The sequence below is a fragment of the Delftia sp. GW456-R20 genome, from assembly GCF_001622915.1.
Classification (GTDB): Bacteria; Pseudomonadota; Gammaproteobacteria; order Burkholderiales; family Burkholderiaceae_C; genus Comamonas; species Comamonas acidovorans.
This window is the reverse complement of sequence record NZ_LWCN01000004.1, coordinates 1796282-1853952: the sequence shown is the minus strand read 5'-3', so window position 1 is coordinate 1853952 and position 57671 is coordinate 1796282. Positions and strand designations below refer to the sequence as shown.

At 67.4% G+C, this 57671-nt stretch carries 47 protein-coding genes and 1 pseudogene (2 of these 48 running past the window's edge); 25 read left to right on the top strand and 23 right to left on the bottom strand.

Annotated features, from left to right (window positions below):
* Positions 1-2254 carry the 3' portion of a phosphoenolpyruvate carboxylase gene (gene ppc / locus A4F85_RS13565; RefSeq protein ID WP_013803627.1) on the top strand. It extends 596 nt beyond the left edge of the window, so the window shows 2254 of its 2850 coding nt (coding positions 597-2850); its start codon lies beyond the left edge, outside the window; it ends in the stop codon at positions 2252-2254.
* Between the two features lie 102 nt (positions 2255-2356).
* Positions 2357-4465, top strand: coding sequence for a PTS sugar transporter subunit IIC/EAL domain-containing protein (locus tag A4F85_RS13560; RefSeq protein ID WP_063326878.1), 2109 nt, complete (start codon positions 2357-2359; stop codon positions 4463-4465).
* 51 nt (positions 4466-4516) lie between these two features.
* Here A4F85_RS13560 and flhC read toward each other — a convergent pair whose 3' ends face one another.
* From flhC to A4F85_RS13535, 5 genes are all read right to left on the bottom strand, one after another.
* The gene (flhC, locus tag A4F85_RS13555; protein WP_012204158.1) at positions 4517-5059 is read right to left on the bottom strand and encodes a flagellar transcriptional regulator FlhC; all 543 of its coding nucleotides are present in this window, start codon (positions 5057-5059) and stop codon (positions 4517-4519) included.
* A gap of 27 nt (positions 5060-5086) precedes the next feature.
* Positions 5087-5413, bottom strand: a complete 327-nt coding sequence (gene flhD, locus A4F85_RS13550; RefSeq protein WP_012204159.1) for a flagellar transcriptional regulator FlhD — start codon at positions 5411-5413, stop codon at positions 5087-5089.
* 320 nt (positions 5414-5733) lie between these two features.
* The gene (locus A4F85_RS13545; RefSeq protein WP_063326877.1) at positions 5734-6648 is read right to left on the bottom strand and encodes a sulfurtransferase; all 915 of its coding nucleotides are present in this window, start codon (positions 6646-6648) and stop codon (positions 5734-5736) included.
* A gap of 94 nt (positions 6649-6742) precedes the next feature.
* Entirely contained in the window at positions 6743-7648 is a 906-nt protein-coding gene (locus A4F85_RS13540; protein WP_063326876.1) for a DMT family transporter, read from the bottom strand.
* A gap of 337 nt (positions 7649-7985) precedes the next feature.
* Positions 7986-9125, bottom strand: a complete 1140-nt coding sequence (locus A4F85_RS13535) for an aromatic ring-hydroxylating oxygenase subunit alpha (RefSeq protein WP_063326875.1) — start codon at positions 9123-9125, stop codon at positions 7986-7988.
* 340 nt (positions 9126-9465) lie between these two features.
* On the opposite strand from A4F85_RS13535, the gene xseB reads away from it, so the two are divergent.
* From xseB to A4F85_RS13510, 5 genes are all read left to right on the top strand, one after another.
* Positions 9466-9702, top strand: a complete 237-nt coding sequence (gene xseB, locus A4F85_RS13530; RefSeq protein ID WP_012204163.1) for an exodeoxyribonuclease VII small subunit — start codon at positions 9466-9468, stop codon at positions 9700-9702.
* 8 nt (positions 9703-9710) lie between these two features.
* Positions 9711-10661 carry a polyprenyl synthetase family protein gene (locus tag A4F85_RS13525; RefSeq protein WP_063327978.1) on the top strand — a complete coding sequence of 317 codons (951 nt, stop codon included), beginning with the start codon at positions 9711-9713 and terminating at the stop codon, positions 10659-10661.
* A gap of 39 nt (positions 10662-10700) precedes the next feature.
* On the top strand, positions 10701-12581 hold the full coding sequence (gene dxs, locus A4F85_RS13520) for a 1-deoxy-D-xylulose-5-phosphate synthase (RefSeq protein ID WP_034391284.1): 1881 nt from the start codon (positions 10701-10703) through the stop codon (positions 12579-12581).
* A 190-nt stretch (positions 12582-12771) separates the two neighbouring features.
* The gene (gene dctP / locus A4F85_RS13515) at positions 12772-13866 is read left to right on the top strand and encodes a TRAP transporter substrate-binding protein DctP (protein ID WP_013803621.1); all 1095 of its coding nucleotides are present in this window, start codon (positions 12772-12774) and stop codon (positions 13864-13866) included.
* A 159-nt stretch (positions 13867-14025) separates the two neighbouring features.
* Positions 14026-15105: a TRAP transporter substrate-binding protein gene (locus A4F85_RS13510; protein ID WP_013803620.1), complete on the top strand. Its 1080-nt coding sequence runs from the start codon at positions 14026-14028 to the stop codon at positions 15103-15105.
* Between the two features lie 83 nt (positions 15106-15188).
* Here the strand turns inward: A4F85_RS13510 and A4F85_RS13505 are convergent, their stop codons facing one another.
* The 4 genes from A4F85_RS13505 to A4F85_RS13490 all read right to left on the bottom strand — a co-directional run bounded on the left by A4F85_RS13505 (position 15189) and on the right by A4F85_RS13490 (position 19280).
* Positions 15189-15650: a hypothetical protein gene (locus A4F85_RS13505; protein WP_013803619.1), complete on the bottom strand. Its 462-nt coding sequence runs from the start codon at positions 15648-15650 to the stop codon at positions 15189-15191.
* The gene (locus A4F85_RS13500) at positions 15647-17209 is read right to left on the bottom strand and encodes a TRAP transporter large permease (protein WP_013803618.1); all 1563 of its coding nucleotides are present in this window, start codon (positions 17207-17209) and stop codon (positions 15647-15649) included. The genes A4F85_RS13505 and A4F85_RS13500 overlap by 4 nt, the downstream gene beginning before the upstream one ends.
* 42 nt (positions 17210-17251) lie before the next feature.
* Positions 17252-17791: a TRAP transporter small permease subunit gene (locus tag A4F85_RS13495; protein WP_013803617.1), complete on the bottom strand. Its 540-nt coding sequence runs from the start codon at positions 17789-17791 to the stop codon at positions 17252-17254.
* 322 nt (positions 17792-18113) lie between these two features.
* Positions 18114-19280: a helix-turn-helix domain-containing protein gene (locus tag A4F85_RS13490; RefSeq protein ID WP_063326874.1), complete on the bottom strand. Its 1167-nt coding sequence runs from the start codon at positions 19278-19280 to the stop codon at positions 18114-18116.
* Between the two features lie 280 nt (positions 19281-19560).
* Between A4F85_RS13490 and A4F85_RS13485 the strand changes: the two genes are divergently transcribed.
* The 7 genes from A4F85_RS13485 to A4F85_RS13455 all read left to right on the top strand — a co-directional run bounded on the left by A4F85_RS13485 (position 19561) and on the right by A4F85_RS13455 (position 27563).
* Positions 19561-20037, top strand: coding sequence for a (2Fe-2S)-binding protein (locus A4F85_RS13485; RefSeq protein ID WP_013803615.1), 477 nt, complete (start codon positions 19561-19563; stop codon positions 20035-20037).
* 29 nt (positions 20038-20066) lie between these two features.
* The gene (locus A4F85_RS13480; protein WP_063326873.1) at positions 20067-22457 is read left to right on the top strand and encodes a xanthine dehydrogenase family protein molybdopterin-binding subunit; all 2391 of its coding nucleotides are present in this window, start codon (positions 20067-20069) and stop codon (positions 22455-22457) included.
* A 10-nt stretch (positions 22458-22467) separates the two neighbouring features.
* Complete coding sequence (locus A4F85_RS13475; RefSeq protein ID WP_063326872.1) at positions 22468-23259, top strand: FAD binding domain-containing protein; 792 nt, start codon at positions 22468-22470, stop codon at positions 23257-23259.
* An 8-nt stretch (positions 23260-23267) separates the two neighbouring features.
* Positions 23268-24206, top strand: coding sequence for an AAA family ATPase (locus A4F85_RS13470; RefSeq protein ID WP_063326871.1), 939 nt, complete (start codon positions 23268-23270; stop codon positions 24204-24206).
* On the top strand, positions 24203-25468 hold the full coding sequence (locus tag A4F85_RS13465) for a vWA domain-containing protein (protein ID WP_063326870.1): 1266 nt from the start codon (positions 24203-24205) through the stop codon (positions 25466-25468). Before A4F85_RS13470 ends, A4F85_RS13465 begins: the two co-directional genes overlap by 4 nt.
* A 38-nt stretch (positions 25469-25506) precedes the next feature.
* Positions 25507-26238, top strand: a complete 732-nt coding sequence (locus tag A4F85_RS13460; RefSeq protein ID WP_047325844.1) for a CoxG family protein — start codon at positions 25507-25509, stop codon at positions 26236-26238.
* Positions 26239-26492: 254 nt separating this feature from the next.
* The gene (locus tag A4F85_RS13455) at positions 26493-27563 is read left to right on the top strand and encodes an XdhC family protein (RefSeq protein ID WP_063326869.1); all 1071 of its coding nucleotides are present in this window, start codon (positions 26493-26495) and stop codon (positions 27561-27563) included.
* Here the strand turns inward: A4F85_RS13455 and A4F85_RS13450 are convergent.
* Positions 27560-27946 (bottom strand): nuclear transport factor 2 family protein, encoded by a 387-nt coding sequence (locus A4F85_RS13450; protein ID WP_016452483.1) that lies wholly within the window; start codon positions 27944-27946, stop codon positions 27560-27562. The genes A4F85_RS13455 and A4F85_RS13450 overlap by 4 nt on opposite strands.
* Before the next feature lie 421 nt (positions 27947-28367).
* Here A4F85_RS13450 and A4F85_RS13445 point away from each other — a divergent pair, with 421 nt between their 5' ends.
* The 4 genes from A4F85_RS13445 (at position 28368) to A4F85_RS13430 (ending at position 38195) form a co-directional block, all read left to right on the top strand.
* On the top strand, positions 28368-29984 hold the full coding sequence (locus A4F85_RS13445; protein ID WP_063326868.1) for an efflux RND transporter periplasmic adaptor subunit: 1617 nt from the start codon (positions 28368-28370) through the stop codon (positions 29982-29984).
* A 46-nt stretch (positions 29985-30030) separates the two neighbouring features.
* Positions 30031-33162 (top strand): MdtB/MuxB family multidrug efflux RND transporter permease subunit, encoded by a 3132-nt coding sequence (locus tag A4F85_RS13440; RefSeq protein ID WP_063326867.1) that lies wholly within the window; start codon positions 30031-30033, stop codon positions 33160-33162.
* A 348-nt stretch (positions 33163-33510) separates the two neighbouring features.
* Complete coding sequence (locus A4F85_RS13435; protein ID WP_063326866.1) at positions 33511-36672, top strand: multidrug efflux RND transporter permease subunit; 3162 nt, start codon at positions 33511-33513, stop codon at positions 36670-36672.
* Between the two features lie 23 nt (positions 36673-36695).
* The gene (locus tag A4F85_RS13430; protein WP_063326865.1) at positions 36696-38195 is read left to right on the top strand and encodes an efflux transporter outer membrane subunit; all 1500 of its coding nucleotides are present in this window, start codon (positions 36696-36698) and stop codon (positions 38193-38195) included.
* Between the two features lie 3 nt (positions 38196-38198).
* Here the strand turns inward: A4F85_RS13430 and A4F85_RS13425 are convergent, their stop codons facing one another.
* Entirely contained in the window at positions 38199-38564 is a 366-nt protein-coding gene (locus A4F85_RS13425) for a hypothetical protein (RefSeq protein WP_063326864.1), read from the bottom strand.
* Positions 38565-38656: 92 nt separating this feature from the next.
* Here A4F85_RS13425 and A4F85_RS13420 point away from each other — a divergent pair, with 92 nt between their 5' ends.
* Positions 38657-39343, top strand: a complete 687-nt coding sequence (locus A4F85_RS13420; protein ID WP_231890545.1) for an ABC transporter ATP-binding protein — start codon at positions 38657-38659, stop codon at positions 39341-39343.
* 36 nt (positions 39344-39379) lie between these two features.
* Here A4F85_RS13420 and A4F85_RS13415 read toward each other — a convergent pair whose 3' ends face one another.
* Genes A4F85_RS13415 through A4F85_RS13400 form a run of 4 tightly spaced genes read right to left on the bottom strand, consistent with a single transcriptional unit; the run spans position 39380 to position 42083 of the window.
* Complete coding sequence (locus A4F85_RS13415) at positions 39380-40192, bottom strand: LytR/AlgR family response regulator transcription factor (RefSeq protein ID WP_063326862.1); 813 nt, start codon at positions 40190-40192, stop codon at positions 39380-39382.
* A gap of 1 nt (position 40193) precedes the next feature.
* Positions 40194-41282, bottom strand: a complete 1089-nt coding sequence (locus A4F85_RS13410) for a sensor histidine kinase (protein ID WP_063326861.1) — start codon at positions 41280-41282, stop codon at positions 40194-40196.
* 29 nt (positions 41283-41311) lie between these two features.
* Positions 41312-41638: a 2TM domain-containing protein gene (locus tag A4F85_RS13405; RefSeq protein WP_063326860.1), complete on the bottom strand. Its 327-nt coding sequence runs from the start codon at positions 41636-41638 to the stop codon at positions 41312-41314.
* A gap of 34 nt (positions 41639-41672) precedes the next feature.
* Positions 41673-42083, bottom strand: coding sequence for a DUF2306 domain-containing protein (locus A4F85_RS13400; RefSeq protein WP_013803596.1), 411 nt, complete (start codon positions 42081-42083; stop codon positions 41673-41675).
* A 322-nt stretch (positions 42084-42405) separates the two neighbouring features.
* On the opposite strand from A4F85_RS13400, the gene A4F85_RS13395 reads away from it, so the two are divergent.
* Positions 42406-44571, top strand: coding sequence for a TonB-dependent receptor (locus A4F85_RS13395; RefSeq protein ID WP_063326859.1), 2166 nt, complete (start codon positions 42406-42408; stop codon positions 44569-44571).
* Positions 44572-44589: 18 nt separating this feature from the next.
* A complete protein-coding gene (locus A4F85_RS13390) occupies positions 44590-45819 on the top strand; it encodes a PepSY-associated TM helix domain-containing protein (protein WP_016449690.1) in 1230 nt (409 codons plus the stop codon).
* Positions 45820-46149: 330 nt separating this feature from the next.
* On the opposite strand, the gene A4F85_RS13385 is transcribed toward A4F85_RS13390, so the two are convergent.
* The gene (locus tag A4F85_RS13385) at positions 46150-46428 is read right to left on the bottom strand and encodes a PsiF family protein (protein ID WP_043781210.1); all 279 of its coding nucleotides are present in this window, start codon (positions 46426-46428) and stop codon (positions 46150-46152) included.
* Positions 46429-46621: 193 nt separating this feature from the next.
* On the opposite strand from A4F85_RS13385, the gene A4F85_RS13380 reads away from it, so the two are divergent.
* Complete coding sequence (locus A4F85_RS13380) at positions 46622-47449, top strand: undecaprenyl-diphosphate phosphatase (RefSeq protein ID WP_063326858.1); 828 nt, start codon at positions 46622-46624, stop codon at positions 47447-47449.
* A gap of 91 nt (positions 47450-47540) precedes the next feature.
* Here A4F85_RS13380 and A4F85_RS13375 read toward each other — a convergent pair whose 3' ends face one another.
* The 5 genes from A4F85_RS13375 to A4F85_RS30630 form a co-directional block, all read right to left on the bottom strand.
* Complete coding sequence (locus A4F85_RS13375) at positions 47541-48410, bottom strand: alpha/beta fold hydrolase (protein ID WP_063326857.1); 870 nt, start codon at positions 48408-48410, stop codon at positions 47541-47543.
* The gene (locus A4F85_RS13370; RefSeq protein ID WP_013803590.1) at positions 48407-49465 is read right to left on the bottom strand and encodes a proteasome-type protease; all 1059 of its coding nucleotides are present in this window, start codon (positions 49463-49465) and stop codon (positions 48407-48409) included. The genes A4F85_RS13375 and A4F85_RS13370 overlap by 4 nt, the downstream gene beginning before the upstream one ends.
* A gap of 55 nt (positions 49466-49520) precedes the next feature.
* Entirely contained in the window at positions 49521-52109 is a 2589-nt protein-coding gene (gene mutS, locus A4F85_RS13365) for a DNA mismatch repair protein MutS (RefSeq protein WP_043824531.1), read from the bottom strand.
* 319 nt (positions 52110-52428) lie between these two features.
* A complete protein-coding gene (locus A4F85_RS13360; RefSeq protein ID WP_231890544.1) occupies positions 52429-53178 on the bottom strand; it encodes a hypothetical protein in 750 nt (249 codons plus the stop codon).
* A gap of 75 nt (positions 53179-53253) precedes the next feature.
* A complete protein-coding gene (locus tag A4F85_RS30630) occupies positions 53254-53430 on the bottom strand; it encodes a hypothetical protein (protein ID WP_156517023.1) in 177 nt (58 codons plus the stop codon).
* Positions 53431-53502: 72 nt separating this feature from the next.
* Here A4F85_RS30630 and A4F85_RS13355 point away from each other — a divergent pair, with 72 nt between their 5' ends.
* The 3 genes from A4F85_RS13355 to A4F85_RS30620 all read left to right on the top strand — a co-directional run bounded on the left by A4F85_RS13355 (position 53503) and on the right by A4F85_RS30620 (position 55964).
* Positions 53503-54093, top strand: coding sequence for a helix-turn-helix domain-containing protein (locus A4F85_RS13355; RefSeq protein WP_063326855.1), 591 nt, complete (start codon positions 53503-53505; stop codon positions 54091-54093).
* Positions 54094-54378: 285 nt separating this feature from the next.
* Positions 54379-55089, top strand: coding sequence for a hypothetical protein (locus tag A4F85_RS30625; RefSeq protein WP_156517022.1), 711 nt, complete (start codon positions 54379-54381; stop codon positions 55087-55089).
* Positions 55086-55964: a hypothetical protein gene (locus A4F85_RS30620; RefSeq protein ID WP_012204201.1), complete on the top strand. Its 879-nt coding sequence runs from the start codon at positions 55086-55088 to the stop codon at positions 55962-55964. Before A4F85_RS30625 ends, A4F85_RS30620 begins: the two co-directional genes overlap by 4 nt.
* Before the next feature lie 6 nt (positions 55965-55970).
* On the opposite strand, the pseudogene A4F85_RS29670 reads toward A4F85_RS30620, so the two are convergent.
* A pseudogene (locus A4F85_RS29670) lies at positions 55971-56780 on the bottom strand (IS5 family transposase).
* Positions 56781-56961: 181 nt separating this feature from the next.
* Positions 56962-57671, bottom strand: partial view of a GntR family transcriptional regulator gene (locus tag A4F85_RS13350; RefSeq protein WP_063326854.1) — the 3' portion only. The gene runs 1 nt beyond the window's last position; 710 of the gene's 711 nt are visible here — the last part of the coding sequence; the start codon is cut by the window's right edge — 2 of its three bases fall inside, at positions 57670-57671; the stop codon is at positions 56962-56964.

The following is a 57671-nucleotide window of genomic DNA, read 5'->3' as shown; positions in this document are numbered from 1 at the left end:
CAAGGACGCGCTCACCCCGCGCGAGCTGGAACGCAACGAGGCCCAGCTGCGCGCCCGTGTCAGCCAGCTGTGGCAGACGCGCCTGCTGCGCTACTCCAAGCTCACCGTGGCCGACGAGATCGAAAACGCGCTGTCCTACTACGAAGCCACCTTTCTGCGCGAGATCCCCAAGCTGTATGCGCAACTGGAGCAGGAGCTGGGCAACACCCTGCCCGTGCACAGCTTCCTGCGCATGGGCCACTGGATCGGCGGCGACCGTGACGGCAACCCCAATGTCACGGCCCAGAGCCTGGAGCTGGCGCTGTCGCGCCAGGCCGACGTGGCCCTGCGCCACTATCTTCGCGAGGTGCACTACCTGGGCGGCGAGCTGTCGCTGTCACAGCGCCTGACCGATGTGTCCACCGAGATGCAGGCGCTGGCAGAGCGCTCGCCCGACACCAACGAGCACCGCTCCGACGAGCCCTACCGCCGCGCGCTCACCGGCATCTACGCGCGCCTGGCGGCCACGCTCAAGGGCCTGACGGGCGGCGAGGCCGCGCGCCACGCCGTGGCGCCGCAGAACGCCTATGCCTCGCCCGAGGAGTTCCTGGCCGACCTGCGCGTCATCGATGATTCCCTGAGCCGCAACCACGGCGAGGTGCTGGCGCCCCAGCGTCTGCGGCCGCTGATGCGCGCCGTGCAGGTCTTCGGTTTCCACCTGGCCACGGTGGACCTGCGCCAAAGCTCGGACAAGCATGAGGAAGTGGTGGCCGAGCTGCTGGCTGCCGCGCGCCTGGAGCCCGACTACTCGGGCCTGCAGGAAGATGCCAAGTGCGCCCTGCTGGTGCGCCTGCTGGAAGAGGCGCGGCCGCTGCGCGTGGTGGGCGCCGACTATTCCGAGCATGCGCGCGGCGAACTGGCCATCTTCGAGACCGCGCGCCGCCTGCGCGCGGCCCTGGGCGCCGAGGCCATACGCCACTGCATCATCAGCCACACCGAATCGGTCAGCGACCTGCTGGAAGTGCTGCTGCTGCAAAAGGAGGCCGGGCTGCTGCGCGGCACGCTGGACGACGGCGCCATCTGCGATGTGATCGTCGTGCCGCTGTTCGAGACCATTGGCGACCTGCGCAGCGCCTCGCCCATCATGCGCCGCTACTTCCAGCTGCCCGGCGTCGCGGCCATGGTGCAGCGCAGCGGCGGCGAGCAGGACATCATGCTGGGCTACAGCGACAGCAACAAGGACGGCGGCATCTTCACCAGCAACTGGGAGCTGTACCGCGCCGAGATCTCGCTGGTCGAGCTGTTCGACGAGCTGGCCGACAGCCATGGCATCAGCCTGCGCATGTTCCATGGCCGCGGCGGCACGGTGGGCCGGGGCGGCGGCCCCAGCTACCAGGCCATCCTGGCCCAGCCTCCGGGCACGGTGCGTGGCCAGATCCGCCTCACCGAGCAGGGCGAGGTGATCGCCTCCAAGTACGCCAACCCCGAGATCGGCCGGCGCAACCTGGAGACCCTGGTGGCCGCCACGCTGGAGGCCACGCTGCTGCAGCCGACCAAGCCGGCCACGCGCGCCTTCCTGGATGCGGCGGCCTTCCTGTCCGACGCCAGCATGGGCGCCTACCGCGCCCTGGTGTACGAGACCCCCGGCTTCACCAGCTACTTCTTCAGCAGCACGCCCATCCGCGAGATTGCCGAGCTGAATATCGGCTCGCGCCCGGCCTCGCGCAAGCCCTCGCAGAAGATCGAGGACCTGCGCGCCATTCCCTGGGGCTTCAGCTGGGGCCAGTGCCGGCTCACGCTGCCGGGCTGGTACGGCTTTGGCGCCGCGGTCAAGGCCTTCATCGACCAGCCGGGCAAGGATGGCAAGGCCCAGCTGGCCCTGCTGCAGAAGATGTACCGCCAGTGGCCGTTCTTCCGTACCCTGCTGTCCAACATGGACATGGTGCTGGCCAAGAGCGACCTGAACCTGGCCTCGCGCTATGCCGACCTGGTGCCGGATGCGCGCCTGCGCCGCCGTATCTTCAGCGCCATCGAGGCCGAGTGGCACAGCACCGTCGATGCGCTGGCACGCATCACGGGCGACAAGCAGCGCCTGGCCCACAACGAAGCGCTGGCGCGCTCCATACGCCATCGCTTCCCCTACATCGATCCGCTGCACCATCTGCAGGTGGAGCTGGTGCGCCGCTGGCGCGCAGGCCAGACTGATGAGCGCATCAAGACCGGCATCCACCTGTCCATCAACGGCATCGCGGCCGGGGTGCGCAACACGGGCTGATCCTGCTCTCTGGAGGCCGCAACAGCCCTTTGCGGCCGGCGTTGTACGATGTGCTCCGGACAGGAGCGCCTGACTTCTGCCGGGAAGAAAAGGGTGGGAGCCATGGGCAACAAGACGTCACGGGCCGGCTTTCCGGACGTGCAACTGTTCCTGACACAGCGCCTGGCCAGGCTGGCCGGCGCCAACTCCATGCGGGCCATACGCGAGGGCCTGCTCTGGCTGGTTCCCTGTCTGCTGGTCTCGGCCCTGTTCCTCATCCTGTCGGCGCTGGCGCAGATGTCCGGCCAGCCCGAACCCGTGGTGCGGGTGCTTGCGGGCCTGCACGCGGAGATCGGCAGCATCCTGCCGCTGCTGGTGGCCGCGTCCATCGGCTACATGCTCTCCATACGCCACCGGCTGCCGCGCCTGCCGGTGACCTTTCTGTGCTTCGCGCATGTGCAGATGGCCATCTATCTGCTGAGCGAGCACCCGCGCGCGGCAGCCACCCTGGTGCTGTTCATCTCCATCGCCTCCCCCCTGATCACCGTGCCCCTGATGGCGCGCCTGAGCCGGCTGCGCTGGACGCGCATCGCGCGCACCGGCTTCGTGAGCGAGAACGTGCGCGAGGTTATGAACCTCGTCGTTCCCGGCGCCCTTGTCGCCGTGCTGCTCGTGCTGCTGCTGCTGGGCCTGCAACAGGTGCTGCCGGATATCACGCGGGCCGAACTGCCGCTGGCCATCGCGGGCCCCGAGAACCCCTACCGCAGCGGGCTGACGCTGGCACTGCTCAATTCCGTGCTCTGGTTCTTCGGCGTCCAGGGCTACTACGCCATGCAGCCCTTCTTCCAGGTGCTGGACCAGGCGGTGGTGGCCAATGCCGCCGCCGTGGCGCAGGGGCTGCAGGCGCCCTGGGCGCTCAGCGGCGGGCTGATGGGCTCCTTCGTCTTCATCGGCGGCTCCGGTGCAACGCTGTCGCTGGCGCTGGCCGTGCTGCTGTTTTGCCGGGGGCGGGGCCTGCGCGTGCTGGCGCTGGCGGCGCTGCCCATCTCCTTGCTCAACGTCAACGAGATCCTGCTGTTCGGGCTGCCGATCATCCTGAACCTGCGCCTGCTCGTGCCGTTTCTCGCGGTACCCGCCATCAACCTGGTCGTGGCCGTCACGGTGGTGCAGGCCGGCTGGGTGGCACCGGCCTCCATGGTGCTGCCGCTGACTGCGCCCGTGGTCTTCAATGCCTATGTGAGCACGGGCGGGGACATGGCGGCCGTGGTGCTGCAACTGGCATTGACGGCCCTGGGGGCGCTGATCTATGCGCCCTACGTGCGGGCCATCGACCGGCTGGGCCAGGACGACGGTGCCATCGTGCTGCACGCGCTGGACACCACGTTCTCGCGCCTGCCCGAAGAGGCCGGCCTGATCGTGCGCGATCCGCTGGTGCAGGCGCACCAGGCGCAGGCCCGGCGCGAGACCATGCTGGCGCATATCCGTCGCATCAGCGAGTACGAGTTCCACCTGGAATTCCAGCCCCAGGTCTCGCACCGCAGCGGCCTGTGCCTGGGCTGCGAGGCCCTGCTGCGCGCGCGGGACGCGCAGGGCCGCTTGCAGCAGCCCGGCAGTTTCCTGCGCTGGCTGGCCGATGCGGGGCTGATGCGCGAGGTGGACCTGTGGGTGGCGGGCGCTGCCGTGCGCCAGAGCCGGCACTGGCGCCAGGAGGGCTTTGCCATGCCGATCAGCATCAATGTGTCGGGTGCCACGTTGACCTCGCCCGAGCACTGCTCGCGCCTGATGCTGCTGCTGGCCCAGGCCAGGGGGCAGGTCGGCGTGGAGATCACGGAGGAAGAAATGGTGGGCGACGTGGAGGCGATCCGCCGCGCCATAGGGCAGATCCATGCGCTGGGCGCCAAGGTGTCCATCGATGACTTCGGCACCGGCTTCTCGTCCATGAGCTACCTGCACCAGTTCGATGTGGATGCCATCAAGATCGACCGCAGCTTCGTCGTGGCCAGCGGCCATGCCAAGGGCGAGCTGGTGCTGGACGGCCTGCTGCGCTTTTGCGAGGCGCTGCAGCTGAACGTGGTGGCCGAGGGCGTGGAGACCGAGGCGCAGTTGCAGGCCCTGGGCTTCGAGGGCGATCTGCTGGTGCAGGGCTGGTACTTCAGCCGCGCCCTGCCAGGCGAGAAACTGCCGCAGTTCGCCAGGGACTGCGCCGCCAGGGCAGGCGGCGGGACGGTCTAGATTCCTGGATTCCTGTGGCGGCATCGCGGGTGCGATGCGCAGTGCAGATCATCAGTGCAGCATCAGCGAGCCGGCGCTCTTGCTCTTGCCGGCGCGTGCGGGCGGATTGCACAGGCCGCACTGGTAGTGGCGCTCGTTCTCGTAGGGCTCGGTCACGAACTGGCCCTTGCACACCGTGCACTGGGTACGGGTCAGCATCTGCGCGTCGACGAACTTCACCAGGCGCCATGCGCGGGTGAAGGACAGCAGCGCTTCCAGCTCGGCGGCCTGGATCTGCTCGGTATAGAGACGGTAGGCCTTGGTCAGTTGTTCAACGGCATCCAGCTCGGCGCCCTTGGACAGGTATTCGTAGATATTCAGGAACAGCGAACTGTGGATGTTCTCCTGCCAGGTCAGGAACCAGTCGGTCGAGAACGGCAGCTGGCCCTTGGAAGGCGACTTGCCTGCGATCTCCTTGTACAGGCGGATCAGGCGCTCGTAGGACAGCGTGGTCTCGGATTCGAGCACCTGCATGCGTGCACCCATCTCGATGAGCATGGCGGCGCGCTCGATCTGCTTGGACTCGTTCAGGACACTTTTGGCGGGGGTGGACATGGCGGGCTCCAGAGTTCTTCAGGCGGATCAGAGGACTTCGGAGACGCGGCTGGCCATCAGGATGTTGGCGTGCAGCGTGTTGGTCGCACCGTTGCCGATCTTGTTGCTGCTGTGGTTGGTCAGCAAGCTCCAGACCATTTCGTCGTCCACCCGGAAGCTGGCGAGCAAGGTGTTGCGCGAGGCCAGCTTCAGCACCTGGGCTGCCGACAGTGCGGCCAGCAGGTCGCACGATTCTTCGTTCAGTCCCAGGCGGAACACCGCTTCGGCCTTGTCCTGGCGGATCAGGGTCTGGGCCAGCATCAGGTAAGTGAGGTTGGCTTCGCGGATTTCGGCAAGCAGCTGTTCATTGTTCATAGGACCATCCTTTGCATCTCGGCAGCCGCAACGCCCGGGTAGAAACAAGATGTTCAACCTGTTGCGATCTGTTGAGATGGATTGTGGAGGAGGGCCCTTCGCCGTTGAAGTCGGGGCAGGTCTGCGCTGGATGTCTGGTTGTGAGACGGCGTTTGTAAGATTTACCTTACATCTGTAGCAAGGTTTGGATGACTCGATTTCGCTCGGGCCCCGCCGTCTGGGGGCTTGGGAGCAGGCCGCTGCAGTGGTGTAGTTGCATGTCGGCCTTTTGACACAGTGCTGTCATTGTGCAGCCTCCCCAAGGGGAGGCATAAGCCGAATTAGCCGCGCTCCACCGGCCTCTTCGGGTCACTGCACCACTCGCTCCAGCTGCCCGCGAACAGCCTTGCAGGCGGCAGCCCCGCAATGCGCATGGCCAGCAGGTTGGGCAGCGCGCTCACGCCGCTGCCGCACTGGTGCACCACGCTGGAAGGATCGCGGCCTGCCAGCAGCTGTTCGAACTCCGCGCGCAGCAGGGCGGCAGGCTTGAAGCGGCCGTCGGCAGCGATGTTCTCGGTGAAGGGCCGGTTGAGCGCGCCCGGGATGTGGCCGGCCACAGGGTCCAGCGGCTCGACCTCCCCGCGGTAGCGGGCCGGGGCGCGGGCATCGACCACGGTCTGGCCTGCGCTGCCCAGTGCATCGAGCACCTGCTGCGCCGTTGCCAGTTGCTGCAGCGGCTCGCGCAGCTCGAAGTTGGACTGGAAGCGCGCGCTTTCCTCGCCCGATGCCACGGGCTGGCCTGCGGCCTGCCAGGCCTGGAGGCCTCCGTCGAGCACGGCCACATCGCCATGGCCGGCCCATTGCAGCATCCACCACAGGCGCCCGCAGTAGTTGGCGCCGTTGCGGTCATAGACCACGGCCTGCATGTCGTTGGAAAAACCGATGCTGGACAGCCACACGGCAAAGCGTTCGCGGTTGGGCAGCGGGTGGCGGCCGCCTGAGGCGGCCTGCTCGCTGGCCGCCACGCTGCCATGGGCGCCGGGCACGCCATGCTTGGCACTGAGGTCATGGTCCAGATCGGCGAAGACGGCGCCTGGAACATGGGCCTGCAGGTACTGGGCCTTGCCGGCCGCAGGCTGGGTCAGGTCGAAGCTGCAGTCGAAGACCATCAGCGGACGGGCGCTGGCCTGCAGCGCGGCCAGCTCCTGGACGGAGATCAGGGTCTGGTGGGTCTGGTAGGTGGTGTTGGAAGTCATGGATGCGGAACTCCGAAGGCCTGTGCAGGCGGTGGTGCGCCTGCGGCAAAAAGATCCGATCCATTATGCGACGGCCCCATGCGGGCCGGCGGCGTCAGCCGCGCGAACGCAGGGCCGTGGCCAGGGCGCCGCTGGCCACGATCAGGCCAATGCCGGCCCAGCCGATCAGCGGCACGCTTTCGCCGAACATCGCCAGGCTCAGCAGGGCCGCGAAGACGATGCCCGAATACTGCAGGTTGGCCACGACCAGGGTGTTGCGGCTGTTGCTGGCCGAGGCGTAGGCCGCCGTCATGCAGACCTGGGCCACGGCGGCAAGCACGCCCACGGGCAGCAGCCACAACGCGCGCCAGCCCGGCCAGACGGACACGCCCGTGAAGCACATGGCCAGGGCGCCGGCCACGGCCGAGCCCAGTGCGAAGTAGAAGACCACGCGCGCCTCGGGCTCACCCATGCGCGACAGCGTGGCCACCTGCATATAGGCCATGGCGGCGAACACCCCGCCGATCAGGCCGCCCGCGCTGGCCACGAATTCCTGCGGCGCCGCGCTGGGGCGCAGCACCAGGATCACGCCCACGAAGCCCAGGGCCACGGTGGCGACCAGGCTCCAGGGAAACGGCGGCAGCGCGCGCAGCGCATGCGATTCGGGTTGGCGGCGCAGCTGGTGGCGCAGCAGCAGGCCCTGGCCGATCAGAAAGACCGCCATCCAGATGCTGCTCATGGAGTTGAACGTGGCCGCCGTGGCCAGCGGCAGATGGCCGATGGAGTAGAACCAGGCGCCCATGGAAGTCACGCCCACGAAGCTGCGCCAGGCATGCTCGCGCGGGTAGCGCGTGGCCAGCGAGATGCCCTGGTGGCGCGCCAGCCACCACAGCGCCACCATGCTGACCAGTCCGCGGTAGAAGACGATTTCCGCCGCGTTGAAATCCTGGGAGGCGAACTTCACACACACACTCATGACCGCAAAGACGAATGCGGCCGCCACCATCCACAGGGCTTGCATATAAATGACCGGATAGAGCCGCACAAGGACCGCGGCGCTGGACGAGAAAAGGGTTGGGTTTTGTTTTTGGCGCATGCCGCCTGGCTGCGTACGGCCCAGGGCCGTGGCAGGGACACGCGCAAGGAACTGTATTGCATAAGCCAAGACATTGGACTTGCCTCGGGATGCATTGCCGCCGCCAGCCCTGCCCATTGGGCACATCAGGGCGCTTGCATTCAGAGGAGCTGGGCAGCAGGCCTGCCGTTCAATGCAGACGACCCAATGCAAGCGGCCCGATGCAGACCGCCCAATGCAGACGGCCCGCACGAATGCGGGCCGTCGGGAGAGCCGGAGCAGATCAGCGTGCGGGGACTGCGTCACCCATCACGCCGCGATACCACTCATGGAAGTGCTGCATGCCGTCTTCCATGGGGCTCTGGTAGGGGCCGACCTCGTTGTCGCCGCGCTCATACAGTGCCCTGCGGCCGGCGTCCATGCGCTCGCCGATCTCGTCGTCCTCGATGCAGGTCTCCATGTAGGCGGCCTTTTGCGCCTGCACGAATTCGGGCTCGAAGGCCGCGATCTCTTCGGGGTAGTAGAACTCGACCACGTTCAGCGTCCGGTCCACCGCCAGCGGGTGCAGGGTCGAGACCGTGAGCACGTGCGGATACCACTCCACCATGATGTGGGGGTAGTAGGTCAGCCAGATCGCGCCGCGTTCGGGTAGCTCGCCGTTGCGGTAGGCCAGCAGCACGTCGTGCCACTTCCTGTAGGTGTCCGAGCCGGGCTGGGCAAAGCCGGGCGCCACGCCCACGGTCTGCACCGAGTACTCCTTGGCAAACTCCCACTGCAGGTCGTCGCAGGTCACGAAGTTGCCCAGGCCCGGGTGGAAGGGGCCCACGTGGTAGTCCTCGAGGTAGACCTCGATGAAGGTCTTCCAGTTGTAGTTGCACTCGTGCATCTCGACATGGTCGAGCACGAAGCCCTCGAAGCTCAGCTGCTCGCGCAGCTTCATGCCGGCGAGGTCGGCCTCGATGTCGCGGCCGTTGTCCTCGAACAGCAGGCCGTTCCACTCGCGCAGCCGGTAGTTGTTCAGGTTCAGGCAGGGATCGTGGCTGAAGTGCGGTGCGCCCAGCAGCTCGCCGCTGGTGCTGTAGGTCCAGCGGTGCAGCGGGCAGACGATGTTGCCCCCCGCATGGCCCTTGCCTTCGGTCATCAGATTGCCCCGGCCCTTGAGCATCACGGCCTGGCGGTGGCGGCAGACGTTGGAGATCAACTCCACCTGCCCCCTGGCATTGCGCACCAGCGCACGGCCTTCCTTTTCCTGGGGCAGGGCGTAGTAGTCGCCTATCTCGGGAACGGCCAGTTGGTGGCCCACGTAGCGCGGGCCGCGTTGAAAGATGGTCTCCAACTCGCGCTGGAACAACGCAGGGTCGAAGTAACTGGAAACTGGTAGTTGGCTTGCGGCCTGCTGCAGTTGAAGACTTAAATCAGACATGGGTGACCTGACCTAAAGACTCCCCACAGGGAGGGTGCGCGTGCGCACGGGATTGGAAAAAGCAAAACCGGCCGTTCCTGGACATGGAGGCAGGCTTCACGACGTGAAAAGAAGCGGCGCCCGAGGCGCTGTCTCTTGTCGATGAGCCCGACCGTATGCCCAGGCAAAGGGCCGGTTTGACGGGGAATGGGATTATAGCCCGTGGGGTTATTTCCGGATGCCCGGTACGTGTATTGCGCGCGCCGGATGCCGCCTGTCAAGGGCTGTCCGGTTATTGGCGGCACGGTCATGGAGGGGCGCCTAGAATCGTCGGTTCCCCACAACGCACCGCCATCGCACCATGCCCAAGGCTGCTCCCAAGGCTCTTGCCGAGCCCACCAGTTACGAATCCGCGCTGCAGGAGCTGGAGCAGCTCATCGCGCAGATCGAGTCGGGCCAGCTGCCTCTGGAGCAGATGCTGACAGGCTACCAGCGCGCGGCGCAGCTGCTCGGCTATTGCCGCGGCCAGCTCGACGCGGTGCAGGAACAGGTCAAGGTGCTTGACGAGGGGACGCTGGCCCCGTGGAGCCAGGATTGAAGATTGCCATGAGTGCCGTGATGACTTGCGCTTCCGATGTTTCCCAGCCGACCGGCCCCGGCGCGCTGGATTTCCCCTGCTGGATGACCGATCGCCTGGCGCGCACCGAAAGCGCGCTGTCGCAATGGGTGGGCGTGGATGCGCCTGCGGGCCTGGGCGAGGCCATGCGCTACGCCGTGCTCGATGGCGGCAAGCGCCTGCGCCCGCTGCTGGTCTGGGCCGCCGCGGAGGCCGTCGATGGCCTGCAGCCCGCGGCCGTGCGTGCCGGCTGCGCGGTGGAGCTGATCCATGCCTATTCGCTGGTGCACGACGACATGCCCTGCATGGACAACGACGTGCTGCGCCGTGGCAAGCCCACGGTGCATGTGCAGTTCGGCGAAGCCTCGGCCCTGCTGGCTGGCGATGCGCTGCAGGCGCTGGCCTTCGAGCTGCTCGTTCCCGAGCCCGATCAGGCCGGCAGCATGCCTGACGCCCTGCAGGCGCGGCTGTGCCGGCTGCTGGGCCGTGCCGCAGGCGCGCAGGGCATGGCCGGTGGCCAGGCCATCGACCTGGCCAGCGTGGGCCTGCAACTGAGCGAGGCCCAGCTGCGCGAGATGCACCGCCTCAAGACCGGCGCCCTGCTGCATGCCAGCGTGCTCATGGGCGCGGCCTGCAAGGAGGGCGTGGATGCCCAGGCCTGGCAGGCGCTGTCCGACTACGGGCAGGCGCTGGGCGTGGCCTTCCAGGTGGTGGATGACATCCTCGACGTGGTGGCCGACTCGGCCACCCTGGGCAAGACGGCCGGCAAGGACGCGGCCAACGACAAGCCGACCTACGTCTCGCTGCTGGGCCTGGACCAGGCCCGCGCCCATGCCGACGAGCTGTGCGCCCTGGCGCACGCGGCGCTGGCGCGCAGCGGCCTGCCGGACACGCGGGCCCTGGCGGCACTGGCCGACATGGTCGTGAGCCGCACCCACTGACAATACGGACCGCGGCCTTGCCGCTCCAAGATACCTAGCATGACCACGAACACCTACTCCCTGCTGCAGACCATCGACGATCCCGCGGATCTGAGGCGTCTGTCGCGTGCCGAACTCAAGACCCTGGCCCAGCAACTGCGTGCCTATGTGCTCGACAGCGTCTCCAAGACCGGCGGGCATCTGAGTTCCAACCTGGGCACGGTGGAGCTGACGGTGGCGCTGCATGCGGTGTTCGACACGCCCTACGACCGCGTGGTCTGGGACGTGGGCCACCAGACCTATCCGCACAAGATCCTCACGGGCCGGCGCGAGCGCATGGCCTCGCTGCGCCAGTTCGGCGGCCTGTCGGGCTTTCCGCAGCGCGCCGAGAGCCCGTACGACACCTTCGGCACGGCGCACTCCTCCACCAGCATCTCGGCCGCCCTGGGCATGGCCCTGGCTGCCAAGCAAAAGGGCGAGGACCGCCGCGCCATCGCCGTCATCGGCGACGGCGCCATGACGGCTGGCATGGCTTTCGAGGCGCTGAACAACGCCGGCGTGACCGATGCCAACCTGCTGGTCATCCTCAACGACAACGACATGAGCATCAGCCCGCCCGTGGGCGCGCTCAACCGCTACCTGGCCCAGCTCATGAGCGGGCAGTTCTACGCCAAGGCGCGCGACATGGGCAAGAGCGTGCTCAAACAGGTGCCTCCGCTGCTGGAGCTGGCCAAGCGGCTGGAGCAGCAGGCCAAGGGCATGGTCGTGCCGGCCACGCTGTTCGAGAACTTCGGCTTCAACTACATCGGCCCCATCGACGGGCATGACCTCGATTCGCTGATCCCCACGCTGGAGAACATCAAGAGCCTCAAGGGCCCGCAGTTCCTGCACGTGGTCACCAAGAAGGGCCAGGGCTACAAGCTGGCCGAGGCCGATCCCGTGGCCTACCACGGCCCCGGCAAGTTCGATCCCAGCGTGGGCCTGGTCAAGCCGGCCACGCCCCCGAAGCAGACCTTCACCCAGGTCTTCGGCCATTGGCTGTGCGACATGGCGGACAAGGACCAGCGCCTGGTGGGCATCACCCCCGCCATGCGCGAGGGCTCGGGCATGGTGGAATTCCACAAGCGCTTTCCGGGCCGCTACTACGACGTGGGCATTGCCGAGCAGCATGCGGTCACCTTCGCGGCCGGCATGGCCTGCGAGGGCCTCAAGCCCGTGGTCGCCATCTATTCGACCTTCCTGCAGCGCGGCTACGACCAGTTGATCCACGACGTGGCGCTGCAAAAGCTGCCCGTGGTCTTTGCGCTGGACCGCGCGGGCCTGGTCGGCGCCGATGGCGCCACGCACGCAGGTGCGTATGACATCGCCTTCGTGCGCTGCATTCCGCACATGAGCATGGCCTGCCCGGCCGACGAGCGCGAATGCCGCCAGCTGCTCACCACCGCCTACGAGCAGGACCATCCCGTGGCCGTGCGCTACCCGCGTGGGGCGGGCGTGGGTGTGGCCCCACTGGAGAGCCTGGAGGGCCTGCCCTTCGGCAAGGGCGAGGTGCGCCGCGAGTCTGCCAAGAAGCAGGTCGCCATCCTGGCCTTCGGCACCCTGCTGTACCCGGCCCTGGCCGCGGCCGAGGCGCTGGACGCCACCGTGGTCAACATGCGCTGGGCCAAGCCGCTGGACGAGGAACTGCTGCGCCAGGTGGCCTCCACGCACGAGCTCATCGTCACCGTGGAAGAGGGCTGCATCATGGGCGGCGCAGGCAGCGCCGTGGCCGAGTCGCTGCAGGCCGCCGGCATCACGCGCCAGCTGCTGCAGCTGGGCCTGCCCGACGAGTTCATCGAGCACGGCGATCCCGCCAAGCTGCTGGCCCTGCAGGGCCTGGATGCGGCGGGCATCGAGGCCTCGGTGCGCGCCCATCTGGCACCCGAGCGCGCGGTAGCCTGAGCAGGGCTGGCGCCCCGCAAGCTTTCCGTCAGATGCGCCGCAGGCCGCGCCAGCTGGCGCCGGGCGGCCTGCGGGAGCCTCTTCAGGCGCGCTGCGGGACCGTTGGCAGGGCTGGCGCCTGCTACAGTAGCGAACGCACGTGCAGACGTGCGTTTTTTTTGCTGAAAAAGGCCATCAGGGAGAGCCATCCATGGACCGTCGCTCACTCATCAAACATGCAGGCATGGCCGGCGTGCTGGCAGCGGCGGCCGCACCCGCAGTCCACGCGCAGGATGCGGCGGCAGGCACGGTGCGCTGGCGGCTGGCTGCGAGCTTTCCCAAGTCGCTGGACACCATCCTGGGCTCGGCCGAGACCTTTGCGCGCACGCTCAAGGCCTTGTCTGCCGGGCGGTTCGAGGTCAGCGTGCACCCGGCCGGCGAGCTGATGCCGGCCTTCGGCGTCGTCGATGGCATACAGAACGGCACCGTGGAGATGGCGCTGACGGCACCCTACTACTTCACCGACAAGGACTACATCTTCGCGCTGGGCTGCGCCATTCCCTTCGGCCTGACCGCGCGCCAGATGGACGCCTGGATGGAGCACGGCGGCGGCCGCAAGCTCATGGACGACTTCTATGCCCAGTACGGCATCAAGAGCCTGAGCGCGGGCAACACCGGCACGCAGATGGGCGGCTGGTTCCGCAAGGAGATCAAGACCCTGTCCGATCTCAAGGGCCTGCGCATGCGCCTAGGCGGCGGCCTGTTTGGCGACACCATGCACAAGCTGGGCGTGGTCGCCCACAACATTCCCGTGGGCGACACCTACCAGGCACTGGAGAAGGGCACACTGGACGCGGCCGAATTCGTCGGCCCCTACGATGACCAGAAGCTGGGCTTCAGCAAGGTCGCCCCCTACTACTACTACCCGGGCTGGTGGGAGGGTGGCGCCGAGCTGTCCTTCTTCATCAGCACCAAGGCCTATGCGTCGCTGCTGCCCGAGTTCCGCGCCATGGTCGATGCCGCTGCCGCCGTGGCCGCGCGCGAGATGACCTCGCGCTATGTGGCGCTGAATCCTGGGGCCCTCAAGAAGCTGCTGGGCGACAAGGTCCAGCTGCGCGCCTTTCCCAAGGATTTCATGGATGCGGGCTTCAAGGCCTCCATGGAAGTGCTGGCCGAGAACGACGCCAAGTCACCCCAGTTCAAGAAGATCCACCACAGCCTGCGCAGCTTCCAGCGCGACCAGCTGCTGTGGGACCGTTTTTCCGAATTCCGCTACAGCAGCTACATGAGCGTGGTGCGGCTGTGAGCGCGAGAGTTGCGGGCGTTTCGTAGGTAGAAGTTCCTAGAAGGCACAGCCCATTTGGGGGCGGTGCCTGCCCTCTCCTCATGTACATTTTCAGGCGGTCATACAAGCTGACACAGATTGGCAGCCCGCCCAGAAATTCCGTTCATCAAGGAGAGTGAAGTGGATCGTCGTTCCATCCTCAAAAACGCCGGTATCGCCGGCATCCTGGCTGCTGGTGCAGCCCCCGCCGTGCATGCGCAAGCGGCGATCCGCTGGCGCCTGGCATCGAGCTTCCCCAAGTCCCTGGACACCATCTACGGCACGGCGGAAGTCTTCTCCAAGAAGGTTAGCGAAGCCACCAGCGGCAAGTTCCAGATCTCGGTGCACGCAGGCGGCGAACTGATGCCGGCCTTCGGCGTGGTGGACGGCGTGCAGAGCGCGGCCGTGGAAATGGCCCACACCGCTCCCTACTACTTCTACGGCAAGGACCCTACCTTCTGCCTGGGCTGCGCTGTTCCCTTCGGCCTGAACGCCCGCCAGATGAACGCATGGATGTACGAGGGCAACGGCCTCAAGCTCATGCGCGAGTTCTACGCCAAGTACAACATCATCAACCTGCCCGGCGGCAACACGGGCGCGCAGATGGGCGGCTGGTTTCGCAAGGAAATCAAGTCGGTCGCCGACCTCAAGGGCCTGAAGTTCCGCACCAACCCGTTTGCGGGCAAGGTGCTGGAGCCCTTCGGTGTGATCCCCCAGTCCATCCCCGGCGCCGACCTCTATCCCGCGCTGGAAAAGGGCACGATCGACGCGCTGGAATGGGTGGGTCCCTATGACGACCAGAAGCTGGGCTTCAACAAGGTCGCGCCCTTCTACTACTACCCCGGCTGGTGGGAAGGCGGTCCGCAGCTGGACTTCTACATCAACACCAAGGCCTGGGAAGGCCTGCCGGCCGAATACAAGGCCGTGGTGGAGGCTGCCGCCTCGCACGCCCACGTGACCATGCTGGCCAAGTACGACGCCAAGAACCCCGTTGCCATCAAGCAGCTGGTGGGCTCGGGCACCAAGCTGCGCCCGTTCACGCAGGACGTGATGACGGCCGCCTTCAAGTCGGCCCAGCAGATCTATGCCGACCTGAACAACACCAATCCCGAGTGGAAGAAGGTCTACACCGACTACGCCAAGTTCCTGGCCGACCAGAACGCCTGGTTCCGCTTCACCGAAGGCACCTTCGACCGCTTCATGCAGCAACAGAAGCTGTGAGCGCAGGCAGGCCGCAAGGCCTGCTGCGCGACAAAAAAGCCCCGCTGGCGCAATACCAGCGGGGCTTTTTCTTTGGCGCGGCTTCAGGTTTGTGCCGCTGCGGGCTGCATGCCTTGCTGCACTACGGCTTCGCCGAAGGCGACCAGCAGGCGCGGGTCGGCCGAATGCATCCAGGCGATGGAGCCGTTGCGCCTTCGCACCAGCATGCGCGGCGCCACCAAGCCCTGCAGCCAGGGCCAGTGCACGATCTTGAAGGTGGCCACCTCGCGCGCCTGCACGCGCTTGTCCCAGAGCCAGGTCTGGGTCAGCTCGCCGTCCTGGTATCGGGTGCGGCTGAAGACCATCCACCAGCCCACCCAGGCGATGAGCACGGCGGCCAGCGCATAGGTGCTCAGGCTGGCGAACGACCATTGCGCATCGCTCAATGCGGGCGCCGACCAGGCAGCGAAGGCCGCCAGTGCAAGCACGATGGCCACGGCCATCACGCGCACCAGCGGAGGGTAGGCGGCGCTTTCCAGCGCCGCAGTGGACGGCTCCTGCGTCATTGCGCGGGCGCTGCCGGTTCAGCCGGAGCCGGTGCAGCATCGGGCGCTGCGGGCGTGTCAGCGGGTGGCGTATCGGCGGGCGGTGTATCTGCGGACGCGCCGAACGGATTGTCCAGGTCGATGCTGCCGCCCTGCGGCTGCATGTCGGCCGGCATCTCCAGCTGGACCTTGTCCAGGTCCACGACCACCTCCTTGTCGAGGAAGACGGTCACGGTCTGCGGGAAGAAGATCACGATGGCCACCAGGATCAGCTGCATCACCACCCAGGGAATGGAGCCCATGTAGATGTCGCTGGACTTGACGGGCCGGTCAATGCGCTTTTCCTTGAACAGCGTGTCCGAGATGCCGCGCAGGTAGAACAGCGCAAAGCCGAAGGGCGGGTGCATGAACGAGGTCTGCATGTTCACGCACAGCAGCACGCCGAACCAGACCAGATCGATCCCCAGCTTGTGCGCCACCGGGCCCAGCAGGGGCAAGATGATGAAGGCGATCTCGAAGAAGTCCAGGAAGAACGCCAGGAAGAAGATGAAGATGTTCACCACGATCAGGAAGCCGATCTGGCCGCCCGGCAGGTCGGTGAGCATGTGCTCGATCCAGATGGCGCCGTCCACGCCCTGGAACACCAGCGAGAACACGCGCGAGCCGATCAGGATGAAGACCACCATGGCCGTCAGGCGCATGGTGCCGTCCATGGCCTCCTTGAGCAGCTGCCAGTTCAGGCGCTTGTGGATGGCCGCCAGGATCAACGAGCCCACAGCGCCCATGGCGCCGGCTTCGGTGGGCGTGGCGATGGCATGGTCCATGAAGGGCAGGCCGCCCATGGAGCCCAGCACCGCAAAGATCAGGATGGCCGAGGGAATGATGCCGCGCAGGCACTTGCCCCACAGCGCCCAGCCGTGCAGCGTGCGTGCCGTGCGGGGCAGGCCGGGCACGTACTCGGGGCGGATGCGGCCCAGGATGAAGGTGTAGATGGCGAAGATCAGCACCTGCAGGATGGCCGGGCCCCAGGCGCCCTTGTACATGTCACCCACCGAGCGGCCGAGCTGGTCGGCCATGACGATCAGCACCAGCGAGGGCGGCACCAGCTGCGTGATGGTGCCCGAGGCCGCCAGCACGCCCGTTGCGTAGCGCATGTTGTAGCCATAGCGCATCATCACCGGCAGCGAGATCATGGCCATGGCGATCACCTGGCCGGCCACGGTGCCCGTGATGGCGCCCAGGATGAAGCCCACGATGATGACCGAGTAGCCCAGGCCGCCGCGCACGGGGCCGAACAGCTGACCCATGGAGTCGAGCATGTCCTCGGCCAGGCCGCATTTCTCCAGCACCGCGCCCATCAGTGTGAAGAAGGGGATGGCCAGCAGCAGGTCATTGGAGAGGATGCCGAACATGTTGATCGGCAGGGTGGACATGAAGTTGGCGGGGAACCAACCCATTTCGATGGCGAAGAAGCCGCTGAACAGGCCCAGCGCCGCGAGCGAAAACGCGACGGGGAAGCCGATCAGCATGATCACGATCAGCCCCGTGAACATGATCGGGGCAAAGTTTTCCATGTGCATTCTGGTGTCGTCCTGGAGAAGTCGGTGGGAGCGGGGCCGGGGTTACTGAACCGGCTTCTCGTAGTGCGTCGTCATCGCGTAGCTGCCGTTGAGATAGGCAACGCGCTTGATGATCTCGGCCACGCCCTGCAGGAACATGGCGCCAAAGCCCAGGGGTAGCAGCAGGCCGGCGGGCCAGCGGATCAGACCGCCGATGTTTCCGGACATCTCCTTGGTCACGAACATGTTCCAGAAGAAGGGCCAGGTCAGCCAGGTGAGCAGGCCCATCACCGGCAGCAGGAAGAAGATCAGGCCGAACAGGTCCACGAAGACCGGCCCCTTGCCGCGCAGCTTGCCGTAGATGATGTCCACGCGCACATGCTCGTTGAGCTTGAGCACCAGCGGCGCGCCCAGCATCACCGTGGTGCCGAACAGGTACCACTGGATCTCCAGCCAGGCGTTGGAGCTCATGTCCAGCCCGTAGCGCGTGACCGCATTGCCTGCGGAGATCAGTGCGGCAGCGAGCACGGCCCAGCCCGCGACCTTGCTGAGTTTGGTGGATACCCAGTCCATGCCCATGGCGAATTTGAGGAGTCCTGACACGCTTGCTCTCCTTGTATGAACAAAAAAATAGGCCCGCTGGGGCCGATGGCTAGATGGAGAGGCTTGCGCCCGCGGGAGCGGTGGAACGTGCCGGGCGTGCCGGTGCCTGGCTTGCGCCGTGGGACTGGGGTGTTGTGCATAGAGCCTGCATGGTGTCTCCAAAGGATAGGCTGTGGGGTCCTTCAAGCGGCGGCCTGTAGGCCTGTGCGCTGCGCTCTTGTCGGCGCCTGGACCGGAAAGCCTGGATTTTACGAAGACCCGCCAGGGTTCGCGGCCGTATCCACCCCCTAAGAAATCGGTAGGAACCCCAGTAAACCGGCCTTCAGGGCGGTGAAACCGGCTTGCGGGCCCCCAGTTTGCGGTACAGCGTGGCGCGGCTGATGCCCAGCGCGCGGGCGGCCCGGGTCACATTGCCCTGGGCGTCCTGCAGGGCCTGCTCGATCAGCACGCCCTCGCTGGCGCGCAGCGTGCTGGGCTGGGCGGCGGTGGCCAGCGCTGCCGTGCCCAGCGCAGGCAGCAGCTGGCGCAGCTGGGGGCCGGGCTGCACCAGGGCCTGCAGCCGCAGGCCCGACCACAGCGGCAGGCGCAGCGGCTCGTTGGGGCGCTGGCGCGCATGGTCCACCAGCGCCGTCCAGGGCATGGCCAGCAGTTCGCTGCAGTGCAGCGGCTGGCCCGGCAGCGACAGCGGCTGGGGCACGAGCTGGCGGGCCAGGGTATTGCTGCCCGCCACATGCCCTTCGGCGTCCACGGCCAGCAGGCCTTCGCCCTCCTGGCCCAGCGGCCCGCCGGGCCAGTTCAGGTGCAGCAGCAGGGCATGGGGCAGGGCGCGCAGCAGCCGGTCCTCGATGGCGCGGGCGCAGCGCAGCGCCAGGTGCATGAGTTCGGGCCGCTCCGGCACGTCCACGCCCGTGATGTCCAGCATGCCCAGGCAGCGGCCGTCCGGGCCGGACAGCGGCGCACCCGCGCAGCTGTAGTGGCGGTTGGCCTCGAAGAAATGCTCTGCCCGGTGCAGCCAGACGGGGCTGTGCTCGGCCAGGGCCGCGCCAATGGCCGTGGTGCCCACGCCCTGCTCGGACAGGTCCACGCCCACGCGGGCGATGGCCTGCACGCGGATGTCGCTGCGCTCCAGCGGCCCCTGCACCTCCAGCACCGTGCCGCGTGCATCGGTCAGCAGGCTGAAGTAGTGCATGGCGCCCACGGCACCCACCAGCTGGGCCATCACGGGGCGCGCGGCCTGCAGCAGCAGCTCATGGCCATCACGGGTCTGGCGCAGCGCATGCGGCCCCAATGCTTCGTAGACCACGCGCTCGTCCGGGCGCCGGCCTGCCGCCAGGCAGCGCTGCCAGGAGCGCCACAGCCAGGGTGCGATGCCGGGCGGTGAGCCGGCCAGCACCTGATCGCCGAAAGCCAGGCCGCGGGCCCGGGCGACCTGCTGGTGGCGCGGATCGGCGGGGCAGGGCTGCGCGGCGTCGGGGCTCAGGGCGAACATGGGGCGGGAACTCCTGTGGCTGGCTGGCAAGGGATTGCGAACGGGCTGGCAGGCGGGTGCATAAGCGGGGCGCAGAAGCGGGCGCAGGCGAAGACCCGGCCGCTGATGGCGGAGGCTGCGCAGGCAACTGTGTCATTTTGAGAATATCCGCGCCGCCCGGCCCGGGCTTGCGGGTCAACCCTAGAACGGGCGCCTGCGGGCAGGGCGACCATGGCAGGCGAGGTTCCCGGCGTTCCCCCACGTTCCAGATCACCGCCGATCACAGGCAGGAGACAGCACGATGAATGTCCAGCTCACCGTCAACGGGCGCGCGCAGCGCATCGACGTTCCGCCCAACACCTTGCTCGTGCATGCGCTGCGCGAGCACCTGCGCCTGACCGGCACGCATGTGGGCTGCGACACCAGCCAGTGCGGGGCCTGCACCGTCATCGTCGACGGCCACGCCGTCAAGTCATGCGCCATGCTGGCCGTGCAGGCCGAGGGCTGCGAGGTGCGCACCATCGAAGGGCTGGCGGATATCGACGGCGGCCTGCACCCCATGCAGGCGGCCTTCAAGGAGTGCCACGGGCTGCAATGCGGCTTTTGCACGCCGGGCATGGTCATGAGCGCCGTGGACCTGTGCCAGCGTCAGCCGTGCGCGGGCGATCGCGAGATCCGCGAGGCGCTGGAGGGCAACCTGTGCCGCTGCACGGGCTACCAGAACATCGTGGCCGCCGTGAAAAAGGGCAGCCAGGCCATGGCAGGGCCTGCGGCCTGAGCGCCGCAGGCCACCACAAGGAGAAAGCCATGGGTGCATCCGACTTTTCCAAGCTCCCCCACATCGGCGAGCCCGTCAAGCGCAAGGAGGACTACCGCTTCCTCACGGGCGCGGGCCAGTACACCGACGACATCGCGCTGGCCGCCCAGGCCCATGCGGTGTTCGTGCGCTCGCCGCACGCGCATGCGCGTGTGCGCTCCGTTTCCACCGATGCGGCCAAGGCCGCGCCCGGCGTCATCGGCGTGCTCACGGGCGCCGACGTGGCGGCCGACAAGATCAACGGCCTGCCCTGCGGCTGGCTGATCACCAGCACCAACGGCGAGCCCATGAAGGAGCCGCCGCACCCCATCCTGGCGCTGGACACGGTGCGCTACGTGGGCGACCAGGTCGCCATGGTCGTGGCCGAGACGCTGGAGCAGGCACGCGACGCGGCCGAGCTGGTGGAGGTGGACTACGACCCGCTGCCCGCCGTGGTGCTGGTGGCCGACGCGGCGGCCGGCAGCGTGCCCGGCGCGGTGGTGCACGACATCGCCCCCGACAACCACTGCTACAAATGGGCCATCGGCGACAAGGCCGCCGTGGACGCCGTGTTCGCCGGCGCCGCCCACATCGCCCAGCTGGACCTGGTCAACAACCGGCTGATCCCCAATGCCATGGAGCCGCGCGCGGCCATCGGCAGCTACAGCCGCGCCAATGACGAGTACACGCTGTACGTGGCCAACCAGAACCCGCACGTCGAGCGGCTGCTGATGACGGCCTTCGTCATGGGCCTGCCCGAGCACAAGGTGCGCGTGATCGCGCCCGACGTGGGCGGCGGCTTCGGCTCCAAGATCTTCCTGTATGCCGAGGATGTCTGCCTGACCTGGGGTGCGCGCAAGCTCAACCGCAACATCAAGTGGACGGCCGACCGCAGCGAGTCCTTCCTCACCGATGCCCATGGCCGCGACCATGTCAGCCATGCCGAGATGGCCATGGACGCCAGCGGCAAGTTCCTGGCCATGCGCGTGCACACGGATGCCAACCTGGGCGCCTACCTGAGCACCTTCGCCAGCGCCGTGCCCACCATCCTCTATGCCACCCTGCTGGCGGGCCAGTACGCCACGCCCCAGGTCTATGTGGAGGTCGATGCCTGGTTCACCCACACCGCCCCCGTCGATGCCTACCGGGGCGCGGGCCGGCCCGAGGCCACCTACCTGCTGGAGCGCCTGGTCAGCCGCTGCGCCTGGCAGCTGAACCTGACCCAGGCCGAGATACGGCGGCGCAACTTCGTCACCAGCTTCCCCTACCAGACGCCCGTGGCCCTGCAGTACGACGTGGGCGACTATGGCGCCTGCATGGACAAGGCCGAGGCCCTGGCCGACGTGGCCGGCTTTGCCGCGCGCCGTGCCGACAGCGAGGCGCGGGGCCTCAGGCGCGGCCTGGGCTACAGCAGCTACATCGAGGCCTGCGGCTTGGCGCCGAGCAACATCGCGGGCGCCCTGGGCGCGCGGGCAGGCCTCTTCGAATGCGGCGAGGTGCGCGTGCACCCCACGGGCAGCGTCACCGTGTTCACGGGCTCGCACAGCCACGGCCAGGGGCACGAGACCACCTTTGCCCAGGTGGTGGCCGCGCGCCTGGGGATACCCGTGGAGAACGTGGACATCGTCCACGGCGACACGGGCCGTGTGCCCTTCGGCATGGGCACCTATGGCTCGCGCTCCATCAGCGTGGGCGGCGCGGCCATCATGAAGGCGCTGGACAAGATCGAGGCCAAGGCCAAGAAAATCGCGGCCCACCTGATGGAGGCCAGCGACGCCGACATCGACTTCGCGGGCGGCGAGTTCACGGTGCGCGGCACCGACAAGAAAATCCCCTTCGCCCAGATCGCGCTCACCGCCTATGTGCCGCACAACTACCCGTTGGACAAGCTGGAGCCCGGCCTCAACGAAACCGCCTTCTACGACCCCACCAACTTCACCTTCCCCGCAGGCACCTACATCTGCGAGGTCGAGGTGGACCCGGCCACGGGCGTGGTGCGCGTGGACCGCTTCAGCGCCGTGGACGACTTCGGCACCATCATCAATCCCATGATCGTCGAGGGCCAGGTGCACGGCGGCGTGGCCCAGGGCATAGGCCAGGCGCTGCTGGAAAACTGCGTCTACGACCGCGAGACCGGCCAGCTGCTCACCGGCAGCTTCATGGACTACGCCATGCCGCGCGCCGACGATTTCCCCGAGTTCAAGCTCGGCACCGTCTGCACGCCCTGCACGCACAACCCGCTGGGCACCAAGGGCTGCGGCGAGGCGGGGGCCATCGGCTCGCCGCCCGCCGTCATCAATGCCGTGCTCGACGCACTGCATCCCCTGGGTGTCAGGGACCTGGACATGCCGGCCAGCCCGCACCGTGTCTGGTCGGCCATCGACGCCGCAGCCACATCCTGAGGAGAGCGCCATGTACGCATTCACCTATGAAGCCCCGGGCACCACGGCCGACGCCGCCGCGCTGGCCGCGCAGGGCGGCCAGTACCTGGCCGGCGGCCAGAGCCTGCTGCCATCGATGCGCCTGCGCCTGGCGCGGCCCGAACAGATCGTGGACCTGAACCGCGTCCAGGGCCTGGCCGGCATCGCCGTCAACGGCCAGACCGTGGAAATCCGCGCCATGACGCGCCATGCCGACGTGGCCGCCAACCCGCAGGTCCAGGCCGCCATCCCGGCCCTGGCCGAGCTGGCAGGCGGCATCGGCGACCGCCAGGTGCGCGCGCGCGGCACCATCGGCGGCTCGCTGGCCAACAACGACCCCGCTGCCTGCTACCCCAGCGCCGTGCTGGGCCTGGGCGCCACCGTCGTCACCGACCGGCGCGAGATCGCGGCCGACGACTTCTTCCAGGGCATGTACACCACGGCGCTGGGCAACGGCGAGCTGATCACGGCCGTGCGCTTTCCCGTGCCGAAGAAGGCCGCCTACCTCAAGTTCAAGCAGCCCGCCTCGCGCTTCGCCCTGGTGGGCATCTTCGTCGCCCAGACCGATAGCGGAGTGCGCGTGGCCATCACGGGCGCCGGGCTCAGCGTGTTCCGCCATGCGGGGCTGGAGGCCGCGCTCAACCAGAGCTTCACGCCCGACGCGGCCGCCCAGGTGCTGATCGACCATGCCGACCTCAACAGCGACCTGCATGCCAGCGCGCGCTACCGGGCGCAGTTGATCAGCGTGCAGACGCAAAGGGCTGTCTCTCAAATGTTGGGGTGACACGGCGGATGCCTTCCGAGCAAGCCATTGCCTCCATAGACGCCCTGGTCGCCGCGCTGCAGGCCGAAGGCTATTTCGCCGACCGGCGCCTGGCCACGGCCGTCTTCCTGGCCCTGCGGCTGCAGCGGCCGCTGCTGCTGGAGGGCGAGCCCGGCGTGGGCAAGACCGCGCTGGCCCAGGCGCTGGCACGCGTGCTGGCGCGCCGCCTGATCCGGCTGCAGTGCTATGACGGCATGGAGCAGCGCGAGGCGCTGTATGAATGGAACTACGCGGCCCAGCTGCTGCACCTGCGTGCGGCCGAGCTGTCCTCGGCGCAGCCCGCGGCCGCACCGCAGCAGGACCGACTGCAGCGCGCCGAGCAGGAGGTGTACCAGGAGCGCTACCTGGTAAGCCGCCCGCTGCTGCAGGCCCTGCAGCAGCCCGAGCCCGGCGCCGTGCTGCTGATCGACGAGATCGATCGTGCCGACGAGCCCTTCGAGGCCTTCCTGCTGGAGTACCTGGGCGAGTACCAGGTCAGCATTCCCGAGTTGGGCACGGTGGCGGCACGCGTGCCGCCCGTGACCGTGCTCACCAGCAACCGCACGCGCGACCTGCACGACGCCGTCAAGCGCCGCTGCCTCTACCACTGGCTGGACTATCCCGGGCGCGAGCGCGAGCTGGCCATCGTGCGCGCCCTGGTGCCCGGGGCCGGGCAGGCCCTGACCGCCCAGGTGGCGAGCTTCGTGGGACGGCTGCGCAGCCAGCCCTTTGCCGACGCCTTCCAGCGGGTGCCCGGCATTGCCGAAAGCGTGGAATGGGCCAAGGCCCTGGTGGCGCTGGACACCCTGGTGGTCGATCCCGAAGTCGTGCACGACACGGCCGGCATCCTCTTCAAGCAGCGCGAGGACGTGGCCGCGCTCACGCCCGAGCGGCTGCAGCAACTGCTGGCGCCGGAGCCCGCGCCGTGACGGCTGGTGCAGCCGGTGCCGCCGGTGCCGCCGGTGCCGCCGATGGGGGCGAGCGCACCAGCTGGCTGGGCGATGCGCGCAGCGGCAAGCTGGCTGGCAACCTGGTCGGCTTTGCGCGTGCGCTGCGCCGCGCGGGCGTGCCCGTGGATGGCGGGCGCATGGCGCTGGCCCAGCAGGCCCTGTCCCTGGTCGGCCTGGCGCGCGAGGACATGGCCGCCGCGCTGGAGGCCGTATTTGTGAGCAACGCCCAGGACCGCGCCGTGTTCCGCGAACTGTTCGACGCCTACTTCCGCAATCCCGACGTGGCCAGGCAACTGCTGGCCCAGTTGCTGCCGCAGGCGCCCCGGCCGTCCGCGCCGCGCCACCGCCCGCGCGTGCAGGAAGCCCTGTCGCCCCGCCAGGCAGGCGAGGGCAGGGCCGCCGTCGATGAAGAGCTGAAGCTGGACGCCGCCATGACGGCCAGCGAGCGCCATCGCCTGCGCCATGCCGACTTCAACCAGCTCAGCGCCAGCGAATACCTGCTGGTGCGGCGCCTGGCCCGGGACATTGCCCTTCCCTTGCCCCGCTACCGCAGCCGCCGCACGCGCACCGGCCAGCGCGGCGCGGTGCCCGACTGGGCTGCCAGCCTGCGTGCGGCATCGCACCACGGCGGCGAAATGCTGCAGCTGCTGCGGCGCGAACGCCGGCGCCTGCCGCTGCCCTGGCTGGCCCTGGTCGATGTCTCGGGCTCCATGGAGCGCTATGCGCGGCTGTTGCTGGCCTTCCTGCACGCGGCCACCGGCACGCAGCGCCATGCGGGTCTGCGCCGCCAGGTCTTCAGCTTCGGCACCGAGCTGCGCGACCTGGGCCCGGTCTTTGCCCAAGCCGATACCGACGCCATGCTCGAGCGCGCCAACGCCGCGATTGCCGACTTTGGCGGCGGCACGCGCCTGGGCAGCAGCCTGGGCGAACTGCGCCGCCTGCATGCACGCCACCGGGTTTCAGGCCTGGTGGGCCGGCGCACCCTGGTGCTCATCATCAGCGACGGCCTGGACACCGGCGATGCCGCCGAGCTGGACCGCGAACTGGCCTGGCTGCGCCGCCACAGCGCGCGGCTGCTGTGGCTCAACCCGCTGCTGCGCTTTGACGGGTATGCCCCACTGGCCCAGGGGGCGGCCGTGCTGCATCGTCATGCCCATGCCATGCTTGCGGTACACAACCTGGAATCGCTGCAGCAACTGGCCGGTCACCTGGCGCGGCTGCTGGCGGCGCCAGGCCGCTGAGCCGCTTGCGGCCACCCCCATCGCAGAAAGGAATTGCCATGGAAATGCAAGCCAGCCGTTCCCTTGCCGTCAGCCAGCAGCAGGCCTGGGAGGCGCTCAACGATCCTGAAACGCTCAAGGCCTGCCTGGCCGGCTGTGACCGCTTCGAACCCCTGGGCGATGACCAGTACGCCGTGGGCATGGCGGTCAAGGTGGGGCCGGTATCGGCCAAGTTCAGCGGCAAGGTCACGCTGTCCGACATCACGCCGCCCGAGCGCTACCGCATCGCCTTTGAAGGCCAGGGCGGCGTGGCCGGCTTCGGCAAGGGCGAGGCCGACGTCACCCTCACCCCCGAGCCCGCTGACGCCGCAGGCCAGCCGCGTTGCCTGCTCAGCTACAGCGTGCAGGCCCAGGTCGGCGGCAAGATCGCCCAGCTGGGCCAGCGGCTGATCGACGGCGCCGCCCGCAACATGGCCGACGACTTCTTCGCGCGATTCGACACGCTGATGCAGCAGCGCCACCCGCGCGCGCCCGCAGCGCCTGCCGATGCAGGCGACACCGCCGACCTGTCCCACCTGCCTGCCGGCCTGGCCGATGAAACCGGCCACATCGAGCCCACCGTGGACGCCCAGGCCTGGGAGCACGACGCCGCAGCCGGTGTGGCCACTCCGCTGGATGCCGCACCGGCCACCGAGGCCGAGGAACGCTCGCGCCGCGCCATCCCGCTGTGGTGCTGGGGGCTGGCCATCGTCGTCGTCCTGGGCGCCGGCTGGCTGCTTTCGCGGTACTAGGGCGCTCCCCCTGAGCGGCTGCGCCGCTTCCCCCTCTCTCGCTTCGCGGGAGGGGGACGACGCCCTCGCCGCGAGGCGGCTCTTGCTCGGCGTCTCTGGCCTCAGATTTGTTGTGGCTTCTATGCTTCGCCCTGCGCTACCAAGCCCTTTTTACATGCTGCTGCACCCTTCTTGATGCAGAGAGACAATAGCCGCCGAAAAACGCCAGGCGCCCAGCTGCACAGGCAAGCCAGGTGCCGGCGTGGAGATTTGCAATGGAAAACCTGGATGTTCATGTTCTGCGCCACCTCGCGCAATGGCGCGCTCAGGGCGAGCGCGCGCTGCTGGCCACGGTGGTGCGCACCTGGGGCTCGTCGCCCCGGCCCATCGGCTCCATCATGGCGCTGGGGGCCTCGGGCGCCGTGGTCGGCTCCGTGTCCGGCGGCTGCATCGAGGACGACCTGATCGCCCGCTACAGCCACGCCTCGGACGCCGACGCCCTGCGCGACGGCGCGCCCCGGCTGCTGCGCTACGGCGTCAGCGCCGACGAGGCCCACCGCTTCGGCCTGCCCTGCGGCGGCACGCTGGAGCTGCTGCTCGAATTCAATCCCGACGCTGCTGCGCTGCAGCAACTCGTCCAATGGCTGGACGAAGGCCGCATGGTGCGGCGCACCGTGGACAAGGCCACCGGCCAGGTCGCCCAGCAGGTCAGCGACGCACCCGAGCCGCTGGTGCATGACGGGCAGCAGGTCGCCAACAGCTTCGGCCCCGAGTACCGCATGCTGCTCATCGGCGCAGGCCAGCTGTCCGAATACCTGGCCACCATGGCGCTGTTCAACGGCTTTGCGGTCACCGTCTGCGACCCGCGCGAGGAATACAGCCGCCACTGGAGCGTGGCCGGCGTGCAGCTGTCGCGCGAGATGCCCGACGACCTCGTGCGCACCATGCGCGCCGATGCGCGCACCTGCATCATCGGCCTCACGCACGACCCCAAGCTCGACGACCTGGCCCTCATGGAAGCCCTGGAATCCCCGGCCTTCTACGTGGGCGCCATCGGCTCGCGCCGCAACACCGCGCTGCGCCTGCAGCGCCTGAGCGAGCACTTCGGCCTGGGCGACGCGCAGCTGGCGCGCCTGCGCGGCCCCATCGGCCTGTACATAGGCAGCAAGACGCCTCCCGAAATCGCCGTCAGCATCATGGCCGAGGTCCTGGCCGCCAAGAACGGCGTGGCCCTGCCGCGCGGCATGACGGTGGAAGAAGGCAAGCTCGCCGCAGCCCAGCCCCCGCAGCCGCTGGAGGATGACGGACCCGAGGGCATTACGCCCCTGGTGTGCGGGGTGGGTTAGACCACCGCATGGAAGGCCTTGTTGGCAATCTTCCAGCCGGCCTCGGTCTTGAGCAGCACGAAGTAGTCGATGAAGGTGATGGCACCGTGCACCAGGGTGATCTTGGCGCTGGCCGCCGTGCCGCCGATGTCGATGGCGTCGATGCTGCGGCGGCGCGTGGCCTCGTCGGCAGCGGGCTGGCCCTTGAAGCGGGCGCAGTAGGTGTCGATGTCCCAGGAGGTCAGCGGGCCTTCGCGCACGCTTTCGATGCGGGCGGTGGGCATGAAGGCGGCGCGCATGTGGGCGCTGTTGTCCTCGGCATGGCCGCGCATGTACAGCTCCAGCGGCACGCGCACGGCGGCTTCTTCGGGGTGGTCGGTCAGGCGTGGGTTGGCAGTCGTCATGGTGTTCTCCTGGGACGGATGGATGGCGGCCTGCGCTTGCAGGCCAGCGGCCGCGCATCGTAGCCACAAGCGCGGGGGGCAGTCCAACCGGGGGCGAGGCGCGGGCCGCGCCGGGGTGCGGTGCAATGCCTTGTTTTCAATGGACTTTCGGGCTGATGCGCCCCGCATTGGCCGTGCCTGGGTCAACAGTGTTTTGAGCGCCGTGCCCTGTCTGCATGCCTGCCGGCGCGTGCCCGGGCGGGCCAGAAAACGCTCTGGTCAGAGCGGGTAAAGCCGGGGTAAAGCGGGGGTAATGCCTGCGTAAAACGGCGATCTGCCTCGTTTTGGAGAGCATGGGACTGGCTACCATAGCCGCATCCGCCGCCGTTCCCTGTTCTGGGGCCGGACCCACGGTTTCCTCCCACGACTTCCCGCAGTGACCATGAAACGCCTGTCAAGCAGCCCCTTTGTTGCAGATGCCCACGGCGTACGCCAGCGTGGCCGGGTACGGCCCGCCCTGATGTGGGGCGTGGTGGCACTGGCCCTGGTGGCGGGGGGCGGGCTGTGGTGGTGGAACAAGCGGGCGCCGGCGCAGGGCGAGCAGGCCTCGGCCGGTGCGCCCGGCCCGGGTGGCGGGCGTGCGGGAGGCGGCCGGCGCGGCCCCGGCGGGCCGGGTGGGCCTGGCGGCCCCGGCGCCATGGGTGCCCAGGCGCAGCCGGTGTCCGTGGGCGTGGTGGAGCGGCGCGACATGCGCGTGCTGATCAGCGCCATCGGCACCATGAACCCGCGCGCCACGGCCGTGGTGCGCGCCAAGGTGTCGGGCGAGTTGCTGCGCCTGCATTTCAAGGAAGGCGACGAGGTCAAGGCCGGCCAGCTGCTGGCCGAGATCGATCCGCGCAGCTTCCAGGCCAGCTTCAACCAGATCCAGGGCGCGCTGCAGCGCGACCAGGCGCTGCTCAAGAACGCCCAGCTGGACCTGCAGCGCTACAAGGAGCTGCAGGCCCAGGATTCCATTGCCGGCCAGCAGGTCGATACCCAGGCTGCGCTGGTGCGCCAGTACCAGGGCACGGTGGCCGCCGACCAGGCCCAGGCCGATGCGGCCAAGCTGCAACTGAGCTACACGCGCATCACGGCGCCCATTGCGGGCCGGCTGGGCCTGCGCCAGGCCGACCGGGGCAATGTGGTCAACCCTTCGGACACCAACGGCATCGTCACCATCACCCAGGTCAAGCCCATCGACGCGGTGTTCTCCGTGCCCGAGGCCCATGTGGGCACGCTGGCACGGCGCCTGGCCGAGGGCCGCGAGCTGCCCGTGGAGCTGTGGGATCGTGACCTGAAGCAGCAACTGGGGCGCGGCCGCCTCAATGCGGTGGACAACAGCATCGACATCGCCACCGGCACCATCAAGGCCAAGGCCGCTTTCGACAATGCCGAGGGCCGGCTGTTCGCCAACCAGTTCGTCAACGTCAAGCTGGAAGTGGACCGGCTGGAGCAGGCGCTGACCGTGCCGACCACGGCCGTGCAGAACAACTACGTCTACCTGGTCCAGGAGGATGGCACGGTGACGCAGCGGCGCATTGCCGTGGGCGTGACCGATGGCGACCGGGTGAGCGTGAAGGGCGAACTCAAGCCTGGCGAGCAGGTGGTGGTCGATGGCATTGACCGCCTGCGCGAAGGCGCCAAGGTCACGGTGATCGAGCCCGACAAGGTGCAGAAGGTGGACCAGGCCGTGCAGGATGCCTCCGGCCAGCCGCGCGGCATGCGCAATCTGCCGCCCGATGTGCGCGCCAAGCTGGCGACCATGAACCCCGACGAGCGCAAGGCCTACCTGCAGAAGCTGCGTGCCGAGCGCGGTGGGCAGCGCAATGGGGGTAACGGTGGCAGTGGCGGCAACGGCGGCAACGTGACCGCGCCGGCGGCCGAAGGCTCCGCGCCCGCAGGCCAGTCGCCGGCACCGTCGCCCGGATCGCCCCAGCCTTCGCCCGGTCCGGCACCTGCCGCGCCCTCTGTGCCCTCTGCGCCTGCTGCTCCGGCGGCTCCCGCTCCGGCCGGGCGCTGAGCAGCGCCCCGGCACCTGAAGACTGCAAGCCCTTCCAGGCGGCCCCATGAATCTTTCCCGCATCTTCATCCTGCGACCCGTCGCCACCTCGCTGCTGATGGTGGCGGTGCTGATCGCCGGCCTGCTGGCCTACCGGCTGTTGCCGATCTCGGCCCTGCCCGAGGTGGACTACCCCACCATCCAGGTCACCACGCTGTACCCCGGTGCCAGCCCCGACGTGATGACCTCCAACGTCACCGCGCCGCTGGAGCGCCAGCTCGGCCAGATGCCGGGGCTGTCGCAGATGTCGTCCACCAGCTCGGGCGGCGCCTCTGTGATCACGCTGCGCTTTGCGCTGGACATGGCCATGGACGTGGCCGAGCAGCAGGTGCAGGCCGCCATCAACGCGGGCTCCAACCTGCTGCCCAGCGACCTGCCCATGCCCCCGCTGTACAGCAAGGTCAACCCGGCGGATGCGCCCATCCTCACGCTGGCCATCACCTCGCCCTCGCTGCCGGTGATCCGTGTCAACGACCTGGTGGAGAACCGCCTGGCGCCCAAGCTCTCGCAGGTCAACGGCGTGGGGCTGGTGGCGATTGCCGGTGGGCGCCGTCCCGCCGTGCGCATCCAGGCCAACCCGACGGCGCTGGCCGGCCTGGGCATGACGCTGGACGATGTGCGCACCGCCATTGCCGCCGCCAACGTCAAGCAGGCCAAGGGCGGCTTCGACGGCCCGGCGCGCGCCTCCACCATCGATGCCAACGACCAGCTGCAGTCGGCGGCCGAGTACCGCAACCTCATCATCGCCTTCAAGAACGGCCTGCCCGTGCGCCTGTCCGACATCGCCCAGACCGTGGACGATGCCGAGAACACGCGCCTGGCCGCCTGGGCCGGCACGCCCGAAGGCGGTTCGCGCGCGGGCGTGATCCTCAACATCCGGCGCCAGCCCGGCGCCAACGTGATCGAGACGGTGGACCGCATCAAGGCGCTGCTGCCCCAGCTCAAGGAGACGCTGCCGGCCTCGCTGGACGTGCAGGTGCTGACCGACCGCACGGTGACCATCCGCGCCTCGGTCAACGACATGCAGCTGGAGCTGATGCTGGCCATCGCCCTGGTGGTGGCGGTGATCTTCGTCTTCCTGCGCAGCGCCTCGGCCACGCTGATACCGAGCTTTGCCGTGCCGCTGTCGCTGATCGGCACCTTCGGCGTGATGTACCTGGCCGGCTTTTCCATCAACAACCTCACGCTGATGGCGCTGACGATCTCCACCGGCTTCGTGGTGGACGATGCCATCGTGATGATCGAGAACATCGCGCGCTTCGTGGAAAAGGGCGAGCCGCCCATGCAGGCCGCGCTCAAGGGCGCCAAGCAGATCGGCTTCACCATCATCTCGCTGACGATTTCGCTGATCGCCGTGCTGATCCCGCTGCTGTTCATGGGCGACGTGGTGGGGCGGCTGTTCCACGAGTTCGCCATCACCATGGCGGTGGCCATCCTGATCTCGGCCGTGGTCTCGCTGACGCTCACGCCCATGCTGTGCGCACGGCTGCTGCGCCACCAGCCCGAAGGGGCCGAGGAAGAGCGGCATGGCCGCCTGTACCACGCCACGGGCCGTTTCTTCGACCGCACCATCGCCGGCTACGGCCGCATCCTCACCTGGGTGCTGGACCGCCGGGGCCTGACCTGGATCGTCTTCCTGGCCACGCTGGCCGTGACCGTGCTGCTGTACTTTGCCGTGCCCAAGGGCTTCTTCCCGGACCAGGACACGGGCACCATCCAGGCCACGACCGAGGCCGACCAGTCCATCTCGTTTGCCGCCATGGCCGAGCGCCAGCAGGCCCTGGCCGAGCTGCTGCTCAAGGACCCTGCCGTGCAGAGCATCTCGTCCTTCATCGGCGTCGATGGCAGCAACACCACGCTGAACACGGGCCGGCTGCTGATCGACCTCAAGCCCCATGGCCAGCGCGATGGCGTGCCCGCCGTGCTGCGCCGCCTGTCCGACGATGCGCTGCAGATCCCGGGCATACGCCTGTACGCCCAGCCCGTGCAGGACCTGACCATCGAGGACCGCGTGGCGCGCACCCAGTACCAGCTGCTGATGTCCTCGCCCGACATGGCGCAGCTGACCACCAGCACCCAGGCCCTGGTCGAGCGCATGCACGACCTGCCCGAGCTGGTGGACGTGGGCAGCGACCTGCAGGACCAGGGCCTGCAGGCCTTCGTGCAGATCGACCGGGCCCAGGCCAGCCGGCTGGGCGTGACGGTCGCGGCCATCGACACGGCGCTGTACAACGCCTTCGGCCAGCGGCTGATCTCCACCATCTTCACGCAGTCCAACCAGTACCGCGTGGTGCTGGAAGTGGCGCCGCAGTTCAAGATCGGGCCCGAGTCGCTGCAGGCCATCTATGTGGCCTCCAGCGCGGGCGCGCCCGTGCCGCTGTCCTCGGTGGCCACGGTCAGCGAGCGGCCCATGGCCCTGGCCGTGAACCATGTGGGCCAGCTGCCCGCCGCCACCATCTCGTTCAACACCGCGCCCGGCGTGTCGCTGGGCCATGCGGTCAAGGCCGTGCAGGACCTGATGGCCCAGCTGCGCACCGAGGGCCATATGCCGCTGTCGGTGGACGCCGCCTTCCAGGGCGCGGCCCTGGCCTTCCAGGCCTCGCTGTCCAACACGCTGCTGCTGGTGCTGGCGGCGGTGATCACCATGTACATCGTGCTGGGCGTGCTCTATGAGAGCACCATCCACCCGGTGACCATCCTGTCCACGCTGCCCTCGGCCGGCGTGGGCGCGCTGCTGGCCCTGCTGCTGGCGGGGCTGGACCTGGACATCATCGCCATCATCGGCATCGTGCTGCTGATCGGCATCGTCAAGAAGAACGCGATCATGATGATCGACTTCGCGCTGGAGGCGCAGCGCGAGGAGGGGCACACGCCGCGCGAGGCCATCTACCAGGCCTGCCTGCTGCGGTTCCGGCCTATCCTGATGACGACTTTGGCGGCGTTGCTGGGGGCCTTGCCGTTGATGCTGGGGACGGGGGTGGGCAGTGAGTTGCGGCATCCGTTGGGGGTGACGTTGGTGGGGGGCTTGCTGGTGAGTCAGTTGCTGACTCTGTTCACTACGCCTGTGATTTATCTGACTTTTGAAGGGTGGGCGCAGAGGTGGCGGGATCGGTCTTCGCGTGGAGGTGTCCATGCTTGAACTGGGCTTGCGCTTTTGGCTGGCGCCGCTGGCCGGGGTTCGGCCCGGCGGCCGACCTACTTTCTTGTCGCGCGACAAGAAAGTAGGCAAAGAAGCGCGCCCCCACTGCCCACGACCCTTCGCTTCGCTGCGGGCAACCTGCGTTGGGCGCGATGCGGGGTGTGCCGCAGAACTCGCTTTGCGCTTCGCGCGCCGCTCAGACAACTGCGGCAAGTCAGATGACGAAGCAAGCCTGTCCTTCGGCAGGCTTGCCACCCCGCATCGCGCCCAACGCAGGCGTGGGCAGAGGGGGAAAGGCTGGGGGACGTGCCTTCGCTTTGCTCGGCCTCGTTCTGTGGGGGCTTGGTCATGAGCCAGCTGTCCAATCTCTCTGCGCCGTTCATCTTCCGGCCCATTGCCACCATGCTGATGACCATCGGCCTGGCGCTGGCGGGGGCGGTGTCGTATTTCCTGCTGCCGGTGGCGCCGCTGCCGCAGGTGGACTATCCGACGATTTCGGTGTCGGCCAGCCTGCCCGGTGCAAGCCCCGACACCATGGCTGCCACGGTGGCGACGCCGCTGGAGCGGGCGCTGGGGGCGATTGCGGGGGTCAATGAGATCACGTCCAGCTCCAGCCTGGGCAGTACGCGCATCACGCTGCAGTTCGATCTGTCGCGCACGGTGGATAGCGCTGCGCGCGATGTGCAGGCCGCCATCAATGCGGCGCGCACGCTGCTGCCTTCGGGCATGCCGGGCAATCCTACGTATCGCAAGGTGAATCCGGCCGATGCGCCGATCATGATCCTGGCGCTCACGTCCAGCGCGCTGACGCGCGGGCAGATGTATGACGCGGCGTCCACCGTGCTGGCGCAGAAGCTGTCGCAGGTGGAGGGCGTGGGCCAGGCGTCCATCAGCGGGGGGGCGCTGCCGGCCGTGCGCGTGGAGCTGGACCCGGTGAAGCTGGCGGCCAATGGCGTGTCGCTGGACCAGGTGCGTACCGCCATTTCGGCCACGAATGCCAACCGGCCGCTGGGCGCGGTGGAGCGCGAGGACCATTACTGGCAGGTGACCGCCAATGACCAGGCGCGCGTGGCGGCCGACTATGCGCCGCTGGTGCTGCGCTGGAGCAATGGCAATGCGATCCGGCTGCAGGACGTGGCCGATGTCACGGATTCGGTGCAGGACGTGCGCAACTACGGCGTGGCCAATGGCAAGCCCGCCATCCTGCTGCAGATCTTCAAGCAGCCGGACGCCAACATTCTGGAGGCCGTGGCGCGCGTGCGCTCTTTGCTGCCGCAGCTCAAGGCGTCCATTCCGGAGGCCATCGATCTGACCATCGTGTCCGACCGCACGCCCACGCTGCGTGCCTCGGTGGTGGAGGTGGAGCGGGCGCTGTTGATCGCCGTGGCGCTGGTGATCCTGGTGGTGTTCCTGTTCCTGCGCAATGGCCGGGCCACGCTGATTCCGGCCGTGGCCGTGCCGGTGTCGCTGGCGGGCACGTTCGGCGTGATGTACCTGGCCGGCTATACGCTGGACAACCTGTCGCTGATGGCGCTGACCGTGGCCACGGGCTTTGTGGTGGACGATGCCATCGTGGTGCTGGAGAACGTGATGCGCCACATGGAGCGCGGCAAGACCGCGCTGCGCGCGGCGCTGGACGGGGCGCGCGAGATCGGGTTCACCGTGGTGTCCATGAGCCTGTCGCTGATCGCGGTGTTCGTGCCCATCCTGTTCATGGGCGGCATCGTGGGGCGGTTCTTCCGCGAGTTCGCGGTGGTGATGTCGGCGGCCATTCTGATCTCGATGGTGGTGTCGCTGACCACCACGCCCATGATGTGCGCGGCGCTGCTGCGGCCGCAGCGCGTGCCGCAGCCGGGCCGGCCGCGCAATGGCCTGCAGCGCGCCTGGGACCGCTTCGGCGCCTGGGTGGGCCGGGCCGAGCGGCGTGCCATGTCCGGCTACCGCGCAAGCCTGGCCTGGTGCCTGCGCCACCAGCCGCTGGTGCTGCTGGTGCTGGCCGGCGTGGTGGCGCTGAACGTGCACCTGTACATGGCCATCGACAAGGGTTTCATGCCCAGCCAGGACACGGGCCGCGTGATGGGCTTCATCCGAGCCGACCAGTCCACCTCCTACCAGGCCATGGAGCAGCGGCTCAAGCGCTTCCTGTCCATCGTGCAGGAAGACCCGGCCGTGGAGTACGTGACGGGCTTCACGGGCGGCGGCCAGCGCAATGCGGCCAACATGTTCATGTCGCTCAAGCCGCTGGCCGAGCGCAAGGTGTCTTCCGACGAGGTGATCAACCGCCTGCGCGACAAGCTCAAGAACGAGCCCGGCGCGCGGCTGTTCATGGTCACGCAAAGCGATATCCGCATCGGCGGGCGGCAAAGCTCGGGCTCGTACGACTACACGCTGCAGGCCGACGATATCCAGGACCTGCGCACCTGGGAGCCGCGCATCCGCCAGGTGCTGTCGCAGCTGCCCCAGCTCACGGACGTGAACAGCGATGTGTCCGACTTCGGCCTGCAGACCTCGCTGGTGATCGACCGCGACGCGGCCACGCGCCTGGGGCTGACGGTGTCTCAGATCGACGGCACGCTCAACAACGCCTTCGGCCAGCGCCAGGTGGGCGTGATCTACAACCCGCTCAACCAGTACCGCGTGGTGATGGAGGCCGCGCCCCGCTACCTGCAAAGCCCAGAGACGCTGCGCGGCTTCTTCTTCGTGAACAACCAGGGCGTGCAGGTGCCGCTGACCTCGTTTGCGCGTATCACCACCACCAACACGCCGCTGGCCGTGAACCACGACCGGGGCACGCCGGCCAGCACCATCAGCTTCAGCCTGGCCGAGGGCGTGGCGCTGTCGGATGCCAGCGACGCCATCCGCGCGGCCGTGGCCGAGCTGGGCGTGCCCGTGTCGGTGCGCGGCAGCTTCAGCGGCACGGCCGGGGCCTTCCAGCAGGCGCTGTCGGGGCAGCCGCTGCTGATCCTGGCGGCCATCATCACCATCTACCTGGTGCTGGGCGTGCTCTATGAGAGCCTGGTGCATCCGCTGACCATCCTGTCCACGCTGCCCTCGGCCGGCGTGGGCGCGCTGATGGCGCTGATGCTGTTCAAGACGGAGTTCTCGCTGATTGCGCTGATCGGGGTGATTTTGCTGATCGGCATCGTCAAGAAGAACGCCATCATGATGATCGACTTCGCGCTGGAGCGGCAGCGCGCCGGCCATGCCACGGCCGCCCAGGCCATCTACCGTGCCTGCGAGCTGCGGCTGCGCCCCATCCTCATGACCAGCCTGGCGGCCATCTGCGGCGCGCTGCCGCTGGCCCTGGGCCGGGGCGATGGCGCCGAGCTGCGCCAGCCGCTGGGCATTGCCATCGTGGGCGGCCTGATGCTGAGCCAGCTGCTCACGCTCTACACCACGCCCGTGGTCTATGTGCTGCTGGACAGGCTGCGCCAGCGTGTCATGGGCCTGCGTGGCCGCGTGCAGGGCAAAGACCGCGGCACCCCTGTGCCCGCCGCATCACCCCAGTGAACCGAATCCGAAAGCCCAAGGCCATGCAGCTGAAGACACTCCAAACCCCGGCGATCTGGCTGGCTGCCGCGCTGCTGGCCGGCTGCTCCACGCAGAGCGCCTACCAGCGCCCCGCACTCGAGGTGCCGGCCCAGTTCAAGGAAGCCACGCCCGAGGCGGCCGAGGCCGGCATCTGGCGGCCCGCAGATCCGTCGCGTGCGCAGGTGCCCGACAACTGGTGGGAGCTGTTCGGCGACGAGCAGCTCAACCGCCTGCAGCAGCAGGCCGCCACCGGCAACCAGAGCATTGCCCAGGCCGCCGCGCGCCTGCGTGCCGCGCAGGCGGCCGTGGCCAGCAGCCAGGCCGGGCTGTTCCCCACGCTGGGCAGCACGGCCGGCGCCACGCGCTCGCGCAGCGGCGGAGCCTCCGGTGCATCAGGTGCATCAGGCACGGGCGGCAACACCGGCAGTAGCGGCAACATCTCGACCAACTACTCGCTGGGCCTGAACGCCAGCTGGGAGCTGGACCTGTGGGGCCGCGTGTCGGGCACGGTCAGCGCCAGCCAGGCCAGCGCCCAGGCCAGCAGCGACGACCTGGCCGCCGCGCGCCTGTCGGCCCAGGCATCGATCACGCAGACCTATTTCTCGCTGCGCGCGGCCGATGCCAGCGTGCGGCTGCTGCAGGAAACGCTGCAGGGCTACGAGCAAAGCCTCAAGCTCACCAACAACCGCTACCGCGCGGGCGTTGCCTCGTCGGCCGACGTGGCCCAGGCCGAGGCGCAGTACAAAAGCACCCAGGCCCAGCTCATCGAGGCACAGACCAGCCGTGCCCAGCTGGAGCACGCCCTGGCCGCGCTGCTGGGCCTGCCGCCGGCCGCCTTCAGCCTGGAGGCCGGCGCCGAGCTGCCGCCGCCGCCCGAGGTGCCGGCCATGCTCTCGTCCCAACTGCTGGAGCAGCGCCCCGACATTGCTGCGGCCGAGCGCCGCGTGGCCGCCGCCAATGCCCAGGTGGGCGTGGCGCGCGCGGCCTTCTTCCCGGCGCTCACGCTGTCGGCCACGGCCGGCTACCGGGGTGCATCGCTGTCCAACCTGGTGAGTGCGCCCAATCTGTTCTGGTCGCTGGGCCCGTCGCTGGCGCTGGCGCTGTTCGACGGCGGCGCGCGCACGGCGGCCGTGGAGTCGGCGCGTGCCTCGCTGGACCTGGCCGCCGCCACCTACCGCCAGACCGTGCTGACGGCGTTGCAGGAGGTGGAGGACAACCTGGTCACCGCATCCGCCCTGGCGCGCGAGCAGCAGGTGCAGATCGAGGCCGTGGCCGCCGCGCAGAAGGCGCTGGATGTCGTCAACAACCAGTACCGCGCGGGCACGGTGGCCTATCTGAATGTGCTCAGCGCCCAGACCACGGTGCTGTCGGCCCGGCGCAGCCTGATCGATGTGCGCAACCGGCGGCTGGCCGCCGTCAACACCTTGCTCAAGAACGTGGCCGGGCGGTGGCAGCCGCTGGGCCCGGCCTCCGTGCAGGGGCCGCAGGCTGTCGCGCGCTGATGCTCAGTCCTGCAGCTCGAAGGCCTGGCGCAACGCTTCGCCGAAGGCCGCGCTGCCGCTGATCGACAGGTTCACCGTGGTACGGCCATCCCCTGCCGCCACGGATTGCAGGCGCGCCGTGGCTGCGTCAAAGCGCCAGCCCAGCGGCTGGCCGCCGTCGTCCTGGGCCTGCAGCTCGTAGTCCCAGTCGCCGCCTTCCTCGATGGGGCCGCGCCGGCCCTTGAAGCGGCGGTGCGCCCAGGCCAGCAATTGCTCCACCTCGGCCGCCAGGGCCGGCACGCGCGTGGCGGGCACGCTGGCCATGGCGTCCCAGCAGCCCGTGCCTTCGTCGTCTTCGCTGTAGTCGAAATCCAGGTAGTCGAGGGTCATGGTGGGGTCCGCCTGCGTGATGGAAAAATGGAAAGCCCGGCATTGTGCCGCGTGCACAATCGCCCGCATCGCAGAACCGGAAAGACATTCAGATGGACACCGCACAGCAATCGATGGCGCCGCCGATGGTGAGCGCGCAGTCCCTGCGCTTCGGGCAGCCGGGCCTGCTGCTGTGGGATGGTGCCTCGCACGACTGGCCCGTGGGCCTGTGCCTGGTGCGCGGCGGCGAGGGCTGCGGCAAGACCAGCCTGCTGCAAATGCTGGCCGGCCAGTTGCCTTTGCAGGGCGGGCGCCTGGCGTATCCGCAGCAGCCGGACCCGTCGCAGCGCCCCGCGCTGTTCTGGCGCGACCCGCGCGCCGAACTGTCCAATGCCGAGCGCGCCCGGCCCGCGCAGGAATGGGTGCAGGCCCAGCGGCAGTTGCACCCGGCCTGGAGCGAGGCGGCATGGCAGGCCCATGCCGACGGCCTGGGCCTGGAGCCCCACCTGCACAAGCCCCTGCTGGCCCTGTCCACGGGCAGCCTGCGCAAGCTGTGGATGGCGGCGGGCTGGGCCAGCGGCGTGCCGCTGCTGCTGATCGACGAGCCGCTGGCCGCGCTGGACCGGGGATCGATCGACCATGTGCAGCGCACGCTGGCCGGGCTGAACCGGGCCGGCCAGCACTCGGCCCCCGTGGCCGGGCACGGGCCGCGCTGCGTGATCGTCGCCCATTGGGACGAGATGCAGGGCGTGGCCTGGGACGACGTGCTGGACCTGCCCGATCAGCCGCCGCTGCGCTGACGGAGCCGGCGTCTACATCGCCACCTACATCGCCACCTACATCGCCTTGAACCGCTGCGCGTAGAGGCGGCTGACGGCCAGTTTTTCCGCTCGCTCGCGCAGCTGCAGCCACAGCCGGCCGGCCTCGTCGCGCTGGGCATTGGCAATGGCCGCCGCACGCACCACCGTGCCGCGGTGCACCTGCCAGAATTCCTCGGCATCCAGCCGGGGCAGCAGCTCCTTGAGCGGCGTGCGCACCAGGTACTCATGCGAGGCCGTGAGCACGCGCACGTACTTGTCGGCCGCCTCGAAGTAGACAACGTCGTGCACGGGCACCATCTGGATCTGCGTGCCCACGCCGGCCTGGATCATCTGCAGCGGCGGCTCGGTGGCGGTGGCGGCGGGGGCCGTGGCACCGGCCAGGTGCCGCAATTGCTCCAGCGCCTGCGCCAGGGCAGCGCCAGCCGGGGCCACCGTGCGCTGGGCCAGCAACTCGCGCAGGCGCTGCACGCTGCGCGCCAGCCGCTCGGGCTGCACGGGCTTGAGCAGGTAGTCCACCGCCTGGGCCTCGAAGGCGTCCATGGCGTACTGGTCATAGGCGGTCACGAAGACCAGGATGGGAAATGGCTGCGCCTCTGGCCAGGCGTCGGCCAGTTCGGCGGCGGCCTCCAGGCCGCTTTGGCCCGGCATACGGATGTCGAAGAACAGCACATCAGGCTGCAGCGCCAGCGCCTGCCGGGCGGCACTCAGGCCGTCGCCCACCATGGCGGCGATCTGCAACTCGGGCCAGGCGCGGGCCAGGGCCTGGCGCAGGTCCTCGGCCAGCAGGGGTTCGTCTTCGGCGATCAGGGCGCGGGGGGCGTGGGTCATTTCAACCGGCGTTGGCAATGGTGATTTTGGCGAGCGTGCCGCCTTCGGGCAGGGCGGCCAGTTCGAAGTGCGCGGCGTCGCCATAGCGGCTGGCCAGGCGCTCGCGCAGCTGGGCCGTGCCGAAGCGGCTGCCGGGCAGGGCGGGCGCTCCGGTGTCCAGGCCCATGCCGTTGTCGGCCACGGTCAGCTCCAGCTGGCCGCCGGCGGTGCGGCGCGCGCGCACGGCGATATGCCCGCCTTCCAGCTTGGGCTCCAGTCCGTGGCGTATGCAGTTTTCCACCAGGGGCTGCAGCAGCAGCGGCGGAACGGGTACCTGGGCCAGGTCCTCGGGCAGGTCCAGCGTGTATTGCAGGCGCGCGCCCATGCGGATGGACATCAGCGCCAGGTAGTCGCGCAGGCGTGCGAACTCTTCGCCCAGCGCATGCTCGGTGCTGCGCGAGCCGCCCAGCGTGGCGCGCAGGTAGGCGATCAGATGGTCCAGCATGGCCTGGGCGCGCTGCGGGTCGCTGGCCACCAGCACGCGCAGGTTGGCCAGGGTGTTGAACAGCATGTGCGGCTCCAGCTGGGCCTGCAGCAGGGTGAGTTTGGCCTCGGCCGCCTGGCGTCGGGCCTGCTCGGCCTGCATCTGCAGGTGGCGCGAGTAGCCCAGCAGGAAGAAGGCCAGCGACATCACCGTGCTGGCGACGATGGTGACGGCCAGCGGTATCCACAGCCGGTGCATCAGGGCCGTGCTGGCGTCGGGATCGGCCCACTTCCTGTACGCCGTGCCGATCAGCGACCCGATCACGAACCCCGTCACGATGCCGGCCACCACCAGCGCGGCGCCGCGCCAGCCGCCGGGCCAGGGAATGTCCTGGCCCCGCGTCAGGCGCCAGCGGCCCAGTTCGATGGTGAGCCAGCTGGTCAGGCCGATCGACAGCGAGTAGATGAGGTTCACGTCCCAGCGGCCGTGGTTGCTCAGGCTGAATGCGGCGGCAATCAGGGCGCAGGCCGAGGTCGTTGCGATGCCGTGGCGCAGCAGCGTGGTCCGTTCCACGATGTGGCCCTGTGCGGCCCGCTGGGATGGGGCGTTGGATGCGAGGTCGGGCATGGAGAGCAATGGTAGTCCCATGGCGTCGTTCAGCGGGCGCGGCCCTGGCGTGACTGCAGCGCCTGCCGCTCACGCTCCACCATGCGCCCGTGCCAGCCGTTGCCCGGCAGGGCCAGCCAGACCACGGCCCCGTGGATGGCCAGCCCCAGGCCCCAGCCCAGGGCCGGGAAGATGGCCCAGTGCCTGCCCTGGGACAGCGACAGCGCCGCCAGCCCGAGGTTGACCAGCACATAGACGCTGGCGTGGATCATCCAGCCCATCTTGGCGCCTGCGCGGCGGCGCGCCATGCGCTCCAGGGCATCGTCGTCGTGGCGGGCAGAGGGATCGCGGCGATCAAGGGTATCGAGGGTGCGCATGGGAAGTTCTCCGTCAGGGGGAAGGAAAGCGGCGTCAGGCCAGGCCCAGCTGCTGCCACAGCAGGTCGCCCAGGTAGCGGCCGGGCAGCAGGGTGAACAGGCCCGCCACGACGCAGGCGCCTATGTAGACGCTGCGCATGATCTTGCGGTGGCCGGCGATGTTGCCGTGGTACAGGTGCCAGAACGAGCGGCCCAGGCCGGCAAAGGTCAGCGGCACCAGCAGGTGGACGGGCGTGTAGCCGGCCCAGTTGGGCAGGCGGTAGTCGCGGATGAAGCAGGCGGACACCGCCGCGCAGACCATGAGCGTGACGAAGGCGTAGCCGGCCGCGCGGTGCAGGCGGGGATGGACGGCGGCCTGGCGGCGTGCCAGCAAGGCGATGGCACCCGTGGCCGTGGCCCCGAGGGCGGCGCTCATGTGGATGGCGATCAGCGGTGTCATTTGCATGGCGGTGTCCTGGCGTGCGGCCCGGATTGGTGGGCCTGTATGGGACAGGACTGTCGCTGCAGGACGCGGGCCGGGCCAGCGCCATGCGACGGACGTGCGCGGGCAGGGTGCCAGATGCATCGGGGCGCCGCGAGCTGCAAGGATCTCCGTGGTCGTTGGAAGATTGCGGCTATGGGGAGTGCGCACAAACTATTGCAAAGGGCCTTTGAATTCAATCACTTGGAGGATTGCTTCGATGCAACAGATTGAGAAAATTCATAGCAGCGCCCTAACGTGGTTGGTAAGCTAACGGATTCTGTAAATCATTCTCAGTATCATCCTCATGCCCTCCATCCGCCCGATTTCCCTGGCCGTTCTCTGCCTGTGCAGCCAGCAGGCCCTGATTGCCCAGACCCGGGGCGGCGACCCCGTGCTAGAGGCCGTGACGGTGGAGGCCAGTGCCGACGCATCGGCCCAGGGCCTGTCCAAGCCCTTCGCAGGCGGCCAGGTGGCCACGGGGGCGCGCAACGGCGTGCTGGGCACGCTGGACTGGAAGAATTCCTCGTTCTCCACCACCAGCTACACGCAGCAGCTGATCGAAGACACCCAGTCCAAGAGCGTGGGCGACGTGCTGCTCAACGACCCGGGCGTGCGCCAGGCGCGCGGCTTCGGCAACTTCCAGGAGCTGTATGTGCTGCGCGGCTTCCCGGTGTACTCGGACGACATCGCCTACAACGGCCTGTACGGCCTGCTGCCGCGCCAGTACATTGCCTCGGAGTTCTTCGAGCGCGTGGAGGTGCTGCGCGGCGCCAATGCCTTCCTCAATGGCGCGGCACCGGGCGGCAGCGGCATTGGCGGCACCATCAGCCTGCTGCCCAAGCGCGCCGGCAACGATGCGCTGACGCGCGTGGGCGCCGGCATACAGACGGGCGGCCAGGCCTTTGTCTCCACCGACATCTCGCGCCGCTTCGGCCCTGACCAGAGCACCGGCATCCGCCTGAACGCAGTGCGCCGCGACGGCGGCACGGGCGTGGATGGCGAAGACCGCTCGCTCACCGCCCTGGGCGTGGGCCTGGACTGGCGCAGCCGCAACGTGCGCCTGTCGGGCGACGTGGGCTACCAGCGCAACAGCTACAACGGCGGCCGCCCCAGCGTGACGCCCGGCAACTTCATCCCGGCCGTGCCCGACAACAAGACCAACTACGGCCAGAACTGGTCGTACTCCACCGAGCGCGACCTGTTCGCCACGCTGCGTGCCGAATGGGACATCAACGACACCACCACGGCCTGGGCCGCAGGCGGCCTGCGCCGCGGCAAGGAAGACAACTCCCTGAGCGGCGTGACCGTTACGAATGCGGCCGGCGACACCACGGGCACGCGCTTCGACAACAAGCGCAAGGACAGCGTGGGCACGGGCGAGGTCGGCATCCGCACGCGCCTGGCCACGGGCAGCGTGGGCCATGAGCTGGTGGCCACGGCCAGCACCTACTCGGCCACCGAGCGCAATGCCTGGGGCATGGGCTTTGGCGTGGTCAACAACATCTACAACCCCTGGAGCAGCGCGCGCCCGGCGATGACGCTGTTCGGCGGCAATCTGGCCGATCCCACGCGTGCCGGTGAAACCCAACTCAACAGCTTCGCCATCGGCGACACGCTGACGATGCTGGACGAGCGCCTGCGCCTGACCGTGGGCGTGCGCCGCCAGAGCATCGAGCAAAGCAGCTACGACTACAACACGGGCGCGCAGACCGACAACTACAAGAAGTCGGCCACCACGCCCATGCTGGGCCTGGTGTTCAAGACCAGCGAGAACACCTCGGTCTACGCCAACTACATCGAAGGCCTGACCAAGGGCGCCGTGGCGCCGCAGACGGCCAACGAACTGCCCGTGTCCAACGGCGGCCAGGTGTTCGCGCCCTACAAGTCGCGCCAGAAGGAAATCGGCTTCAAGTGGCAGGGCCAGCAGCTGGGCGCCACGGTGGCGCTGTACACCACGGACATGCCTTCGGCCTATGTGGCCAACCAGGTCTTCGGCCAGTACGGCAAGCAGCGCAACAGCGGCCTGGAGGCCACGGTCTTCGGCGAGCCCGTCAAGGGCCTGCGCGTGCTGGGCGGCGTGACCTTCAGCGAGGCCAAGATCCGCGAGGCCGCCGATGCCACCACCATCGGCAACTACGCCATCGGCGTGCCCAAGCGCCTGCTCAACCTGGGCGTGGACTGGGATGTGCCCGGCGTCTCGGGCCTGGCCCTCAATGCGCGCGTGATGCACACCTCCAGCCAGTACGCCAACGGCGCCAACACGCTGAAGGTGGCCTCCTGGACGCGCACCGACATCGGCGCGCGTTATCTCATGGACATCGGCAACAACCGCCTGCTGACCCTGCGCGCGCGCATCGACAACCTGTTCGACAAGGGCTACTGGTCGTCCGTGGGCGGCTACCCGGGCGCCAACTACCTGGTGCAGTCCATGCCGCGCACCTTCTCGCTGAGCGCATCGGTGGACTTCTGAGCCGGAGCGATCTGAAGCATGCGCGCGTTGTGGACGGTGGTGCACCGCTGGATAGGCCTGGTGCTGGCCGGTTTCCTCACCATGGCCGGCCTCACCGGGGCCGTGCTGTCCTGGGACCATGAAATCGACGAATGGCTCAACGCCGACATGCTGGAGACCCCGGCACGCGGCCCGCTGAAGACCCCGCTGGAGCTGGCCGCCGCCGTGCAGGCCAGCGAGCCGCGCGCCGAGATCAGCTACATGACCCTGGGCCTGGTCGAGGGCGAAGCCGCCATGTTCATGGTGCGCCCCCGGCCTGACCCGGCCACGGGCCAGGCGCCTGCGCTGGGCTATGACACGGTCTTCGTCGACCCGGTCAGCGGCCACATCACCGGCCAGCGCAACGGGCGCAGCTTTGCGCTCAGCCAGCGCAACCTCATGCCCTGGCTGCGCCACCTGCACGAAAGCCTGCTGGCCCCGCGCTTTTGGGGCACGGACCGCTGGGGCTACTGGTTCATGGGCAGCCTGGCCCTGCTGTGGGTGGCCGACAGCTTTGTCGCGCTGCTGCTGACCTTTCCCGTCAAGCTCAGGAAAAGCGCCCCGCGCCTGACGGCGGCCGTGGGATCGTGGTGGCGCCGCTGGCTGCCCTCGTGGCGCGTGCGCTGGGGCGGCGGCGCCTACAAGCTCAACTTCGACCTGCACCGCGCGGGGGGCCTGTGGGTCTGGGCCGTCATCGTCATCGTGGCCTTCACCTCGTTCTCGCTGAACCTGTACCGCGAAGTCTTCTACCCGGTGATGAGCACCGTCTCCACCACCACGCCCGGCCCCTACGAAACCCTCAAGCCTGCGCCCCAGGGCACGCTCCTCGTGCCCAAGGTCTCGTTCGCCCAGGCCATCGCCATCGCCCAGAGCGAGGCAAAGCGCCTGGGCTTCGCCCAGCCCGCAGGCGGCATCTGGTGGGGCGGCGACTTCCCGTTCTACAACATCTCCTTCTTCGACCCGCACGACGAAACCGGCGCCATGGGCATGGGCCTGTCCAACATCTACGTCAGCTCGGACAACGGCGAAGTCCTGGGCACATACCGCCCCTGGCACGGCACGGCAGCCGACGTCTTCGTCCAGCTGCAGCTGCCCCTGCACAGCGGCCGCATCCTCGGCACCCCCGGCCGCGTGCTCATGTCCTTCGTCGGCGTGCTCGTCGCAGTCCTGTCGATCACCGGCGTCATCATCTGGTGGCGCAAACGCAGGGCTAGGAAGATGACCCCCTGAGCGGCTGCGCCGCTTCCCCCTTCTCGCTTCGCGGAGGGGGACGCAGCCCTCACTGCGGGGCGGCCCTTGCTCGGCTGCCCGCGCTTGAGCCCTGCGAGTTTGAACGGCTGTCGGTAGTGCACGGCTCCATTGATAGCCAAATCAGAAAACTATCCGCCTAAACAGCAAAGCCACCGAAAACGGTGGCTTTTTGCAATGCTTGACGGGCTCAAGGCCATCCCGACTGGCGCGCCCTAAAGCGAGGGACACCGAGGAAGGGCCGCCCCGCACCGAGGGTGTCGTCCCCCTCCGCGAAGCGAGAAGGGGGAAGCGGCGCAGCCGCTCAGGGGGTCAATCCTTCTTCAAGCATTCGCTCATGAACGCCTTGCGCTCATCACCCTTCTTGCCCGTGGCGTCCACGTTGCAGGTCTTCATGCGTTCCTGCTGGCGCTTCTTGCCGTCGGACAGGCAGGACTTCATGAACTCCTTGCGCTCGTCGCCTTTCTTGCCGGTGGCTTCGGTGTTGCAGGTGCCCATCAGCTTTTGCTGGGCCGTGGGAGCCTTGTCCCCTGCGGCCATGCCCATGCTGCAGGCCAGGGAGACAACTGCCAGAACAACGATTTTTTTCATGATGGAATGGTTTTGAAGGCGCGCTGAAGTCCAGCGCACCCACATTGCAGCACAGTGCCGGGCGCGCAGCAACGTCGCGGGCCCGGCGTTGTAAAAGTTTGCGATTGCCGCTGACAGGCGGGCAGGCGGACACCGGCAGGCCATGGCCAGCGCAGATAATGGCCCACTTTTGCATTGCGACAGGACGCTTGCCGTGGACATTCTTTTGCTGGTCAAGGCCGCCATCATGGGCATCGTGGAAGGACTGACGGAGTTCCTTCCCATCTCTTCCACCGGGCACCTCATCCTTGCAGGCTCGCTGCTGGGCTTCGACGATGCCAAGGCCAAGGTCTTCGACATCGCCATCCAGACCGGCGCCATCTTCGCCGTGGTGCTGGTGTACTGGCAGAAGATCCGCTCCACCGTGGTCGACCTGCCCACCAGCCGCCAGGCGCAGCGGCTCACGCTGAACGTCATCATCGGCTTCCTGCCGGCCGTGGTGCTGGCGCTGATCTTCGGCAAGTTCATCAAGGCGCACCTGTTCACGCCCACCGTGGTGGCCACCACCTTCATCCTGGGCGGCTTCGTCATCCTGTGGGCCGAGCGCCGGCCCGCCTCGGCCATGCGCGTGCAGACCGTGGACGAGATGACGCCGCTCGATGCCCTCAAGGTCGGCCTGGTGCAGTGCCTGGCCATGATTCCCGGCACCAGCCGCAGCGGCGCCACCATCATCGGCGGCATGCTGATGGGCCTGTCGCGCAAGGCGGCGACCGACTTTTCGTTCTTCCTGGCCATTCCCACGCTGATCGGGGCCGGCGTCTACAGTCTCTACAAGGAACGCGCCCTGCTGTCGGTGGCCGACATCCCCATGTTCGCCGTGGGCCTGGTGTTCTCCTTCATCAGCGCCTGGCTGTGCGTGCGCTGGCTGCTGCGCTACATCTCCACCAACAGCTTCGTGCCGTTTGCCTGGTACCGCATCGCCTTCGGCATCATCGTGCTGGTCACGGCCTTCACCGGGGTCGTGAGCTGGAGCGAGGTTTGACCCAGGCTTGGGCGAAGGGCCCCAGGCATTCCTCAGGCACCAACGCAGAAGGCCACCGTAAGGTGGCCTTTTCACATTCGGGGTGCCCGGTTCAGGCCTCGGAGCCCAGCAGGTTCAGCAGCGAGGCCTCGATGGCGGCGGCCGTGGCGTGGGGCCGCTCCATGGGGAACAGGTGGCTGCCGTCCAGCATCATCACGCGCCCGCGCGTGATGCGGCGCGTGAGGTCCATGCCCACCTGGCGCATCTCCACCGAGGCACGCCCGCCGATGAAGGCCGCCGGGCAGCGCAGCGGATGGTGGTGCAGCAGCGAGGCCAGGTTGTGCGGCAAGGTGTTGTAGATGGCGGTCTCCACCTCGCGCGTGAAGTGCAGCGTGCGCCGGCCGTCCACATCGGACAGGCCGCCCTGCACATAGTCCTGGAGCACCTGCGGGTGCCATTGCGCAAACACCTTCTTGGCGCGGAAGTAGGCCAGCGCCTCTTCGTCGCTGTCCCAGGCATTGCGGCGGCGGGCGCTGATCTTGCCCGGCGAGACCGAGCCCACCAGCTGCGTGCGCTTGGCCACGCCCACGGCGTTGGCGCGCCAGCCGCTGAGCAGGGGCGAGTCGATCAGCAGCACGCCGCGCGCCAGTTCGGGGTGGCGCGCAGCCGTCATCACGCTCAGGAAACCGCCCAGCGAATGCCCGACCAGAAAGACCGGGCCACCCACGCGCTCGACCTCGGCGCGCGTGAACTCGGCCAGTTGCTCGACCAGGTGCGGCCAGTTGTTGGTGACGGGAAAGCGCGGGTCATGCCCGAAGCGCTCCACGCCCTGCGCCGCGATGCCGCGCTCGGCCAGCAGCGAGAACAGCAGCCGGTAGGTGGGCAGCGCAAAGCTGTTGGCATGCGAGAAGACCACGGGCAGCGTTGCCGACCCCGTGCCCGCATCGCTGTCGGCCCGCAGCGCGGGCCGGGCCGCGTTCACGGCTGGGGCTCCTGGCCGGTTCGGTCCGGAGCATCCGGCATGCCTTGCTGGTGGCCGGAGGGTTGCCCGGCGTCCGGCCGCATGGGCGATGCCGGGCCCGGCTGCAGGGGCGTCATGGGCGAGGTGGCCAGCCCGTCGGCCGTGGAGGTACCCAGGCCGGCACCCGTGCCGCTGTGATAGGGCTGGCGCAGCGCCGCAGGCGGCAGCCGGCCCATGGTGCGCGCGTTGGAGCGCAGGGCGCCGGCCGGCGCGGTGACCTTGGTCAGCGGCTGGGCCTGGCGGCTGTGCACGCGGATGGGCACCGCGGAGTCGCCGCCATCCCAGGCCGGGTCTTCGATGCTGTCGAAGACGTGGCGCAGGCGCTCGCCCCAGCTGTCGTGCAGCATGCGGAAATACGGATTGCTCTCGTCGATGCTGACGATCTTGTCGGAGGCGAAGCGGTCCTTCTCGTACACGATCAGGTCCAGCGGCAGGCCCACCGAGAGGTTGGACTTGAGCGTGCTGTCCATGGACACCAGGGCGCACTTGGCGGCCTCGTCCAGCGGCGTGCGCGGCGTGATCACGCGGTCCAGCACAGGCTTGCCGTACTTGGATTCGCCGATCTGGAAGTAGGGCGTCTCGCTCGTGGCCTCGATGAAGTTGCCTGCCGAGTAGACCTGGAACAGCCGCATGTTCTCGCCCTGGATCTGGCCGCCCAGCACCAGCGAGATATTGAAGTCCACGCCCGAGCGCGACAGTGCCACGCCGTCGCGCTCGAACACATGGCGCACGGCCGCGCCCAGTACGCGGGCCGCGTCGAACATGCTGCGCACGTTCCAGATGGTCAGCATGTCGCCCGTGGCCTCGTCGCGCAGCTGCTGGCTCTCCAGTAGCTCGCGCACCGATTGGGTGATGGACAGGTTGCCGGCCGACAGCAGCACCATGAAACGGTCGCCGGGGTTCTCGTAGACCATGAGCTTGCGGAACGAGCTGATCTGGTCCAGGCCGGCATTGGTGCGCGAGTCGGCCAGGAAAACCAGGCCGGCGTTGAGCTTGATGGCAACGCAATAAGTCATGGGAACATCCGAAACTGCGGGATCGACAAGTTTAGTGGGAGGCGATTGACCGCGTTCAGGCGGCGATCTTCTTGAGCTGGTAGAGGGCCTCCAGCGCCTCGCGCGGGCTCAGCGCGTCGGGGTTGATGGCGGCCAGCGCCTGGGCCAGCGGGTCGTGGCGGCTTTCGGGCTCGGGCATGTCGGGCGCATCGAACAGGTCCACCTGCAGGCGGCCCTCGTCGGCATGGGCCTCCAGTGCCTCCAGCGCATGGCGCGCGTGGTGCAGCACGCCGGCCGGCATGCCCGCCAGCTTGGCCACCTGGATACCGTAGCTGCGGCTGGCCGGGCCGGGCTGGATCTCGTGCAGGAAGACGATGTCCTGGCCCGATTCGGCGGCGCTCACATGCATGTTCACGGCCGCGCGTGCCTTGGCCGGCAGCTCGGTCAGCTCGAAGTAGTGCGTGGCAAACAGCGTGAAGGCGCGCGTCCTGTCGTGCAGCTGGGTGGCGATGCCGCTGGCCAGCGCCAGGCCGTCGAAGGTGCTGGTGCCCCGGCCGATCTCGTCCATCAGCACCAGGCTGTGCGGCGTGGCCGAATGCAGGATCTGCGCGGCCTCGGTCATCTCCATCATGAAGGTGGACTGGGCATTGGCCAGGTCGTCGGCCGCGCCGATGCGCGTGTGGATGGCATCGATGGGCCCCAGCCGGCAGCTGGACGCCGGCACATGCGAGCCCATGCTGGCCAGCAGCACGATCAACGCCACCTGGCGCATATAGGTCGACTTGCCGCCCATGTTGGGGCCGGTGATGACCTGCATGCGCGTGTTGGCGTTCATGCGCGTGTGGTTGGCGATGAAGCTGCCGCTGGAGGTCTCGGCCATGCGGGCTTCCACCACCGGGTGGCGGCCGGCCTCGATCTCGATGCAGGGATGGTTCACGAACTCGGGCGCGCACCAGTTCAGCGTCAGCGAGCGCTCGGCCAGCGTGCACAGCACGTCGATGGCCGCAATGGCGCCGGCCACGCGCGTGAGCGCCGGCACATGGGGCTGCAGCTGGTCCAGCAACTGCTCGTAGAGGAATTTCTCGCGCTGCAGCGCCCGCTCCTGCGCGGACAGGGCCTTGTCCTCGAAGGCCTTGAGCTCGGGCGTGATGTAGCGCTCGGCGTTCTTCAGCGTCTGGCGGCGGCGGTAGCGCTCGGGCACCGCGTCCTTGTAGCTGTTGGTGATCTCTATATAGAAGCCGTGCACCTTGTTGAACTGCACGCGCAGGTTGGGAATGCCGGTCAGCAGCTTTTCCTTGGCCTCCAGCTCCAGCAGGAAGTCGTCGCAGTTGTTCTGGATGGCGCGCAGCTCGTCCAGCTCGGCGTCGTAGCCCGTGGCGAACACGCCGCCGTCGCGCACCAGGGCGGCCGGCTCTTCCATGATGGCGCGCACCAGCAGCTCGGCGCAGCCCTCGGGCGGCTGCAGGTCGGCAAACAGCTGGGTCAGGTGGGCCGAGGGCGTCTGCCCGGCCTGGGCCAGCACGGCCGCCTTGTGCAGCGTGCGGCCCAGTCCCACCAGCTCGCGCGGGCGCACCTGGCGCAGCGCGGTGCGCGCGGTGATGCGCTCCACATCGCTCACGCCCTTGAGCTGCTCGCGCAACTGCTGCCAGGGCGCGGCCATGCCGCCTGCGCTGGCGCCCTGCAGCGCCCGCGTGGCCTCCAGCCGCGCCATGGCCTGCGTGCGGTCGCGGCGCGGCTCCAGCAGCCAGGCCTTGAGCAGGCGGCTGCCCATGCCCGTCATGCAGGTGTCCAGCAGAGAGAACAATGTGGGCGAATCCTCGCCGCGCAGCGTCTTGACCAGCTCCAGGTTGCGGCGCGTGGCCAGCGGCAGCGCAATCAGCTCATCGTCGCGCTGCACCTGCAGAGCGTGGATGTGCGACAGGCTGCGGCCCTGCGTGTGCTCGGCATACGACAGCAGGGCGGCGCTGGCGCCATGGGCCAGCGGCAGGTCCTCGGCCTCCCAGGCCTTGAGGCTGGCAGCGCCCAGCAGCTCCAGCAGCTTGCGCTCGCCCAGGCCGCCATCGAACTGCCAGTCGGGCCGGGGCGACAGCGGGCAGGCAATGGAGCCGCCATGGCGCAGCGCGAACAGGCTCTGCTCGAAACGCTCGGTCACGCCCGCGCTGTAGATCAGCTCGCTGGGCGCAATGCGCGAAATCCAGGCGCCCAGCTCATCGTGGGAGCATTCGGCCAGATGGATGCGCCCCTGCGTCACCGCCATCCAGGCCAGGCCGCAGCGCTGGCGCCCGGCCGTGTGCAGGGACAGCAAGATCGCCTCGCTCTTGTCCGACAGCAGCTCACTGTCGGTCAGCGTGCCTGGCGTCACCACGCGCACCACCTTGCGCTCCACCGGGCCCTTGGCGGCGCCCACCTCGCCCACCTGCTCGCAGATCGCCACCGACTCGCCCAGCTTGATCAGCCGGCCCAGGTAGTTCTCCAGCGCATGGAAGGGCACGCCCGCCATAGGAATCGGCTGCCCCGCCGTCTGCCCGCGCGTGGTCAGCGTGATATCCAGCAGCCTCGCCACCTTCTCCGCATCCCCGAAGAACAGCTCGTAGAAATCCCCCATGCGGTAGAAAACCAGCGTGTCGGGGTAGTTGATCTTGATGCCCAGGTACTGCTGCATCATGGGCGTGTGCGCCGACAGATCAGGGGCCGGAGAGGGCTGTGTGCTTTGCGAAAGGTCGCTCATTGGCTTGGGAATCAACAGGTTGCGGCGGCGCGAAGGCGCCGGGCAAGGCCTGCCTGGATGGCGCGGGGCCGCAGGAAGGCGCAAATGTTCTTGTGTCGTGCTGCCCGCCTCGAGCCGTATCCATCGCGTGGGGCGTGGTGGCGGGCAAAGGTCACATTATTGACTACCCGAGGTTGGACGCCGCGCCAAGGGGGCGAAGATCGCGGCACGCAAATGCGCTGCGCTCAATCTAAGGGACCATTTCCGCCGTATGTCGTCACAGGGCTCCTTCTGGCAACTGCTTGGCTCCTTGGTACAGGGCGTGCTGCGCATCCGCCAGGGTGATCACTTCGTCCCCGGTGAGATAGCTCATCAGAACACTGTTGAGTTTCGCGATGCGTGCGCCATAGCAGCGAATCAGCGAGGCGATCTGAATCTGCTCCGGTTCCGTGATCTGATCTCCCAGCGCTGTCACGGCGTGGGCTGCTGCCTCAATGTCGAACGAGCAAAGAACGAGTAACGCACTGGCCCGGTGGCCGCTTCCAAGCAATGGCGATGCCGCTGTGACTGATGATGCTGTATCTGCCTGGCTGCCGAATGTATTGATACCGTTGCCAGCCTCCTTGGCTGCAGCAAAGCTGGCCAGGAAACGCAGGTCGTCCAAGGAGTTGGGAAGCTCGTTGTAGGCCCCGAACAGCCTGTCTGCGAATTCAAAGGCGTGTTCCAGCAGTCCATGAACAAAGGCAGCTTCACCTGCTGCACTGAGCCGGTTCTCTCGGAATGTGTCGCGAGCGAACTCCAATTCCGAGCTGATGAGGGCGAGCAGTGAAAGCAGATCCACCCGCACCAGCTCATGCGCACTGGTTGCCGGGTAGCAACCGGGAGCAGGAAGTTGGTTGAGCGCTGCAAATGCCCGGCTGAGGTGCGAGCAGGAGTAGCGCTCCTGTGCTCCGTCGTACAGGATGCTTTTCACCGTGTGCTTGAGCACTCCGGCAGCGCACAGGACTGCTTGGTGGGCATCGGCCATGCATTGGGCGTGGCGCTGGGGCTCAGGGCGCGCGTGATTTTTCATCGTGGCGCTGAATGCGTGGCCGCACTCGATTCAGCGCCGCTCGGCGGCGGTGTCGGGTTGACCCAGCACGATGCGGCCCTCGTGCTGGGCGTCGGCCCATGCGCGTTCCAGCTCTTCGCCGATCAGCCCCAGGGGAATGCGTTTGGAGTACATCAGGGGTTCGACCGTGGCCGAGCGGTGGCGGGTGGGGTGCGCTTGAGTGGTCATGTAGTATCTGGCGATAGGTTGTTACAAGGTGTCTGTATTTTTGTTCACATATGTGAACTTGTCAATGCTCAAATGAGTGAATCGTCAACTTTTTTCGAAAGACTCGGGGAAGAGCGCAAGCGCCTAGGCTTGAAGCAGGAGGAGTTCGGCACGCTTATGGGCGTCGGGAAGCACTCCCAGCTCAACTATGAAAAGGGAAGCCGCAAGCCCGATTCCGACTACTTGGCGGCCGCACAGGCCCATGGCGTGGATCTGGTCTACCTGTTCACAGGTTCACGTTCGTTTGATCCGTCCGCGACGGAACACCCAGAACCAGTCGCCACGCTTGCAGCCCGGCTCCAGCAAGAGCGCAAGCGTCTGGAGTTGACCGTGGGCCAACTGGCCACCAAGTCCGGCGTGGACCGCCTGGCCCTGCTGAAATTTGAAGAAGGCGAGTTCGCGCCCGACGCCAAGGCACTGCAGCAGCTGCATGCCGTAGGCGTGGATGTTGGCTATGTGCTGCTGTCGCTGCGCGCAGGCGCGGCGGGCGGCGATGTTGGCGTGGCCGGCGCAGTCAGTGCTGACATTGAGGTGCTGATGCAACATTACGGCAAGGCCACCGCAGAAGGCCAAGCTGCCATAAGAACGGTAGCCTCACTGGCAGCACAGGCAGCTCGCGTGTAAGGGACGAACTCAAGCAGTGCGCCCTGGTGGATGACTCCGCCACGCGATCAAATGATCGCTCGGAGGTAAAGAACGGCCCATCATGGCTAAGAACAAGGAGGAGATCGCAGATGTTTAAGCACCAAGTCCGTTCCCTGGGGGTGGGAGTTCAAGTATGAGCAGCTTCCCTATTCTGAGCGACCATGACTACTTGATTTTGTAGGTGCCATACGCCATCGTGGAGCCAACGAGTCCACACATGTTGCCGAGGTGCGTTATCCGGTGCAGCGTGCAGGAGTGACCAGTGTGGTCAAGCTCATGCGACCCGACGGTATCGGTTTGTGCAATGAAGCGATTGCTTGGCTTTTTCTACGAGCGATTGGCTTGCCAGTGCCTCAGCATGCTGGAATTCTGATCATGACAGAGAAAAAGGCAAAAGCTGTCTTGGGGCGAAGTGCTGTACCGACTGAGTTGGTGTCAGGCGGCTATGTTCTGGCTTGGGCATCGCAGCAGCTTGCGTTTTCCAGTATTCGTGCGCTCTTTTCGGGATGTGAAGGTGATGCGAAGTGGCTGGACGTGTTGCGGACAGATACTGGCGCCGCAATCGCTGCGTTCGATGAGCTATTTCACAATATTGATCGTAATCTGGGTAATGTGCTTTTCCATGGAAAAGGAAGTTGCATTCCAATTGATCATGAGCAGATTTTTGCAGTTCAAAATTGGATAGCAGGAGAAATCCAACAATTGGCTGGAAACGGGGATTCGCTTCGCGCACTAAATAGGGCGCATACGGGGAAGAAATTGTCTACCTCCGATTGGACACGCGTAAGAGATACTATGGTTGCTTGCTCGCAGCATCATAAGGGGGCGCTGGACGTATGCCGCGTTCAAGTTTTGGAGCTATTGACTACCTTGTTTAAAGGAGCTGGGTCAATTTACGCAAATAGGATTCTGTCATTTGTTGATTTGCGTTGTCAAGATAATTGGATGCAGCAGCGAGTTGGAGCTTTGACATGATTAACCTCAGAGCATTGGCAGAGTCCGTGAGCAGTGAGGCTCCAAATTTTGAAGGTAAATGGCATACCATTGATTTTCAGCCTGAGCTGGATGTGCCTCAAACCTTTGTTATTGGAGTTGCACTGTCTGAAAAGGGTCGACTGGTTGATTTCAGAGTTGCTGAAGATGCTTCACGATTAAAGTGCTTTTACGGTAAGCGATTTAGTAATGAGACTTGGGGTTGGTTGCGCAATGAATTATTGGCGGATTTGAAAGCTAATAAAGGCAATGGCATCGCGAAGTATGAGAGTCCAAGTCCGCAGATAAGCTTTGGCATTGGTCACTATGCAAGCGGAACTGACAGGTTGTCGGTGTTGGCACGTACATTTCAGCGCGTGGTTACGGTTATTCCAAATGAGGTAAAGCCAAGAGTCTACGGAATGGCTCAACAGGACTTGAGAAGTCAGATGGCGGGCTTACTAAAGCAGCGGCTAGGTACGCAGTTTGAGGTGATACATCAAGATGAGGATTGCTATCGTGTGGTAGATGGCTCTACGGTACACACATTTGATGTTAACTATGACAATCTCAAGGTCGCTAGCAGCGTAGTATCTGCCAGTTATGTGAATTTGGCTACGGCTCAATTGAATTTGAGCTCGAGCATGAGCGATTTGCTTATGTTTAACAAGCTCCGGCCAAGAGAGCAATTAGGCCTTGCAATACTTGTTCCTTCCAAAAATACGCTGCCTAGTGCCAGTGTCTATGCTTGGGAAAAATGGTGGGAAAATATGTCTTATAAGCTCAAGGAGTCAGAGCTTATGTTATTGGCTGAAGCAGATCAGCCGGAAATTTTGGCGGAAATTATGCAAGATTGGTACGTGAGTGACATTTGCTAAGAGTGGCTAACACCACCGATCCACGAAGCGTGCACAGATGATCGCCGCTGCCAGTTTCAGCAGCGCTTCGTGGATATCCAGTCGTCTTTCAAAGCAGATTCGCAGCTTGCCAAAGCCTGCAAACCATCCATGGGGTCCGCTCCACCACCCAGCGATGCTTACCCAGTCGCTCGCTACTCTCAACGCCTCGCCTGGCAATGCGGCTGGCGATGCCCCGTTGTCTCAAGTGCGCACGGCAACGCTTGTAGTCATAGTCCTTGTCGGCGTGCAACTTCGATGGTCTTTTGCGGGGGCGCCCTCCCAAGCCTGCAATCGCAGAAATCGCGTCCACGCACCTCTCGAACATCTTGGAGACGTGCCGGTTCGCACCGCTGATCAAGATCACCAGCGGGATGCCTCTGGCATTTACATCGATGTGCCGCTTTGAGCCGAGCTTGCCTCTGTCCGTGGGGTTTGGGCCCGTTTCCTGATCCCCCGGGGGCTTGGCACCGAGGAGCCATCAATGCTGGCTCGGCTCCAATCGATCTGGTCATGTTCACGCAAGCGAGTCAGCATTGCCTGGTGCAACTGCTCCCAGACACCAGCGGCATTCCAGTCGCGCAGGCGCCGCCAGCAAGTTATGCCGCTGCGGTACCCAAGGGATTGGGGAAGGTCTTCCCATGGAATGCTTGTTTGCAGCACGAACAGGATGCCGTTGATGGCGGCTTCATCGCTGGCTGCGAGCTTGCGCGCACCGCCTTTGGTAGAAGGCACGAAGGCTGGGATCAGGGGTCGTAGCTGTCGCCACAGCTCTTTGCTTACGGGTCGTCGTGCCATGAGGACAGCGAGCATAACTACTCTGCGAGGGCCTGTGACGAAGTGGTGTTAGCCACTCTTGCGAGATATCGCTCATTGGCCTGGAAATCAACGGGTTGCACAGCTGCACGAAGGCGCTAGGCAAGACTTGCCTGGACGGCACGGAGCAACCACGAAAGCACAGGCGCGCGCGGCCACGCTCCTACCCCGGTCCCGCCACCACCCACTCCTGCGGAAACTCCATCCCATCATCCTTGGCAATCTTCCTGAGGATATGCAGGCAGGCGCTTTGCAGATCCTGCACCACGGCCTGCCGGGCGGCGGGGCCGTCCCTTTGCTCCAGCGCATGGATCAGCCGGATGTGCGGATGTTCGGCCGCGCGGGCGTAGGTGCCACGGTACAGGTAGCGCACGGAGGGGCCGCACTTGAGCCACAGCAGGCCGATGAGGCTGGCCAGCACGGGCTGCTGCGCGGCTTCGATGATGGAGAAGTGGAAGCGCTCGTTGGCGATCAGCGTGGCGTCGTCGTCCACGGCGATGGATTTTTCCAGGTCCTGGTGCAGCCGGGTGAGAGTGTCGATGAAGCCCTGGCCCGGATGGCGGCTGGCGGCGGCTGCGGCGGCGCGGCCTTCCAGTTCGATGCGCAGGGCGATGATTTCCACGTACTGCTCCACGCTGAGCACGGGCACGGTGGCCACGCCGCGGTCGTCCAGGTCCAGGGCGCCTTCGGAGGCCAGGCGCTGTATGGCATCGCGCACGGGCGTGGGGCTGATGCCGAACTCTTCGGCCAGGCTGCGGTAGACGAGGCGCTGCGCGGGTTGCAGCTGGCCTCTCACGATGGCGTCACGGATCTGCAGATAGGTTTTTTCGGCAAGGGTCTGATTGGTTCGGATCTGTGAAAAAACGCTGGACA

Excerpts from the sequence above, each read along its gene's own strand:
- A4F85_RS13560 (WP_063326878.1), top strand. The coding sequence starts at position 2,357 with ATGGGCAACAAGACGTCACGGGCCGGCTTTCCGGACGTGCAACTGTTC.
- flhC (WP_012204158.1), bottom strand. The coding sequence starts at position 5,059 with ATGTCCACCCCCGCCAAAAGTGTCCTGAACGAGTCCAAGCAGATCGAG.
- flhD (WP_012204159.1), bottom strand. The coding sequence starts at position 5,413 with ATGAACAATGAACAGCTGCTTGCCGAAATCCGCGAAGCCAACCTCACT.
- A4F85_RS13545 (WP_063326877.1), bottom strand. The coding sequence starts at position 6,648 with ATGACTTCCAACACCACCTACCAGACCCACCAGACCCTGATCTCCGTC.
- A4F85_RS13540 (WP_063326876.1), bottom strand. The coding sequence starts at position 7,648 with ATGCAAGCCCTGTGGATGGTGGCGGCCGCATTCGTCTTTGCGGTCATG.
- A4F85_RS13535 (WP_063326875.1), bottom strand. The coding sequence starts at position 9,125 with ATGTCTGATTTAAGTCTTCAACTGCAGCAGGCCGCAAGCCAACTACCA.
- xseB (WP_012204163.1), top strand. The coding sequence starts at position 9,466 with ATGCCCAAGGCTGCTCCCAAGGCTCTTGCCGAGCCCACCAGTTACGAA.
- A4F85_RS13525 (WP_063327978.1), top strand. The coding sequence starts at position 9,711 with ATGAGTGCCGTGATGACTTGCGCTTCCGATGTTTCCCAGCCGACCGGC.
- dxs (WP_034391284.1), top strand. The coding sequence starts at position 10,701 with ATGACCACGAACACCTACTCCCTGCTGCAGACCATCGACGATCCCGCG.
- dctP (WP_013803621.1), top strand. The coding sequence starts at position 12,772 with ATGGACCGTCGCTCACTCATCAAACATGCAGGCATGGCCGGCGTGCTG.
- A4F85_RS13505 (WP_013803619.1), bottom strand. The coding sequence starts at position 15,650 with ATGACGCAGGAGCCGTCCACTGCGGCGCTGGAAAGCGCCGCCTACCCT.
- A4F85_RS13500 (WP_013803618.1), bottom strand. The coding sequence starts at position 17,209 with ATGCACATGGAAAACTTTGCCCCGATCATGTTCACGGGGCTGATCGTG.
- A4F85_RS13490 (WP_063326874.1), bottom strand. The coding sequence starts at position 19,280 with ATGTTCGCCCTGAGCCCCGACGCCGCGCAGCCCTGCCCCGCCGATCCG.
- A4F85_RS13485 (WP_013803615.1), top strand. The coding sequence starts at position 19,561 with ATGAATGTCCAGCTCACCGTCAACGGGCGCGCGCAGCGCATCGACGTT.
- A4F85_RS13480 (WP_063326873.1), top strand. The coding sequence starts at position 20,067 with ATGGGTGCATCCGACTTTTCCAAGCTCCCCCACATCGGCGAGCCCGTC.
- A4F85_RS13475 (WP_063326872.1), top strand. The coding sequence starts at position 22,468 with ATGTACGCATTCACCTATGAAGCCCCGGGCACCACGGCCGACGCCGCC.
- A4F85_RS13470 (WP_063326871.1), top strand. The coding sequence starts at position 23,268 with ATGCCTTCCGAGCAAGCCATTGCCTCCATAGACGCCCTGGTCGCCGCG.
- A4F85_RS13460 (WP_047325844.1), top strand. The coding sequence starts at position 25,507 with ATGGAAATGCAAGCCAGCCGTTCCCTTGCCGTCAGCCAGCAGCAGGCC.
- A4F85_RS13455 (WP_063326869.1), top strand. The coding sequence starts at position 26,493 with ATGGAAAACCTGGATGTTCATGTTCTGCGCCACCTCGCGCAATGGCGC.
- A4F85_RS13450 (WP_016452483.1), bottom strand. The coding sequence starts at position 27,946 with ATGACGACTGCCAACCCACGCCTGACCGACCACCCCGAAGAAGCCGCC.
- A4F85_RS13445 (WP_063326868.1), top strand. The coding sequence starts at position 28,368 with ATGAAACGCCTGTCAAGCAGCCCCTTTGTTGCAGATGCCCACGGCGTA.
- A4F85_RS13440 (WP_063326867.1), top strand. The coding sequence starts at position 30,031 with ATGAATCTTTCCCGCATCTTCATCCTGCGACCCGTCGCCACCTCGCTG.
- A4F85_RS13435 (WP_063326866.1), top strand. The coding sequence starts at position 33,511 with ATGAGCCAGCTGTCCAATCTCTCTGCGCCGTTCATCTTCCGGCCCATT.
- A4F85_RS13430 (WP_063326865.1), top strand. The coding sequence starts at position 36,696 with ATGCAGCTGAAGACACTCCAAACCCCGGCGATCTGGCTGGCTGCCGCG.
- A4F85_RS13425 (WP_063326864.1), bottom strand. The coding sequence starts at position 38,564 with ATGACCCTCGACTACCTGGATTTCGACTACAGCGAAGACGACGAAGGC.
- A4F85_RS13420 (WP_231890545.1), top strand. The coding sequence starts at position 38,657 with ATGGACACCGCACAGCAATCGATGGCGCCGCCGATGGTGAGCGCGCAG.
- A4F85_RS13415 (WP_063326862.1), bottom strand. The coding sequence starts at position 40,192 with ATGACCCACGCCCCCCGCGCCCTGATCGCCGAAGACGAACCCCTGCTG.
- A4F85_RS13410 (WP_063326861.1), bottom strand. The coding sequence starts at position 41,282 with ATGCCCGACCTCGCATCCAACGCCCCATCCCAGCGGGCCGCACAGGGC.
- A4F85_RS13405 (WP_063326860.1), bottom strand. The coding sequence starts at position 41,638 with ATGCGCACCCTCGATACCCTTGATCGCCGCGATCCCTCTGCCCGCCAC.
- A4F85_RS13400 (WP_013803596.1), bottom strand. The coding sequence starts at position 42,083 with ATGCAAATGACACCGCTGATCGCCATCCACATGAGCGCCGCCCTCGGG.
- A4F85_RS13395 (WP_063326859.1), top strand. The coding sequence starts at position 42,406 with ATGCCCTCCATCCGCCCGATTTCCCTGGCCGTTCTCTGCCTGTGCAGC.
- A4F85_RS13390 (WP_016449690.1), top strand. The coding sequence starts at position 44,590 with ATGCGCGCGTTGTGGACGGTGGTGCACCGCTGGATAGGCCTGGTGCTG.
- A4F85_RS13385 (WP_043781210.1), bottom strand. The coding sequence starts at position 46,428 with ATGAAAAAAATCGTTGTTCTGGCAGTTGTCTCCCTGGCCTGCAGCATG.
- A4F85_RS13370 (WP_013803590.1), bottom strand. The coding sequence starts at position 49,465 with ATGACTTATTGCGTTGCCATCAAGCTCAACGCCGGCCTGGTTTTCCTG.
- mutS (WP_043824531.1), bottom strand. The coding sequence starts at position 52,109 with ATGATGCAGCAGTACCTGGGCATCAAGATCAACTACCCCGACACGCTG.
- A4F85_RS13360 (WP_231890544.1), bottom strand. The coding sequence starts at position 53,178 with ATGGCCGATGCCCACCAAGCAGTCCTGTGCGCTGCCGGAGTGCTCAAG.
- A4F85_RS30630 (WP_156517023.1), bottom strand. The coding sequence starts at position 53,430 with ATGACCACTCAAGCGCACCCCACCCGCCACCGCTCGGCCACGGTCGAA.
- A4F85_RS13355 (WP_063326855.1), top strand. The coding sequence starts at position 53,503 with ATGAGTGAATCGTCAACTTTTTTCGAAAGACTCGGGGAAGAGCGCAAG.
- A4F85_RS30620 (WP_012204201.1), top strand. The coding sequence starts at position 55,086 with ATGATTAACCTCAGAGCATTGGCAGAGTCCGTGAGCAGTGAGGCTCCA.